A 57671-nucleotide genomic window follows, 5' to 3' on the forward strand; every position below is an offset into this window, starting at 1 on the left:
GCCAACTCGACCAACTGTGGCGAGGCCAAGCTCAACGCCGCCGTCGTCGGAAAGTCGCCGGTCTGGATCGCCCAGCAGGCCGGATTCACCATCCCGGCCGACACATCGATCATCCTGGTCGAGGTCGCCGGAGTGGGACCGCACGAGCCGATGACCCGCGAAAAGCTGGCACCCGTTCTCGCCGTGCTGCACGCCAAGGACGCTGAAGAGGGTATTTCGCTCTCCGAGCAGATGGTTGAATTCGACGGCCTCGGCCACTCGGGCTCCATCCACAGCGAAAACCCGGCCATCATCGAAGAGTTCGGAACCCGCGTCAAGGCGGTCCGGATCATCACCAACGCCCCCAGCTCGCTCGGTGGTATCGGTGACATCTACAACGCGTTCATCCCGTCGTTGACGCTTGGCTGTGGCTCGTACGGACACAACTCCGTCTCGAACAACGTCTCCGCGATCAACCTCATCAACGTCAAGCGCATCGGCAGAAGGAACAACAACTTGCAGTGGTTCAAGGTCCCCGCCAAGACGTACTTCGAGCCGAACGCCATCCGTTACCTGGCGGATATGCGCAACGTCGAACGCGTCACGATCGTGACCGACTCGACCATGACCCGCCTCGGTTTCGTCGACAAGATCCTTGACATCCTGAACCGGCGCGAAGGCCGCGTCGCACTGCAGATCATCGACAACGTGCTGCCCGAACCGACCGTCTCAGCGGTCGAGAAGGGTGCCGCCGAAATGCGGGCCTTCAAGCCTGACACCATCATCGCCCTCGGCGGCGGCTCGCCGATGGACGCCGCGAAGGTGATGTGGCTGCTGTACGAACACCCCGAAATCGAATTCTCCGACATGAAGGAAAAGTTCTTCGACGTGCGCAAGCGCGCGTTCAAGTTCCCCGACCTCGGCGAACTGGCCAAGCTCGTCTGTATCCCGACCACTTCGGGTACCGGTTCGGAAATGACCCCGTTCGCCGTGATCACCGACGAAGTCACCGGAGTCAAGTACCCGCTCGCGGACTACGCGCTCCTGCCGACCGTCGCGATCATCGACCCCGTGCTCACGGCCATGATGCCGTCGTTCCTGGTTGCTGACTCGGGTTTCGACGCTCTCACGCACGCCACCGAGGCCTACGTGTCCGTGTACGCGAACGACTTCACCGACGGCCTCTGCCTGCACGCGATCAAGCTGATCTTCGAGAACATCGTGACCAGCGTCAACGGCACCACCGCCAGCACCGACGGTGAGGTCATCAAGGCCCGCGAGAAGATGCACAACGCCTCGTCGATCGCCGGCATGGCGTTCGGCAACGCGTTCCTGGGTATCTGTCACGCGATGGCTCACGTCACCGGCGCGCAGCTCCACCTGATCCACGGCCGGGTCAACGCGACCTACCTGCCGCACGTGATCCGTTACAACGGCCTCATCCCCACCAAGCTCACCAGTTGGCCCAAGTACGAGAGCTACATCGCCCCGGAGCGCTTCCAGCAGATCGCGAAGCACCTCGGCCTCCCGGCGTCGACCCCGGCGGAGGGCGTCGAGTCCTACGCCCTGGCCGTGGAGAAGCTGCGCGACCTGGCCGGCATCAAGCCGTCCTTCCAGGCGCAGGGCGTGCCGGAGGAGGACTTCATCAGCCGCCTCGACAGCCTGGCCATGGGTGCTTACGGCGACCAGTGCGCACCGGCCAACCCGCGCATGCCGATGCTCGACGACATGCGCACCATCATGGAGGCCGCGTACTACGGCACCTCTTTCAACGAGGTCCGCGCCGGTCGCGCGGCCGTCGAAGCAGTGGCACCGGCCGAAGAGAAGAAGTCGGCCCGCAAGGCAGGCAAGTAGCCGTCACCGCCTGATTGACTGAGGAACGGCCCCGCACGTGTTGGTGCGGGGCCGTTCTCGTGGACGGCCCACCCTGTGGCAGGAGCGAGCCTGGTCGCAGCCAGGTCAGAGCCAGCGCGCTGCCACGGGGGTCGCCCCCGCATCGGACGTAACGCCCGAGCGGGCACGGCCGGCGGCCCAGGCGGCCAAGTCGGCGAGCGACCCCGTGACCTGGTCGAGGGCATCCGGATCGCCGTAGCCTGTGTGCGTCGAATCCGTCGCGGTGAGCCGGCGGCCCATGTCACCCCGTGAGGCCCAGGCACCGACAATCTCGCCGAGAAGCCGGTCGAGAACCTCCTCCGGCAGGTCCCGGAAGCCGGCACCGTGGTTGAGGTCGACGGCGTGGATCCAGAGTTCGCGGGTGCGCATCCAGACCGTGTCTCGCAGCGGCACCATGGCACCCTGCCCGTTCCTGACCGGAACGACCCAGCGGTCGTCCGCCAGCGCCAGCCAGCGGCGGTCCAGGTCGGTGGCCGAGTCCGCCCAGGATTCACGGAGCGCGTCGGAACTGAGGATGCTGCCCGCGGTGATCTCCGCATTCCGCGCCTCCATCGAGGCATACATCACCGTCTCGGCTCCGGTGTCGGCCCACTGCGCCAGCCGTCCGATCGCGCGGGCGTTGGACGCGACGTGTGCGACGACCTGGCGCCGGGTCCAGCCCGGCAGCAGAGAGTCCCCGTCGAGTTCATCGTCCGTGAGCCCCTGCAGTCCGCGGCCAAAGAATTCCGTGCCCCGCCGGGCGAGATCTAGCGTCAGCCGGAGTGCAGAAAGCTCAAACGGGTCGTGGGGTGCGTTCATGATGCCCCTTTCTCGGGTCAACGCGTATAGTCCCTACGCTACCCGGCGGCCCACCCTCCCCAACGTTCCCGCGACGCTGGTCGAGCCTGTCGGGACCGGGACCGGACCGGGACCGAGTCCGGGACCAGGGAGCGGAGACGAGAGACTCCCTATCCGTTCTTCCGTTCGGCCGCGTCGGTCATCCGGGTGCGCGATGTGGTGGCGTTTCGCCAGGTGCGGGGCCCGGTCTCGAGCCAGGGTGGTGCCATGATCTGCACGGCGCCGCGGAGCATCCGGATGTTCCAGCCGGAGGCGGCGAGGTAGCGGTGGTGCCACCAGCAGAGCAGCACCCCGTTGTCGGTGTGCGTCGGTCCGCTCTCGGAGTGCGGGATCGCGTGGTGGATCTCGGTCATCCCGGCCGGGATTTTGCAGCCCGGGATGATGCAGGTGCCGTCGCGGAGTTGGATCGTCCGGCGTTGCGCGGCGGTGAAGCACCGTTCGGGTGAGCCGAGGGCGATGATGCGGCCCTCGTCGGTGATGACGACTTTCTGTTGTCCGCCGTTGCTGATCAGGTCTGTGACGGCGCTGATCGAGATCGGGGTTTCGACGCCGTCGATCCAGCCGACGCCGCGGCCCTGACTGAAGTCTGCGTTCAGGTCCTGTTCCCGCACACTGACCAGGACCGTGGCCGGGGCGCCGCCGATGGTCGGGGCCTCCCGGCCTGGGAGGCGACGTCGAGGATCACGGCGAGCACGGCGAGCACGTCGTGGCGCCGCTGGTCGGGCGTGCGGTCGTCCCGCTCGTGCGGCGACAGGTACGCGTCGAAGAGGCGGCGTAGCCTGCCCGCGATCTCGGGCATCAACGCCCCCGAGACCGGCACGATGCCGTCGCGTTCGCGGCCGAGCCGGATCCCGCGCACCATCAGGGCGTGGTCGTCGGGCCGGGACCCGTCGGGTGCGAGCACGGCCCTCCAGACCGCACCCTGCANTGCGAGCACGGCCCTCCAGACCGCACCCTGCAACCGGATCTCATCCGCCGACGCCGGCACCGGGGTTTCGGAGCTGGTGCCGGTGGCCGAGGCGACCAGCTCGCTCTCCGCGGCCTGCACCGAGTCCAGGTCGGTGCACCGCAGCGTCGGCGTCAACGCGGTGAGGATCGCGTCGGCCGTGTCGACGCCGATCGCCCCGGTGGCCAGGCCGATGGCCGTAGTGGGGAAGGTGGGCGGCAGCGGTTCGCCACCCAGGGAACGGCCGGTGCGCAGCTGCCTGCCCAACCGCATCCGTCGCCCCGCGGCCGGCCCGGAGACGAGCGTCAGGCGCTCGAGTAGTTCTCCGGCGGTGCGGCAGCCCCGCTTCGCCGAGAACTGCCCGGTGCCGAGCTCGGGCCGGCACCGGTCGGCGACCTCCGCCGCGGCCGCCACCCGCAGCGCGTCGACCCGCCGGCCGAGGACCTCGACCGCCGCGGTCACCTGCAGCAGGCCGTCGTCGTCGAGACCGCCCACCGCCGAGCACCGCAGGGATTCCCCGAGCCCCGCCGCGAGAGCATGCAGCTCCGCGACCGCCCGAGCCGCCGCGGACAGGCCGTGCGCGGCATCCGCTTCGGGGTATTCCAGGAGGTTGGTCACGGGATAATTCTACCCTGACTAGGACTTAAAGTTGAGAGTTGCTCACATATATTGAGAACCTGTTTCGTATATATAGACGAATAAGTCCGTGCTCTTCCGCCGCCCGCGTGGCGACCGGGCGGCCATCTCAGGCCCTACGCACGCTCCAGTTCGTGGGCCAGCGCCTCGAGTTCGGCACCACCGGCCATCAGCGCGGTCATCTCTTCGATCGTGATCTCACTCTTGGCGAAGTCGCCCATGCTCGTGCCACGCTGAAGCAGCAGGAACCGGTCGCCGACGGGGTAGGCGTGGTGCGGATTGTGCGTGATGAAGACCACCCCGAGCCCCCGGTCCCTGGCCCGGGCGATATAGGAGAGCACAACCCCTGCCTGCTTGACGCCGAGCGCCGACGTGGGCTCGTCGAGAATGACGACCTTCGCCCCGAAATGTACGGCGCGTGCGATGGCGACGGCTTGCCGTTCCCCGCCGGAAAGCGTTCCAATCGGCCGGTCCACGTCGCGCAGGTCGATGCCCATCCGGGCCAGCTCGTGCTTCGTGGTGGCCCGCATGCCGGTGACATCGAGGCGCCGGAGCGGGCCTCTGCCGCGGGTGAGCTCGGAACCGAGGAAGAAGTTGCGCCACACCGGCATCAGCGGCACCACGGCCAGGTCCTGGTAGACGGCGGCGATGCCGAGGTCGAGCGCCTCCCGCGGATGCGCGAATCGGCGCTCCACCCCGAAGACGCGCAGGGTTCCCTCCGAATGCTGGTGGGTTCCGGAGAGGATTTTGATGAACGTCGACTTGCCTGCACCGTTGTCGCCCAGCACGCAGAGCACTTCCCCGGCGCCGACGGATGCCGACACGCCCGCCAACGCCCGCACGGAACCGTAGGACTTCCCGATGTTGCGCACCTCGAGGATTGGCTCCGGACGGATCGGCTCTGGCCGGATCGGCTCTGGCCGGATCGGGGCCGGCGTCATTCGCGCACCCCGGACTGGCGGCGAACGAGCAGGTTGACCAGCACGGCGAGCAGCAACATCCCGCCGAGAAAGGCCTTGAGCCAGTTGTTGTCCCACTGGGCGAACACGATGCCCTGCAGGGTCATCCCGTAGATCAGGGCTCCGAGGGCCGCGCCGATCGCCGATCCGTAGCCGCCGGTGAGCAGGCATCCGCCCACGACGGCACAGATGATGTAGATGAATTCCTGGCCGACCCCGGTCGTGGCCTGCACGGTCGACACGTCGAAGAGCTGAAGCATGCCGACGAGCCAGCCGGCACCGGCCGTGGTCATGAACAGCCCGAGCTTGACCTTGAACACGGGAACGCCGACCTGCCGAGAGCTCGTGACCTGGCCACCGACGGCGAAGATCCAGTTGCCGGGCCGGGTGCGGAGCAACACCCAGGTGGCCATTACGGTGAGCGCGATCCACCAGACGATCGAGATCTTGACGTCCATGCCCAGAAACGGGAACGAGGAGCCGAAGAAGACCTTGACTTGGTCGAACCCGGGCACCGCCCCCATCCCCTGAATGGCGACGCTGCCCGTGATGAGTTTCGTCAACGCCAGGTTGCAGCCCTGCAGGATGAAGAAGGCTGCGAGGGTCACGATGAAGCTCGGCAGGCCGGTCTTCATGACGACCCAGGCGTTGCCGGCACCGATCACGAGGGCCACCACGAGGGCCAGCACGAGGGCGAGCCAGATGTTCAGGTTCCACTGAGTGGTGACCACGCCGACGATGAGCCCCGTGGTGCCCGTCATCGCGCCCGCCGAGAGGTCGAACTCCCCGCCGATCATGAGCAGGGCGACGGCCACGGCCATGATGCCGAACAGGGAGGCCGAGTAGAGCCAGGTGGAGATGCCCGCGGGGGTCAGGAACGCTTGCGTGGAGAGCGAGAAGAAGAGGAAGATCGCGAGGGCCGCCACGAGTGCGCCGACTTCGGGCCTGCGCAGCAGGGTGAGCAGCGGATGCACCCTCCCCGGCCGTTCATCGATCCCCGCGCCCACAGCGACGGTCATCTCGTGCCGTTCTCCGCGAACTTCGCGACCTGGGCCGCGTTGTCCTTCGTCACGAAGCCCGGGCCCGAATAGACCGGCAGCCCGCCGCCGACGACGTCGCCGTTGCGCTTCTGCAGGGTGAGGAAGGTCACGGGCAGGTAGCCCTGGGAGTAGGGCTGCTGGTCGACCGCGAACAGTATCTTGCCGCCCTGGATGAGCCGGGTCACGTCGGCCGACACGTCGAATGTGGCCAGCGTGGCTGGGCTTTTCACCTCGTCGATGGCCTGACTCGCGGCAACGGCGACCCCGGTCTGCAGGGTGAGGACGGCGTCGATGGACGGGTCGGCCAGGAGTTTGCTCTTGATGGTGTTCTGGGCATCCGCGAGGTTGGCGACGTCGACCTGCACGTTGCTGACGTCCGCGCCGACCGTGTCGGCGGCACCCGTGCAGCGTTCTTCGAGCCCCGAGTTGCCGGCCTCGTGGATGATGCAGATCACGTTGGTCACGTCGGCGGCGGCCAGTTGCTCGCCGGCTCCCTGGCCCGCGATGAACTCGCTCTGACCGACGTGGGTCTGGGCGCCGAATTCGACGGACTTCTCCAGGCCCGAGTTGATGGTGATCACCGGGATACCGGCGGCAACGGCTTTCTCGACGGCGCTCTTCACGCCGTCGGGGTTCGCCATCGAGATGATGAGCCCGTCGGGCTGGGCCGCGATGGCCGCTTCGATCAGCTGGCTCTGCTTGACCGGGTCGCCGTCGCCCTGATACGTGACCGTGGCTCCGAGGTCCGTGCCTGCCTGCTCGGCGCCGCTCTTGACGACGTCCCAGAAGGAATCGCCTGCGGTGCCGTGGGTGACCACGGCGATGGTGACCGGCTCCCCCGCCGCTCCACCGTCGGCATCCGTTTCCGTGGCGGTGCACCCCGTCAGCACCAGCGACGCGACACCGAAAACGGCCAGCAGGCTGATCTTGAGCTTCATGTCTGAACTGTTCCCGACTGTCGTGCGGCGGCCTGAAACAGCGAGGGTTCGCCGGTGACCTGATGCATATCGAACTTACTGGACTGGGGCCCCGCTCGATTCAGTTCGATTCGAACCAGTGGCATGAGTGACTCCTCCTTGACGATTCGTTCGGCGCACAGCCACGTGTGCCAGACACAAGAAAGCCCCCGGAACCGTGTGGTTCCGGGGGCTGATGGTTGCGGGGGCAGGATTTGAACCTACGACCTCTGGGTTATGAGCCCAGCGAGCTACCGAACTGCTCCACCCCGCGTTGCAAGAACAAACTTACCACAGCCTTGGGTTGTGAAACGCATGGTCGATCTCAGAGGTGGTGGCCACACTCTGGGTACTCCTGAATCCGCTTTCGATAGGGGGAGATTCACCTTTGACGGTTCGCACAGAAGCCCGGTCCGACACCGCCGCTTATGCCGAAGGCTTCGGCGACAAGTCCGGAAACTGATTCCGGACGTCCTGGGCGACCGCGCGCGACGCTGTGCCGGGGATGTCGAAGTTCGTCGAATTGCACTCCCTCACACCCTCCCACTGACGGTGGATCTGGGGTTCTATCGACAGTGCCTGCACCTTCCCCCAGTACCCAACGAGGTATTCCGCAGGCGCCGCAACCCGACTGCTGCCCGGCTTCTCGCCGTCGTGTTCACGGTGATCATCGCTGGTACGCCCCGGCAATCGCGGACAGTGGACCACGGCGGCGGAGCTGAACGTGATCGGTCGCTCCCTCTCAGCGCCGCCGCCCGCTCCGACCCCCACGGGGTCGAAAGGAAGCTGGGGTGCGACGATCGGTTTCCCGCTGGTTCCCGCGGCGGCAGCCCTCTTGCCCGGCAACACAGTGCTCACCTGATCCTCGTACTCCAACACGACCTTCGGCGGGGCCAACGGCAACACCCAGACCGCCATCCTCGATCTGAACACCGGCGTGGTCACCCCGCTTACTGTCGCGAATACGGGGCCCGACATGTTCTGCCCCGGGGTGTCGATCCTCCCGGACGGCAGGATCCTGATCAGCGGGGGGAGCAACGCCGCCTCGTCGACGATCTACAACCCGGCGAACAACACGTGCTCAGCCGCCACACCCATGAACATCCCGCGCGCCTATCAGTCGAACGTCACGCTTTCCAATGGGCAGGTATTCCTTCTCGGCGGCTCCTGGGCGGGCGGCCAGGGCGGCAAGAATGGTGAAATCTGGTCGACTGGCTCCGGGTGGCGCGGGCTAGCCAACGCGCCTGTCGCACCGATCCTGACGAACGACCCACAAGGGGTGTTCCGATCCGACAACCACGCATGGCTGTTCGCGGTGGCCGACGGGAAGGTGTTCCATGCCGGCCCGAGCCGTCGGATGAACATGTACACGACCAGCAGCACCAGCGCTGTTCAGGATCTTGTTCTCCGGGCCGACAGTGGCGACGCGATGAACGGAAATGCGGTCATGTACGACGTCGGCAAGATACTCACCCTCGGTGGCTCGCCCGCGTACCAGGACAGTGACGCCACCGCGCGGGCCCATGCAATCGACATCAACAATGGTGTCACGGTGACGCGAACCAGCGACATGGCGGCGCGACGGGCTTTCTTGAACTCCGTCGTGCTGCCCGACGGACAGGTTCTGGCATTGGGCGGTCAGGCGTATGCGAAGCCATTCTCGGACGCAACGGCCGCCATGGCGCCTGAGGTTTGTAACCCGGCGACCGGCAAGTTCACCGCGCTCGCGCCGATGACTGTGCCGCGCACATATCACAGCGTGGGGCTACTGCTGCCTGATGCCCGGGTCTTCGTCGGCGGTGGCGGCCTCTGCGGCACCTGCACGACCAACCATCCGGACGGGCAAATATTCACGCCGCCCTACCTGCTCAACGCCGACGGCACGGCCCGTCCTCGTCCATCGATCACCACGGCGCCTACCACTGCGGCTTGGGGTTCCACCATCCCGGTAACGACGTCTGGGCCCACACCAGTCTTCTCCCTCATCCGCATGAGCACGGTCACCCACTCGATCAACACTGACCAGCGTCGCATCCCGCTCACACCCACCGGCGTGACCGGCAATACCGCATCCCTGACCATTCCGTCCGATCCGGGAGTCGTGGTCCCCGGGCATTATCTCCTGTTCGCCCTGGACGCGAATGGGGTGCCGAGCGTCGCCCAGACGATCCGGATCGGGTAGTCGAACTACGGCCGTGAGGAATGTGGAGTCGGGGTGATGACCTTTCCGACACTTTCGCTCAAAAGTCCGGACATGTATTGGACCCCCGAGTTAAAGCAGAAGGACCGGTGCAGCATTTCTGCTGAACCGGTCCTTCTGCACATGTGATGAGAATCACGGTGGCATTTCCTAAGCGCACTTGGTTGCGGGGGCAGGATTTGAACCTACGACCTCTGGGTTATGAGCCCAGCGAGCTACCGAACTGCTCCACCCCGCGCTACGAAATCAAATTTACCACAGCCTGCGGACCGGTCCGACCACACGGGCTGCGGAACCGGCCATCCCTGCACACGGAACGCGGGTGCTGCTCCGTTCCGCGGGAGGCGTGCCCCCGGCGAAACGGCGCAGCACCCGCGCAGCGGATGAAGCGGCGAACGACTCGCTACTGGTCGAGCAGCACCAGCATTTCGGCGATCGCGTCGTTCAGCTTCTTGTCGGCTACCCCATAGGCGGTGAAGTCACCGGTCGTCAGGGCCGCCTGCTTCTCGGTGACGGCCAGCTTGGCCACGGCGAGGAGCGACTTCAGCTGAGCATCCGTCGCCGGGTCACCGGTCGACGTCGACGGGGTGGTTCCACCCTCGGCAGGGGCCTCCCCCTCCACGGGCGTCTCGGACGGCGGCACATCGGTGTCGCCGGCGCTGGCGCCGGAGTCGCCGCCGAAGAGCACGTCAAGCGCCTTGTCCAGCGTGTCCTCGAACGCGATCTGGTCTCCGAAGGCGACGAGCACCTTCTGCAGCAATGGGTAGCTGGTCTCACCCGTGGACTGCACGTAAACCGGCTGCACGTAGAGCAGGCCGCCACCCACAGGCACGGTGAGCAGGTTTCCGTTGAGCACCTTCGATTGGCCCTGCTTGAGCAGGTTCAACTGGGTGGACACGGTCGGGTCGGCGTTGAACTTCGCCTGCACCTGGCCGGGGCCGGGCACGGTCACATCCTTCGGCAGGTTGAGCAGGCGCAGCTTGCCGTAGCCTTCAGCCCGCTTCCCGTCGGTCGATCCGGCATCCGCGTCTACCGCCAGGTAGCCGGTCAGCACGTTACGGCTGGTCGCGCCGCTCGCATCCGGGATGAAGGTCGAGTAGAGCGAAAAGGCCGGCTTCTCCTGGCCCGGTACCTGCATGGTCAGGTAGTAGGGCGGCTGCAGGGTCGTGTTCGTCGACGGTGACACCGGGTCGTTCGGCGTGGTCCAGGCGTCGTCGACCGAGTAGAAGGAACCCGGGTCGGTGACGTGGTACTTGCCCAGAACCCGGCGCTGCACCTTGAACAGGTCCGCCGGGTAGCGCACGTGGCTCATCAAATCGCCACTCATCTCGGACATCGGCTTGACGGTCGTCGGGAAGATCTTCTGCCACGTCTTGAGCAGCGGATCCTCGTCGTCCCAGGCGTATAGGGTGACCTTGCCGTCATAGGCATCGACCGTGGCCTTGACCGAGTTTCGCATGTAGTTGATGTTGTCGAGCGCGAATGGCTGCGGGGGCGTTTCCGTGTCGGCGATCGCGTCGCTCAGCCCCACGGAGGTGGAGTACGGGTAGTCGGCCGAGGTGGTGTAACCGTCAACGATCCACTTGACCTTGCCGTCGACGATCGACGGGTAGGCGTCGGAGTCGAGGGTGAGGTACGGAGCCACCTTCTGCACCCGGGTGACCGGGTCGCGGTCATAGAGGATCTGAGACTTCTCGTTCACGGCGTTAGCCAGGAAGATCTGCTCCGACTGGAACTTGAGCGCGTAGATCAGCTTGCTGAATGCGCTGTCGAGCTTCGGCCCGCCGTCGCCGTCGAAGGTCGTATAGGTCTGCTGCGCGCCATCCGTTCCCGACGGGTAGTCGAGCTCGACCGGCTTGCTGTCCTTCGGCGCGCCCACGATGGAATACGGCGCCGACGTCTCGCCGAAGTAAATCCGCGGCTCATAGTCGGGCAGTGACCCGGTGGTCGGGATGCCGGACTCGAGGAACACAGGCTGGCCGTCGGCCGAGCGCTGGTTGCCGTAGGCCGCCACGACGCCGTAGCCGTGCGTGTAGACCACGGTCGAGTTGACCCAGGTGTTCCCGGCGTTCAAGCCGGTCAGGTTGAGGTCGCGCACGGTGACCACTGTGTCCTGGGACTTGCCGTCAATCGTGTACCGGTCGACGTCGAGGTTCTGCGGGAACTGATAATACTGCTTGAACTGCTCGAGCTGGGAGAACGCGTCGCTGACCAGAGCAGGGTCGAGAATACGGATGTTAGCGGTCGTCTCAGCGTCGGCGCGCAGGGCGCCGGGCTCGGCCGTCGTGCTCGCGTTGTACGGAATCTCCTCCACATCCGCCAGGTCGTAGGCGTCGCGGGTGAGGTCGATGTTGCGCTGAATATAGGGTTCTTCGAGCGTCTTGGCGCTCGGCACCACCTGGAAGCGCTGCACGACCCACGGGTACAGCGAACCGAGCAGGAGGCTGCTGACGATCAACAGCGCGGTGCCGACAATGGGCAGGCGCCAGCGGCCGATGAAGGCCGTGAGGAGGAACAGGATAGCGACGACGGCGGCGATTCCGGCCAGGATGGCGCGGCCCGGGATCGTTGCGTTCACGTCGGTGTAGCCGGCGCCGGTGATGATGTCGTTGGTGTTGGTCAGCGTGGAGTACTGGTCGAGCCAGATGCTGACGGCCTGCAGCATCAGGTAGAGGGCTGCCGTGATGGCAATCTGGATGCGGGCGGCCTTGGAAACGATGACCTCGCGCCCACTCACCCTGATCGAGCCATACAGGTAGCTCGTAGCCGCGGCGACGAGGGCCGAGATGAGCACCACGGCCGACGCGAACCCGAGCACGGAGTGGAGGAAGGGGAGATCGAACAGATAGAACGAGATGTCCAGTTTGAATTGGGGGTCGACTCGGCCGGTGTCCGTGCGGTTCAGCCACATCAGTACGACCTGCCAGCGGGTGGCCGCGGCGACGCCGGCGAACAGACCGAGCAGAGCCGGGATGCCGTACATGGCGAGGCGGCGCAGCGGCTCGATGACCTGCTGGTAGCGGTCCAGTTGCGAATTCAGCTTCGCATAGACCGGCCGCGAGCGGTACGCGATCTGGATGCTCGCCCAGACGGGGACCGCCATCGCTACGAACCCGATCAGAAACAGCACGGCACCGGCGAACCACTGCGTGGTCAGCACGGTGAGGAAGCCCAACTGGTCGAACCAGAGAACGTCGGCATAGAGCCCGGCGAAAACAAAGAAGATGATCACCAGCCCCGCGATAATCGCTGCCGTAATGGCAAGGGGAGCACGGCTGCGCTGTGGCGCGGGAGCGCTACGGGCTTGTTGTGACGTCACGAATTGGCCTCTTGATCTCGAAATCGGCGGTCAACGTACATTCTAGACAGCCGCCCCGAACGAAAGCCGCACGTTCGCTGGGCAGCGACCCGGGGTTAGCCGAGTGTGCACTGCTCCAGCGCGTCGGTGTCCGCACCGGTGCGAATGGCGTCCAGCGCGGCCAGCGCGTCGTCGAGGGTGTCAACGGAGAAGACCGTCATCCCGTCGGGAACGTGACCGGTGACCTCGTCGCAGTTGCCGGCGGGCGCGAGGAACCAATCGGCGCCGCTTTGGTCGGCACCGATTAGCTTCTGTCGGATACCGCCGATCTGACCCACCTCGCCGGCCTGGTTTATCGTGCCGGTGCCCGCGACGTCCTCACCGCCCTGAATAAAGCCGGAGGTGAGCGTGTCGATGATGCCGAGGGCGAACATCATGCCCGCGCTGGGCCCGCCGACCGAGTCGAGTTCGATCGTGACGTCGAAGGGGAAGTCGTAGTCGCTCGTCACATTGATGCCCACCACGACGGCGTCGCCCGATTCAACCGGGGTGACCTGCACCGTCTCACTGGCGCCGTCCCGGATGATTCCGATGGAGGCGGCGTCGTCGACCCCGTTTCGCGTCAGCGCGTCTCGCAGGGCCGTGATGTCGGCGACCTCTTCACCGTTCACCGAGACCACCTCGTCGCCGGCTTCGATGGCTCCCTCGGCGGGCGAGTCTCCGGGCAGGGAGACAACCGAGAGGATCGTCGGGTACTCATAGTCGAGGCTGGTCAGAGCGGCGGCGATCGCATCCTGCTGCGAATTCACCATCTGCACCTGGCTCTGCTCCTCGCGCTGCTTCGTACTCACGTCGGGCGGGAACGCCGACTCGATCGGGATCACGGCCTGGTTCGGGTCGAGCCAGGCGGCGGCGACCGTCAGCCAGCTCGGCCGGTTGTCGGGGTTGCCCACCAGTGACACGGTCAGCAGGTCGAGGCTGCCCTCGGTCGGGTAGACGGGTTCGCCGGAGATGGAGATAAGCGGCACCTGCTGGCCGTCCTGTTCGGCGGTGCCGATGGTGTTGTAGACCGGTCCTGGTTTCTCGATCACATACGGTGACGGCGTCACGGCGAGGATGAGGCCGATGACCATCGCGATCCCGAGCACCACCCAGCCTGCCCCGACGGCGCGCGCGGATCGGTCGGGCGGCTGTACTGGGTGATCGGTGAAGAGGGCCACCGGTCTCCTTCCAGGGAATGTGCTGGCTGTTCGCGGCAGGCGGACACCGGTTTACCAGCGTAGGTCATTTCCCAGTCCGCGCCGGGGATCTCCGGCTAGCGTAGGAGGACGCGACTGAGAGGTGCCTGAAGTGGCCGACGACGACTCCCGACCCGACGAGGGTCACAATCCCGAAGATGAGTTTCGGGACATGCTGCGCGACATCCTGAGTGGGAAGTCGTCCATCGACCCGAGCCAGCTGGCCGGCGCGGCGGGGCTTCCCAGCGACCCGGCGAGCATTTCCGCGCTGATGAATCAGTTGCAGGGTGCTCTGCGCGGCGGCGGCGACGGATCCATCAATTGGGATGCCGCCCTCAACCAGGGCCAGGAGCGCGCGGCCCAGAGCCAGCTCGACGTGACCTCGGCCGAACGCGCCGCCCTCGACCAGGCATTCCACATCGCCTCCCTCTGGCTGGACGAGGTGATCTCGGTCGCCGAGCTCACCACCCCTCCGCGCCTGATGACCCGTAAGGAATGGGTCACCGCGACCATGCCGCTCTGGACCCAGCTCGCCGAGCCCGTCGCGACCAGCATCTCCGACTCTCTGACCCGGGTGCTCACCGATCAGGCCCCGGAAGAACTCAAGGGCATGATGGCCGGTGCCGGCCAGGTGATGCGCAGCATCGGCGGCACCCTGTTCGCCATGCAGCTCGGCCAGGTCGTGGGTCAGCTGTCCAGCGAGGTCGTCTCCGGTGGAGACGTCGGCATCCCTTTGCTCAGCGACCAGCAGGCCGCTTTGCTCCCCCAGAACGTGGCCGCGTTCGGGGAAGGCCTCGACGTTCCCGCCGACCAGGTGCAGATCTACCTCGCGGTGCGCGAAATCGCCCATGCGCGCCTCTTCCGCCACTCCCGCTGGCTGCGCCTGCACCTGATCAGCTCGATCACCGACTTCGCCCGCGGCATCCACATCGACTCAAGCCGCCTCGAGCAGCTGGCCGACGGCTTCGATCCGGCCAACCCGGAAGAGCTGCGCGCCGCCATGGTCGACGGCTCGCTGATCCCGCCGAAGAGCGAGGCCCAGCTGGCCGCGCTTTCCCGGCTCGAGACGATGCTCGCCCTGATCGAGGGCTGGGTCGATGTCGTCACCCTCGAGGCCACGAGCCGGCTGCCCCGCGCGGATGCGATCGCCGAGACGGTGAAGCGGCGCCGGGCATCCGGTGGCCCCGCCGAGTCGGCGTTCGCCACCCTGGTCGGGCTCGAGCTGCGGCCCCGGCGTCTGCGCGAGGCCGCCGCGCTGTGGCAGGCCGTGACGGATGCCGTGGGCAACGAGAAGCGCGACGAACTGTGGGCCCACCCGGACCTTCTGCCCTCGTCAGCGGACCTCGACGACCCACAGGCCCTCGTGGCCCGTCTGACCAGCTCGGCGGCCGGAGCCGAGCCCGTTCTCGACGAGGTGGACCAGGCTCTGGAAGACCTGTTGCGCGACGACGACACCGAGCGGCCGCACGAGGCGTAGCGTGGCGGGCGCGGGCTAGATCAGGCCCTTCGTGTGCCAGATCGTCTTCGTCTCGATAAATGCCAGGACGCGCGCCAGGGAGGGACTCGCGGCATCCGGACCGTTCTCGGGCTGCAGCACCCGGGTGAGCGTCTCGGCCGCGTCGATCTCGAGGTGGATCCAGTCGAGATCGCCGGCGCCAACCAGGTCGAGGGCGTTGACGTCGGCGTGGCTGGCCAACCACGGCGCCATCTCGGCGGGAGACCCGGTGAGGATGTTGACTACGCCGCCGGGCACGTCGCTCGTGGCGATCACCTCGCCCAGGCTGATCGCCGAGAGCGGCATGGCCTCGTTCGCGACGACGACCACGGTATTGCCTGAGACCAGCGCCGGGGCGACCGCGCTGACGAGACCGAGGAGGGAACCCCCGGTCTGCGGCGCGATGATGGCGACGACGCCCGTGGGCTCCGGCACCGTGAGGTTGAAGTAGGGTCCCGAAACCGGGTTGGCGTTGCCGGCCACCTGCAGGTACTTGTCGGCCCAGCCGGCGTACCAGACCCAGCGGTCGATGGCCTCGTCGACCTGGGCGGATGCTGCCGCGGTGCTCACTCCTTCCGACTGCACGATTTCGGCGACGAACTGGGCCCGGCGCCCCTCGAGCAACTCCGCGATGCGGTAGAGCACCTGACCGCGGTTGTAGGCCGTGGCGTCGGCCCAGCCGCCGAGGGCCGAGCGGGCGGCGACGACGGCGTCCCGGGCATCCTTGCGGCTGGCCTTCGCGGCGTTGGCGAGGAATTCCCCGTCATGGGAACGGATCTCGTAGACCCGACCCGACTCACTGCGCGGGAACTTGCCGCCGAGGTAGAGCTTGTAGGTCTTGGGAACGGCGAGGCGGGTCACTTGGCTGCCTTCTTTCGGGAAACGGGGGTCTTCTCCGCGGCCGGCGAAGCAGCGGCCGGTGCGATGGATGCCGCGGGCGCGGCCGTCACGGTGCGCGCGGCCGCGCGACCCGTGGCGGGCTTGAGGTAGGCGGCAAGCCCGTGACGGCCGCCCTCGCGCCCGTAGCCGGACTCCTTGTAGCCGCCGAATGGGCTGGCCGGGTCGAAGCGGTTGAACGTGTTCGCCCAGATCACGCCGGCACGCAACTTGTCGGCGACGGCCAGCATCCGGCTGCCCTTCTCGGTCCAGATTCCGGCGGACAGTCCGTACGGCGTGTTGTTCGCCTTGGCGATGGCCTCGGCCGGGGTGCGGAAAGTCAGCACGGAGAGCACCGGACCGAATACCTCGTCACGGGCGATGCGGTGGCTGGTGGAGACGTTGGTGAAGATGGTCGGTCTGAACCAGAAGCCGGCCTCGGGCAGCACGCAGTCCGGGCTCCAGCGCTCGGCGCCTTCCTGCTCGCCGATGTCGGTGAGCTCCCGGATGCGGGCCAGCTGCTCGGCGCTGTTGATGGCGCCGATGTCGGTGTTCTTGTCCATCGGGTCGCCGAGGCGCAGCGTGGACAGGCGCGCCTTGAGGCGGTCGATGACATCGTCGTGGATCGACTCCTGCACGAGCAGGCGGCTGCCCGCGCAGCAGACGTGGCCCTGGTTGAAGAAGATGCCGTTGACGATGCCCTCGATCGCCTGGTCGATGGGCGCGTCGTCGAAGACGATGTTCGCGGCCTTGCCGCCGAGCTCGAGGATGACCTTCTTGTCGGTTCCGGCGACCGAGCGGGCGATGGCCCGGCCGGCGCCGGTGGAGCCGGTGAACGCGACGAGGTTGACGCCGGGGTGCCCGACGAGGGCCTTGCCGGTGTCGCGGCCGCCCGTGACGATGTTGACTACGCCGGCGGGCAGGTCGGCCTGCTGCAGGATCTCGGCGAACAGCAGCGCGGTCAGGGAGGTGGTCTCGGCCGGCTTGAGCACGACCGTGTTGCCGGCGGCGAGGGCCGGGGCGATCTTCCAAGCCAGCATCAGCAGGGGGAAGTTCCACGGGATCACCTGGGCGGCGACGCCCCGCGCGGACGGCGTCGGGCCGACCCCGGCGTGGTCGAGCTTGTCGGCCCAGCCGGCGTAGTAGAAGAACCAGGCGGCAACCAGAGGCACGTCGACGTCGCGGCTCTCCTTGATCGGCTTGCCGTTGTCGAGGGTCTCGGCGACGGCAAGCTCACGGGCCCGCTCCTGCACAAGGCGGGCGATGCGGAACAGGTACTTGCCGCGATCGCTGCCGGAGAGCTTCGACCAGGTCTTGTCGTAGGCGCCACGGGCGGCGGCCACCGCCGCGTCGACATCCGCCGCGTCGGCGTGGGCGATCATTGCGATCTGCTTCTCGGTGGCCGGGTTGATGCTCTGGAACGGCTCGCCCCGACCGGCGACGAACTCCCCGTCGATGAAGAGTCCGTAGTCCCCCCGAAGGTTCAGCACGGCCTGGGACTCCGGGGCCGGAGCCCAGTCAAGAAAGCTCATGGTTATTCCAATCAAGGTTGATCGAGTTGTCGGTGATCGAGCTTGTCGAGATTCAATCGATCGTCACGTAGTCAAGGCCGGAGTAGTGTCCGGAGGTCATCTTCTGGCGCTGCATCAGCACGTCGTTCAGCAGGCTCGACGCCCCGAACCGGAACAGGCTCGGCGTGAGCCATTCCTCGCCCACGGTTTCGGCGACGGTCACGATGTATTTGGTGGCGTCTTTAGACGTGCGGATGCCGCCGGCCGGCTTCACACCGACCTTCGCCCCGGTGAGGCGATGCCAGTCGCGCACGACCTCGAGCATGGAAAGGGTCACGGGCAGGGTGGCCGCGACGGGCACCTTGCCGGTGGAGGTCTTGATGAAGTCGCCGCCGGCCAGAATGGCCAGCCACGACGCGCGGCGCACGTTGTCGTAGGTAGTGAGCTCCCCGGTCTCGAGGATCACCTTGAGGTGGGCGAAACTGCCGTCGGGGCGGCGGCAGCTCTGCTTGACCGCCACGATCTCGTCGTAGACCTGGCCGAACCTGCCGGACAGGAACGCACCACGGTCGATGACCATGTCGATCTCGTCGGCGCCGGCCGCGACGGCGTCGTGCACGTCGGCCAGCTTGATCGCGAGGGACGCGCGCCCACTCGGGAACGCGGTCGCGACGGCGGCGACGTTCACGCCGGCATCCGTGCCCGCGGAGTGCGCGGAGCCGAGAGCGGCGACGGCGTGCGGCACCATGTCGCCGTAGACGCAGACCGCGGCCACGCGAGGGCAGCTGAGGTCGCCGGCGTCGGGCGTGAGGGCTTTGCCGACCAGGGACTTCACCTTGCCGGGGGTATCGGCCCCCTCGAGGGTGGTGAGGTCGATCAGGCTGATGATCTTGTCGATCGCCCACTTTTTCGAGCTGGTCTTGATCGAGCGGGTGCCGAGGTCGGCGGCACGCTGCTCCAAGCCGACGGCGTCGATGCCGGGGATGCCGTGCAGGTAACGCCGCAGATTCGCATCCGTGGCTTCGCCGCCGATGAGCGCCAGGGCGCGTTCCCCGGTGTTCAGCTGGGCCATGGCCGTTTGGCTGGTAGTCATGAATTGTCCTTGCGGTCGGGGTGCGGTCATGCGTTTTCGCCGAGGATGGCGAGTGCGGTGTCTTCGTCGGTGACGAGCACTGTGCACAGGCCGCTGCCGACGACGGCGCGGGCGATGGAGTGTTTGGAGCCGCCGGTGATCACGGCGATGGCGGTCTTCGCGTGACGCAGCGCTTCGAGCTGGATGCCGACGGTGCGGCCGTTGAGTTCCGGGTCGACGATGTTGCCGTTGCTATCGATGTACCGGCCGACGATGTCGCCGACCGCGCCCTTGCGTACGAGCTCGGCGACCTGTTCCGCGGTGAGGTAGCCGCTGTCGACGAGAGCCGAGTTTTGGTCGGCCTGGCCGGCGCTGAACAGGTAGGCGGATGCCGCGGAGCCGAGGTTCAGCACGGCGGCGACGGAGCGGTCGGCTTCGATCGCGATCTTGGTGTCGAGGCGCTCGAGGATGGCGGGGCTCGGCAGCAGCGTCGCCGCCCCCGAGGCCTTGTGAGCGATGGTGACGGCCGTCGCGGCTGCGGTGCCGGCGCGCCGGTTGAGGCTGACTCCGCCGTTGATCTGCACGACGTTGACGCCGTTGGCCCAGCCCTGGGCCAGGTGCAGCGACACCTCGTGCAGGGTGCGGCCCCAGCTGATGCCGAACGTTCGCGGCACCGGGCGGAGGCCCGTGAGGTAGTCGGCGGCAGCTTGAGCGGTGCGGGACTGGAGTTCTTCGTCAGTGGAGACGCCGGCGGAGGAGACGACGATGGCATCCGTCAGGTGCGTGGTCTCGCGCAGCCGGCGTTCGATGGAGAGGCGACGGGCGCGCGGATGCACGATTTCGATGCGGATGAAGCCACTGGCCTTAGCCTGGGCGAGGAGCCGGCCCACCTTCCAGCGGGTGAGGCGGAGAACGGTGCCGATTTCGTCCTGCGTCTTGTTTTCCTCATAGTAGAGCTCGGCCGCGCGAATGGACAAGAGTTCGTCGGTGTCCGTCATGGTGCTCCGTTCCGTTCGGGTCCAGCCTAAGTCGCCGGTCTCCCCCGATCAACGCCTGTTGGTCATGTTGCTCATCTGCGCATTCGGGCATCGACACCGCATCTCAGCACGCCCTAGGCTGATCTCATGCCCACCAGCTACGCTCTCGCCGTCGACCTCGGCGGCACCAAGGTTGAAGCCGCACTCGTCGACGAGCAGGGGGTCGTGCTCGCCGCCAGCCGGCACCGCGCCCTCACCGGCCCGGTGAAAACCGCCGACGAACTTGCGGACAGTGTACGGACCGTCGTGACGCACGCCCGAGCGAGCCTGCCGGCCGGAGACGCCCTCCTCGGCGTCGGCATCGGCACCGCCGGACCGATCACCGTGGACACGGGCACGGTCTCTCCGTTGAACCTGCCGGCCTGGCGGGATTACCCCTTACGGGACTGTGTCGCGGCCCTCGTGCCCGATGCGCCCGTGCGCCTGCGTCTGGACGGCCTCTGCATCACGCTCGCCGAGCACTGGCTCGGCGCCGGGAGGGGCGCCGACAGCCTGATGGGCATGGTCGTGTCCACCGGCGTCGGCGGCGGCCTGATCCTGGGTGGGTCCACCGTTTCCGGGGCCACCGGCAATGCCGGGCACATCGGGCACATCGAAGTCGGCGGGTTCGACGACGCCTGCGCCTGCGGCGGCACCGGATGCCTCGAGGCCGTCGCGTCCGGACCGCGCACCGTGGCCTGGGCGCGCGCCGAGGGCTGGCCGGGCCTTACCGGCGAAGATCTCTCGGCCGCGTACGCCGCAGGAGACCCGATCGCAATCAGTGCGGTCAAGCGCTGCGGCCAGGCCATCGGCCAGGCGATCGCCTCCGCGACGAACCTCGTGGACCTCGACGTGGTGGCGATCGGCGGCGGCTTCTCACACGTCACGCCGGACCTGTTCGACTACGTGCGAGCGGCCGTCGCCGAGCGCACGGTGTTCTCCTTCGCGACCCGGGTGCGCGTCGTCGCATCCGCTCTCTCCGGCGACGGCCCACTGATCGGCGCCGCGGCGCTCATCCACCGCGCCGATCTGGTCGCCTGAGGCGCCCGCGCCCGCTGCACGGCGTCGGCGAGGGCAGCGGCCAGGGCGGTGCCGATCAGGAAGGCGAGCGGCCAGGTCCAGCCGCCGGTCAGCTGGTGCAACGGCCCGAAAGGCAGCCGCCTGACCAAGTAGCCGGCTCGCAACAGCGAGATGCCCGGTCAGGCCAGGATGCCCGGTCAGGCCAGGATGCCGCGGACCTTGTCCACGTCGTCGTGCATCTGCACGATCAACGGTTCGATTCCGGTGAACGCGACCATGCCGCGGATACGTTCGACGAAGGACACCTCCACCACATGGTCGTACAGGTCGATGTCCTGGTCGAGCACAAAGGCCTCGACCTGCTTCTGCGCCACACCGTCGAAGGTGGGGTTGTTGCCCACCGAGATGGCCGCCGGGTAGCGGACACCGGCATCCGTCAGCCAGCCCGCGTAGACCCCGTCCGCGGGGATGAGCCCCTCGGACGCCGGTGACAGGTTGGCCGTGGGAAAGCCGAGTTCGCGACCCCGCTTCGCACCGTGCACGACCTCGCCGCGCACGGTCGGGTTGTGCCCGAGCAGGGTGGTGGCCGCGCCGACCTCGCCGCGGGAGAGCAGCTCGCGGATCCAGGTCGACGAGACCCGGCGCATCCGGTCTGGTTTCACGTCGTCGATCAGGCGCACGGTGAACCCGAACCGGTCCCCCAGCTCCTGCAGTAGGTGCACATCGCCGGCGCCGCGAGCGCCGAACCGGAAGTCGCGGCCGACCAGAACGGTGCGCGTGTGAAGCCCCTGCACCAGGATGCTCTCAATGAAGTCCTCGGGCGACAGAGCGGCCAACGCCGCGGTGAACTCGAGCAGGAGGGTGGCGCGCACGCCGGTCTCGGCGAGCAGGGCAAGCTTCTGTTCGGTGCTGATCAGGGTCTGTGGGCACTCCTGGGGGGCAAGCACGGCGAGCGGATGCCGGTCGAAGGTCACCACCACGGAGGCCAGTCCGGCGCTGTCGGCGAGTGCCTGCAACTCGGCGATGACCGCGCGGTGCCCCGCGTGCACACCATCGAACTTGCCGATGCTGACCGCGGAGGCCGGCCAGTCGGCCGGGATGTCGGCTATGCCGCGCAGCACCTTCACTCGCGCACCTTCCCGCTCCGGGACAGCCACCACATGCCCAGGACCGGCAGCACGAGCGGGATGAAGAGGTAGCCGCGGCCGTACAGCGACCAGACCGAGTCGTGCGGAAACAGGGCCGGGTCGACGAGGCTGAGGGTGCCGACCACAAGCACGCCGGCGAGCTCGAAGCCGATCGTGATCCAGGCCACCCGGCGCCAGCGTCCGCCGCTCCTGATCAGGGCCACCGTGGCGACGATGTAGACGACCGCGGCCAGAGCGGACAGTGAGTAGGACAACGGTGCCTCGGCAAATTTAGAGGCGATCTGCACGAAGGAGCGGCCCGTGGCGGCGAGCGCGAGGAGGCCGTAGACGGCGATCAGCACGCGTCCGCTGCCGGTCACCGGGGTCGGCCGAGCGGTCTGGGCGGGCGTCCCTGCGGCGTTGCTCTGCTGTGCGGTCATGGCTTACTGATTATCGCAGCATCCGTGGATCCGATTTCACGGGCGCCGGACTTCTCGGCCCTGAATCTCACAGGCCCTGAATCTCACAGGCCCTGGATCTCACAGGCCCTGGATCTCACAGGCCCTGGACGGTCCAGATCTGCCACATCCGGTAGACCATCACGGCCACGCCCAGCCCGCCGACGCCCAGGATGACCGTGCTCCAGCGGCTGCGTTCGATCAGCGCCCAGGCTGCGGCGGCCACGGGCACGAGAATGGCGCTGATCAGGTAGGTGTAGAACTCGAGCAGGCTGCCGGTCGCGGTGTTGCCCGTGAGTGGGGCGACGATCGCGACGACGAGCTGCACGATCAGCAGCAGCTCTACGAGCGCGGTGGCACCCATGGTGAGGTCGCTGGGTTTGCGCCCGGCCAAGCCGAGGGCGATGCAGAGCAGGCCGGTGAGGGTGGCCACAGCCAACTGGAGCCACATGAACCACTCGATCATGCGGTGGCCTCCGGGGATGCCGCGGGTTGCGGGGCATCGGCGACCTGATCGGGCGGAAAGTTGAGCAGGGACTTGGCGTGGTCGCCACGGTACTCGACCAGGCCGACCAACCGGCCGTCCGGCGCGACCGCGGCCACCGGGCCGACCGGAACCGCGGTGCCGGCTTCGGCGTCGGCGCCGACTGCACCGTCCACCGCGATGCGCTTGCCGTGTCCGAGGTCGATGGCCTGCTGCTCTGTCAGGTCGAGGCGTCCCAGGATGCGCGTGGCGGCATCCGTCGGGCCGATCAGTCCGGCGGCGACGTCGAGCTCGGCGAGCGGCTGGGCCATGTCGATGCCGAACGGGCCGATCCGGGTTCGGCGCAGGCTGGTGAGGTGGCCGCCGACATGAAGGGCGGCGCCGAGGTCGCGGGCCAGCGCCCGGATGTACGTGCCGGAGGAGCACTCCACCCGCACCTCGAGGTCGAGGAACCCGTCGGCCGGGGTCAGGGAGAGCAGCGCGAACGCGCTCACGGTGACGGGGCGGGCCGGCAGGTCCACTTCTTCGCCGGCGCGCACCCGGGCGTAGGCGCGCTTGCCGTCGATCTTGATGGCGCTGACGGAGCTGGGCTGCTGCGCGATGGCGCCGGTGAGGGCGCCGATTCCGGCCGCGACGGCTTCCGGCGTGACGGCGGCCACGGCGTCGACGGATGCCCGCGCCAACTCTTCACCCTCGGCGTCGTCGGTCGTCGTCGACGCACCCAGTCGAATTGTCGCCAGGTATTCCTTGTCGAGGCCGACGACGTACGTCAGCAGGCGGGTGGAACTGTTGATGCCGAGGACCAGCAGGCCGGTGGCCATCGGGTCCAGCGTGCCGGCATGACCGACCTTGCGGGTGCCGGCCAGGCGGCGGGTGCGGGCGACGGCGTCGTGGCTGGTCCAGCCCTGGGGCTTGTCGACCAGGAGGAGGCCGCTGACGGTGGCGCCGACCTTCGTCGACCGCTGCCCGGGCGTCCGTTCGACTGTCGGTTCGCTGGCTGGCCCGCCGGATACTTCGTTCATTCTTGACATGGTATCCGGCCCCGGCCCGGCGCTGACCCATCGGGCGCGACCTAGGCTGGGGGGATGAATATTGCGGTGATCGGAGCCGGCGCCCTCGGCGGCACGTTCGCGACCCTGCTCGCCCGGGCCGGTCATACGGTCACCGTGACAGCGCGCGCACCGGCGCTTACGGCCATCCGGGCCGAGGGAATTTCCCTGACCGGGGCCTTCGGAACCGTACGCCAGCATCCGCTCGCGCTCGAACGTCTGGCCCGAACCCCTCAGCTGACGCTCATCTGCACCAAGGCCCAGGATGCGGCGGCGGCCATCGGCGAGAACGCCCGGGTTCTCGACGGCTCCCCCGTGATCGTCGTGCAGAACGGCCTCGACGGGGTGCGCACCGCGGGCTCTCTGCTGCCCCGCTCGGACTGCTTCGGCGCCCTGTCGATCATCGCGGCGAACTACGCGGCACCCGGACAAGTGACGATCACAACCGCCGCGCCCACCTATCTGGGCCGGGGAACCGGCGCCGCGGATGCCGCCACGCTCGCCTGGCGGGACGTGCTCGCCGGCGCCGTGCCCACCGTCGCCCTCGACAACTTCGTCGGCGCCCAGTGGACCAAACTCGTCGTCAACATGCTCAACGCACTACCCGCGATCACCGGGATGAGCGTTCAGAATGTCATCGACCACGCCGGGCTGCGCCGCGTGATGACCGAGAGCATGCGCGAGACCGTGGGGGTGGGGATGAAGCGCGGGGTGCGTTTCGGCAGCCTGCAGGGGCTCAGCGACCGGCCGTTGAGAGCCTTCTCGCGGCTGCCGCCGGCCCTTGGCCAGGTGCTGCCGCTGAGGCTGAAGGCCCGCATGGGCGACGTGCCGAACCTGGGTTCGACGCAGCAGAGCCTGAAGCGCGGGCAGCTCACCGAGGTCGACTTTCTCAACGGCGCGGTGGTGCGGGAAGCCGCCCTGGCCGGCGTGCGGGCGCCCGTGAACGAGCTACTGACCACTCTCGTGCACGAGGTCGAGGCACGCGGGGTGCCGCTGGCACCGTACGACGTGCTCGAGCGGTTCGCGGCGCTGCGCCACTGACCGTCGCGACCCGTGACCCCGATCAGCAGCTGTCGAGGAACACACGGCGCGGGTCGGCCGGGTTGCTCACGTCGACGATGGCCGTGGCCCGGCCGCGCGGACGCACCTCGCCGCGATACAGCCGGTCGGCGACCTCGTGTTCGGTGACCGTGCCGGCGTCCTCGGCACCGCCTGGTCCGAAGCGCACAACGTCCGCCTCGGTCTCCACCAGAACGCTATACGACCATAGGTCGCGCAACTCCTTGCGATTCAGGTACTCGCCGTCGAGAATCAGCGTGGCGTCGGACGGCCCGGTCAGCCAGGTCGGCTGGATCCAGGCATCCCGGTCGGCGTCGAACGCCCGCGTGACGAAACCGGTGCTGCCACCCAGCCGGAACGGGTCGAGCAGCACGCGCCGCAGCAGCGAGAAATCGTACAGGTGGCGCAGCAGCCGCTCGGGAGATTCCGGGCCGAAGCGCTCCTGCTCCGCGCGCGACCGCCGGAAATCGCGCAGGGAGGCTGAGAACACCGGATGCTCCCGCTCACCGAACACGGCGGCCAGGTCGTCGGCGAAAGCGGCGCGCTCCGCGGCCTCCGCGCCGTCGATGGCGACGACCGTGCGACCGAGCCCGTAGACGCCAAGGATTTCGGTCGTGAGTTCCCGCAGGAACTCGATCCGGGGAGTGGAGGCAAGCTGCATCTTTCGAGCCTAGGTTAGAACGGTGAATGCCACGCTCACGCTCGCTCCTGCAGCCGGCTCCCCTGCCCTCAGCCTCGCCATCAACGCCTGGTTCCGGGGCAATGCCCGCGACCTGCCCTGGCGCCGGCACGGCTTCGGCGCCTGGGGCGTGCTGGTGAGCGAGTTCATGCTGCAGCAGACCCCGGTGAACCGGGTGATTCCCCGCCTCGCGGAGTGGCTCGAGCGCTGGCCGACACCGGGTGACCTCGCGGCGGTCCCGCCCGGCGAGGCGGTGCGCGCCTGGGCAAACCTGGGTTACCCTCGCCGGGCTCTGTGGCTCCACGCGGCCGCGGTGGAGATCACCGAGCGGCACGATGGGGTGGTCCCCGCCGACGTCGACGCCTTGCTGGCCCTCAGCGGGATCGGCGACTACACGGCCAGGGCGGTCGCCGCGTTCGCCTACGGCCTGCGGCATCCGGTCGTCGACACCAACACCCGGCGCGTCATCGCGCGCGCCGTGGCCGGCCAGGCCGAACCGGCCCCACCCAGCCGCACCCGCGACCTGGACGCCATGAGCGCGCTGCTCCCTCTCCCCGTGAGCGACGCCGCCGTATTCAACGCCGGCATGATGGAGCTGGGCGCCGTGGTCTGCACCGCCAGGAGCCCCCGGTGCGATGACTGCCCCATCCGCGCCGCCTGCGCCTGGCGCCTGGCGGACTACCCGCCCTATTCCGGCCCGCGCAAAGCCGTGCAGAAGAAGTTCGAGGGCAGTGACCGAAAGGTGCGAGGCTTGATCATGGCCCAGCTTCGCGCCACGCGGCACCCGGTGACGGATGCCGAGATCACCGGCCTGTGGGCCGACTCACCGCAGCGCGACCGGGCTTTGGCGGGCTTGCTGTCCGACGGCCTCGCCGTTGCCACCTTGCCCGGGGAGTACATCCTGCCGCAGGGATAAGCCCCTTCGGGCGCGAAAAAGGCCGAACCGGCCCGCACACCGCTGACGGATGGTGCGGGACGGCACGGCCGGCCGGTCACTGACCGGCAGGTGGTGCATCCTTACTTCTGCGAATCCGAACCGGCGGGAACGTCGGCGGGAACGTTGGCGGGAACTTCGGCATGTTGGCCGCCCGCGGGCTGCGCCACGTCGTCGTCCTCGTCGTCGTCGTCACCTTCGTCCTCATCGTCGTCGTCGTCTTCGTCTTCGGCGAATTCGCGCGGCTTGACGTAGGGGTCCTCGTCGCCGGCATACTTCGCCGTCCGAGCCTGCTCCTCGACCTGAGTGTCGCGCTCGCGCGCCTCACGCAGCAGGTCGTCGATCAGGGCCGCGTTCTCCGGGATGGCGTCCGCGATGAATTCGAGCGACGGCGTCAGCCGGGCGGTGATGTTCTTACCGACCTCGCTCCTCAGCATGCCGGTGGCCGCCTTGAGCGCTGCCGCGCTGTCGGCTCGTTCCTCCGCCGAACCGTAGACCGTGTAGAACACCGAGGCGTGCTGCAGGTCACCGGTCACCTTCACGTCGGTGATGGTCACAAAACCGAGCCTCGGATCGCGGAGTCCGCGTTCGATGCGCTTGGCCACGATGACCTTGATGCGGTCGGCCATTTTCCTGGCGCGTGCCGGATCTGCCATTGTCTAACTCCTATTGTCGAAAAACTGCCGAAGGAGCGGGCCCCGCCTCGTCCCTGTTCAGGAACCCGGCGAAACCCGCACCCATCTTCCGTAGGTCGTTAGACCCGCGGCTTTTCCTTCATTTCGATCGTCTCGATCTCGTCACCGATCTGGATGTCGTTGAATTTGCCTAGGCCGATACCACACTCGAAGTCCGTACGGACCTCGGTGACATCGTCCTTGAACCGGCGCAGCGACTCGATGCCCAGGTTGTCTCCCACGACGACACCGTTGCGGATGACCCGCGCCTTGGCGTTCCTCGTGATGACGCCCGATCGTACGATGACGCCGGCGACGTTTCCGAACTTGGAGGAGCTGAATACCTCGCGGATCTCGGCGACACCACTCTGCACCTCTTCGAACTCGGGCTTGAGCATTCCCTTAAGGGAGTTCTCGATGTCCTCGAGTGCGTTGTAGATGACCGAGTAAAAGCGCACATCCACGCCTTCACGGGCTGCGCGTTCGCGTGCCTTCGTGTCGGGGCGCACGTTGAAGCCGATGATGATGGCGTTGTCGACGGTGGCGAGGTTGACGTCGCTCTCCGTGACCGCACCGACACCACGGTGGATGATGCGCAGCTGAACCGAATCGTCGACCTCGATCTTGAGAAGCGACTCTTCCAGGGCTTCAACAGCACCGGAAACGTCACCCTTGATGATGAGGTTGAGTGATTCGACCTTGCCCTCTTCGAGTGCACGGGTGAAGTCTTCGAGGCTGATCCGCTTACGGGCCTTGGCCAGCAGGGCGTTGCGCTCGGCGGCTTCGCGCTTCTCGGCGATCTGACGAGCCGTGCGATCTTCCTGGATCACCAGGAAGGTGTCGCCGGCACGCGGAACGCTGGAGAGGCCCTGAACCTGGACGGCACGGGACGGGGTTGCGGCGAGCACGGGCACTCCGTTCTCGTCTGCCATCGCACGAACGCGGCCGTAGGCCGTGCCCGCCACGATGGAGTCCCCGACGTTCAGTGTTCCCGACTGGATGAGCACGGTCGCCACGGCGCCACGACCCTTGTCGAGGCGAGCCTCGATGGCCACGCCGCGAGCGTCCTTGTCCGGGTTGGCCCGCATGTCGAGACCGGCGTCAGCGGTGAGGAGCACGGCGTTCAGGACTTCCTGGATGCCGGTGCCCTGCTTCGCCGACACGTCGACGAACATGACGTCTCCACCGTATTCTTCGGCGACGAGACCGAACTCCGTGAGCTGCTGGCGCACCTTCTGCGGGTTGGCGCCGGGCTTGTCGATCTTGTTGACTGCAACCACGATCGGCACGTTGGCGGCCTGGGCGTGGTTGAGCGCCTCAATCGTCTGCGGCATGATGCCGTCGTCCGCCGCGACCACGAGGATCGCAATGTCCGTCACCTGGGCACCACGGGCACGCATGGCGGTGAACGCCTCATGGCCCGGTGTGTCGATGAAGGTGATGGCGCGTTCAATGCCCTCGTGTTCGGTGATGACCTGGTAGGCACCGATGTGCTGCGTGATTCCGCCGGCTTCGCCCGCGGCCACCTTCGCATTGCGAATGGCGTCCAGGAGCGCGGTTTTACCGTGGTCGACGTGACCCATGACGGTGACGACGGGGGGACGGGCGACAAGCTCGTCATCCGTCTCGTCTTCCAGCTCCTGGTCGATGTCGATGTCGAAGGCGAGCAGCAGCTCGCGGTCTTCGTCGTCGGGAGAGACCATCTGGATCTTGTAACCGAGCTCGGAGCCGAGCACGTCGAACGTGGCCTCGTCGAGCGATTCGGTTGCCGTGGCCATCTCACCGAGGTGGAACAGGACCGTGACCAGGTTTCCGGGGCTCGCGTCGATCTTGTCGGCGAAGTCCGTGATGGACGCACCGCGGCGCAGACGCACCACGGTTCCGCCATCGCCGCGGGGTACGCTCACGCCACCCAGCGACGGAGCCTCGCGCAGCTCGAACTCTGCTCTCTTCGTCCGCTTGGACTTGCGGGCCTTGTTCTTGCCGCCACCGCGACCGAACGCACCAGCGGTTCCGCCGCCGGGGCCGCGACCGCGACCACCGGCGCCGCCACCACCGGCAGGACGGGGCGGGCCGAAGCCGGGGGCTCCGGCCGGGGCGCCACCAGGACGTTGGAAGCCGGGGCGTGCGCCGCCGGCACCACCCGGAGCGCCACCGGGACGCTGGAACGCACCCGGACGCTGACCGAAACCGGTCGGGCGCGGAGCCTGCCCGGGGCCACCCGGACGAGGTGCACCGGGGCGCGGGGCCGCGGGGCGCGGAATGTTACTGGGCGAAGACGTGGACGGCGGGCGCTGGCCCATGCCCTGCGCGCTCGCAAACGGGTTGTTGCCGGGACGCGGACTCGGGGTCTTGCCCATGCCCTGGTTGCTGGCGAACGGATTGTTGCCCGGACGAGCCGTCGGCGGCTTCGGCACGGACGCACCGGGCTTGGCTGCGCCCGAAGCGCCACCCGCGGTCTTGGCGACCGGGGCATCCGTCGCGGTCACGGTCTCGGTGACGATCGCGGCGGCCGCAGCCTTCTCGGCGGCGGCGGCCTTCTCGGCAGCCTGAGCCTGACGCTCGGCGACGGTGAGCGGGGCAGTCGGCATCGGCGGGGCGTCCGCGGCGGGCGCAGCTGCGGGGACCTCGACGACGGGACGTGCACCCGGCTTGACGGCCAACTTTGCCGGGGACGGACGTGCGCCGCCCGGCTTCGCGGGGGTTGTCGCGGCGACGGGGGTGGTGCCCGCTGGGGCTGTAGCAGTGGCGGCGGGAGCCGCGGTGCTGGAGCCATCGGCCGCCAGGGCGGCGCGCAGACGGCGCGCTACCGGGGGTTCGACGCTACTGGACGGCCCCTTGACGAACTCGCCCATCTCTTTCAATTTAGCAAGGGCAACCTTGCTGTCGACGCCGAGCTCGCTAGCGATCTCGTGTACGCGTGGTTTCGCAGCCACAATTCTCCTGTTCCGGGTCTGCACCCGGAAAGGGGCAGACCGTTAGTAACGGACGGGTCTCATTTCGAGCCGCTCATTAGTTATCCATAAGCCTGTTCAGCCTGTTCTCTAGTTGATTCGCGTCCATTGAACTGGTCACGCGAAGGGCACGCCCGAAAGCGTGTCGCCGCAGTGCGTCCTGGAAGCACGCGGTAGTGGGATGCAACCACGCACCTCGCCCAGGCAGAGTGGCGGTTTCATCCACCACGAGTTCCGATTCTCGGGCTACAACCCTCAGAAGTGAGGATCGCGGAGCGCGCAAACGGCATCCAATGCACGTTCTAACGGGATTCATCGTACCCCCTATTCCGTGTCCTCCAGAATGCTGTCCGGCTGAATGTCGATTTTCGCACCCGTGAGCTTGGCCGCGAGGCGCGCATTCTGGCCTTCCTTGCCGATCGCCAGTGACAGCTGGTAGTCGGGAACGAGGGCTCGGACGGCCTTGATCGATTCGTCGATCACATAGGAACTGGTGACCTTGGCCGGCGACAGTGCGCTCGCGACGAAGGTGGCCAGGTCTGGCGAGTAGTCGACGATGTCGATCTTCTCGTTGTTGAGCTCCACGGTGACGGCGCGCACGCGCTGGCCGAGCTCGCCGATGCAGGCGCCCTTGGCGTTGACGCCGGGCTCCGTGGCGCGAACGGCCATCTTGGTGCGGTGACCGGCCTCACGGGCAAGCGAGACGATTTCGACGACGCCGCTGGCGATCTCCGGCACCTCGAGGGCAAACAGCCGACGCACCAGCGAGGGGTGCGTGCGGGACACGGTGATCTGCGGGCCTTTGAGGCCCTTGCCGACGGCAGTGACATAGACGCGAATGCGCTGTCCGTGCACGTAGCTCTCGCTCGGCACCTGCTCCTCGGGCGGCAGGATCGCCTCGATCGTGCCCAAGTCGACGTGGATCATGCGCGGGTTCGGACCCTGCTGGATGATCCCGGCGACGATCTCACCCTCGCGGCCCTTGAATTCGCCGAGCACAGCGTCATCGGCCAGGTCGCGCAGGCGCTGGTTGATGACCTGCTTGGCCGCGAAGGCCGCAATGCGACCGAAGTCGGTGGGGTTGTCGACGGCTTCGCCGACGACGTTGCCCTCTTCGTCGTGTTCGGGCACAAAAATGTCGACGTGGCCGGTCTTGCGGTCGAGGACGACGCGCGCTTCCGGCTCTTCCTCGACGGCCTGCTTCGTGGAGACTTCACCCTGCTGGGTGTGCTTCACGTAGGCCGTCAGAATTGCTTGCTCAATGATCCGCACGAGTTCCTCGAAGGGAATCTCTTTCTCGCGCTCCAACTGCCGCAACACGCTGAGGTCGATGTCCATGGCCGGCCTCCTCTATTCAGATCTTGCCGCCGCGAAACTGCGCAACGGGCTCGTCTTAGATTAGCCGACTCCCCGGACGCCCGTCACCCGTCCCCGGCCCGTTCCGCGCCGAAACCGCCTTCCCCTCGGCCCGCACGCGGCGCTACGCTGGGCGGATGGCCGCCGATTCCGTATCTGACAACGCTCAGCATGCTGCACGCACCGCCGAGGGCAGCCGCACCTTCCAACTTCTGGCCCGCGCCGGTTATGCGGTGAACGGCCTGCTTCACGTCATGATCGGCGCCATCGCAATCAGCGTGGCAACGGGCGCCGGTGGCGAGTCGGCAGACCAGTCTGGCGCGCTCGGGCAGTTGGCCCAAACCCCCGGCGGCGTGTTCGTGCTCTGGACGGTGGTTCTCGGCCTGTCCTCGCTCGGCCTCTGGTATCTGGTACAGGTGTTCCTTGAACCCGCCCAAGATCCGAAACGCAAGTGGGCCCACCGCGCCGTCCTGATCGGCAAGGGTGTCGTCTTCCTGTTCATCGCGGGGACGGCGTTCACGTTCGCCCGCGGAGCCTCGGCAAGCTCGTCGGAAACAGCCAGCGACTCGACCGCGAGACTGCTGTCGATTCCCGGGGGCGTCGTGCTGCTCTTCGTCGCAGGCCTGGCCGTGGTCTCGATCGGCGGCGTCTTCGTTCACCGCGGGGCCAGCCACGGCTTCACCGACAGCATCACGGTGCCCGGCGGCCCGGCCGGCACGGTGGTCGTCATCCTCGGAACCGTGGGCTACATAGCGGAGGGCATCGCGCTGTCCGCCGTGGGCATCCTCTTCACCGTGGCGGCTTTCACGCTCGACCCGGAGAAGGCCACCGGCATGGACGGTGCGCTGAAGTCACTCGTGGCGCTGCCGTTCGGGGTGGCAATCCTGGTGCTGGTCGGCGCCGGAGTGATCGCTTATGGCGTGTACTGCTTCGCCCGGGCCCGGCTCGCCCGCCTCTGAACCTTCAGCCGGGCCGGGCACTCAGGCGACGCTGGCGGCCAGCTCGGCAACGGCCACCTGGGTGCGATCACCGGTGCGACGGTCCCAGAGTTCCACGATGCCGTCGGCGGCTCCACGGCCCACGATGACGATGACGGGGATGCCGATCAGTTCCGCGTCGCCGAACTTGACGCCCGGCGACACCTTGCGGCGGTCGTCGTAGAGCACGTCGCGCTGGATGCCTTCCAGCATGGCGACAACGGTTTCGGCAGTCTCGAAGACGACATCATCCCGGCCGGTGGCGATCACGTGCACGTCGAACGGTGCGACCGTCTCGGGCCAGATCAGGCCCTTCGGGTCGTTGTTGAGTTCGGCGATGGTGGCGAGGATGCGGGTGACGCCGATGCCGTAGGAACCCATCGTGACCGTGACGAGCTTGCCGTTCTCGTCGAGAACCTTGAGCCCGAGCGCCTCAGCGTACTTTCGGCCGAGTTGGAAAACGTGGCCGATCTCCATGCCGCGGGCCAGCTCCACCGGGCCGGAGCCGTCGGGCGCGGGGTCGCCGACGCGAACCTCGGCGGCCTCGACGGTGCCGCCCAGCTCGAAATCCCGGCCGGCGACGAGACCGAAGACGTGGCGGCCGGGCTCGTTCGCGCCCGTGATCCACTCGGTGCCCTCCACGACGCGCGGGTCAACCAGAAAGCGGATGCCGGTGGTCGACTTCTCACCGAACACCGCTCCGTTCGCGCTCCAGGGTCCGATGTAGCCTTTGACCAGCCCGGGGAACTTGGCAAAATCCGTTTCGTTCGCGGCCTCGACCTCGGCGGGGGTGACGGCCACCTCGACGCGCTTGAGGTCCACCTCGCGGTCGCCGGGGAGGCCGATCACAAGGAGTTCACGGGTGCCGTCGGGTTGGATGAGCGCGAGGACGACGTTCTTGAGGGTGTCCGCGGCGGTCCAGGCGCGGCCGTCGGGACGCGGATGGTCGCTGTTGGCCCGGTCGACCAGGGTCTGGATGGTGGGGGTGTCCGGGGTGTCGAAGACCTCGGCGGTGGGGAAGCCAGCCCAGTCGATCGATGGCGGGACGATCGTGCGGAAGGCCTCGATGTTGGCCGCGTAGCCGCCGGCCGAGCGCACGAAGGTGTCTTCGCCGACCGGGGTCGGGTGCAGGAACTCTTCGCTCTTGGAGCCGCCCATTGCGCCGGCATCCGCCTGAACGATGACGTACTCGAGGCCGAGCCGGGTGAAGATGCGCTCGTAGGCGTCGCGCTGAGCCTGGTAGCTCGTGTCGAGGCCGGCATCCGTGTAGTCGAAGGAGTAGGCATCCTTCATCGTGAATTCGCGACCGCGCAGCAGTCCGCCGCGGGATCGGGCCTCGTCGCGGTACTTGTCCTGGATCTGGAAGATGGACAGGGGCAGGTCCTTGTAGGAACTGTAGAGGTCCTTCACGAGGAGTGTGAAGACCTCTTCGTGGGTGGGGGCGAGGAGCATGTCGCTGCCCTTGCGGTCCGTGAGCCGGAAGAGGCCGTCGCCGTATTCGTCCCAGCGGCCCGTGATCTCGTAGGGTTCCCGCGGCAGCAGGGCCGGGAAGTGCACCTCGAAGGCGCCGGCCGCGGCCATCTCCTCGCGCACGATCGTCTCGATCTTGGCCTTGACGCGCAGGCCGATCGGCAGCCACGCAAAGATTCCGGGGGCCTGGCGGCGGATGTAGCCGGCGCGCACCAGCAGGCGGTGGCTGGTGACCTCGGCGTCCGAGGGGTCTTCGCGGAGGGTACGGAGGAAGTAGTTGGACATACGAGTAGGCACTCACCTACTTTACGACGCGCGGACAGACGTCGCGGCGCACCCGGTGGACGGCGGCGCCCGTTCCGCGGTCCGCCGGCTTCCGCAGCCAGCGCCGCGAACCGTCTGACCGAGGTGCCGCCAGCGGTGGTCGAGCTCGCCGAGACCTGGCGACCCGACGTGCGGAGGCTCCCGCCTCGGGCATCCGTTGCGGCCGGTCGCTAACCTCGGAGGTTTTTTCGCAACACGCCGCACAATGCGGCGCCAAAACCGGTGTTTCCCAAAAATCTCCGCGTTGACGTGACGACGGATGCCCATGACGAGTATGCGCGGCTGGCCCAGCGACGCGACTTGGCGAAGGGGACTCGCCGAACTCGGTGGATCTCGACTAGTTGGATCCGACCGTCACGACGGGAGCGCCGAGGGAGTCTTCGCTCGGCGGCATCTCGGCGGCCATCCGGTTGGCCTCCTCGATCAGGGTCGCGACGATCTCCGACTCCGGCACGGTCTTGATGACCTCGCCGCGCACGAAGATCTGGCCCTTGCCGTTACCCGACGCCACGCCGAGGTCGGCGTCGCGGGCCTCGCCCGGACCGTTCACGACACAACCCATCACGGCAACCCGGAGCGGCACGGTCATGCCCTCGAGGCCGTCGGTGACGTCGTTGGCGAGCTTGTACACGTCGACCTGCGCGCGACCGCAACTCGGGCAGGACACGATCTCCAGCTTGCGCTCGCGCAGGTTCAGTGACTGCAGGATCTGCAGACCCACCTTGATTTCCTCGGCCGGGGGCGCGCTCAGCGACACCCGGATGGTGTCACCGATGCCTTCGCCGAGCAGGATACCAAACGCCGTGGCGCTCTTGATGGTGCCCTGGAACGACGGTCCGGCCTCGGTGACGCCGAGGTGCAGGGGCCAGTCGCCGCGTTCGGCGAGCAGCCGGTAGGCCTTGACCATGATCACCGGGTCGTTGTGCTTGACGGAGATCTTGAAGTCGTGGAAGTCGTGTTCCTCGAACAGGCTGGCTTCCCAGACGGCGCTCTCGACGAGCGCCTCCGGGGTGGCCTTGCCGTACTTCTGCAGCAGGCTCGGCTCGAGCGAGCCGGCGTTGACGCCGATGCGGAGGGAGACGCCGGCTGCTTTGGCCGCGGCGGCGATCTTGCCGACCTGGTCGTCGAACTTGCGAATGTTTCCCGGGTTGACGCGCACGGCGGCACAGCCGGCGTCGATCGCGGCGAACACGTAGCTCGGCTGGAAGTGGATGTCGGCGATGACCGGGATCTGGCTCTTCATCGCGATGATCGGCAGCACCTCGGCGTCGTCGCGGCTGGGCACGGCGACGCGCACGATGTCGCAGCCGGATGCCGTCAGCTCGGCAATCTGCTGCAGGGTCGCGTTGATGTTCGTGGTCGGCGTCGTCGTCATCGACTGCACGCTCACGCGCGCGTCACCGCCGACGAGTACCTTGCCGACCTTGATCTGACGCGTCTTGCGACGCGGAGCGAGTACTTCAGGTACTTTGGGCATTCCCAGGTTGATTGCAGCCACGGCGACAGCTTACGCGGCGAGACCGGGCGAAATCTGAACGGATGCCGGATGACTCCCGACGGTCGGGGCCACCGCCGGAACGCATCGCCACACCTACCCGATCGGCCCTCGGCCCGATCGGTCTTCTGAAGGAGATCCGCTATGAACCACAGTGCCGTGAACAGCAGCGACGTCGTCATCCTCGCGGGCTCGCGCACACCGCAGGGGCGGGTGAACGGGCAGCTCGCCGGCCTCACCGCCGTGCAGCTGGGGACCGCTGCCATCACTGGTGCGCTCGCCCGCGCCGGCGTGACACCCGACCAGGTGCAGTTCGTGCTGATGGGCCAGGTCCTGCAGGCCGGCTCCGGCCAGAACCCGGCCCGGCAGAGCGCGATCGGCGCCGGCATCCCGTGGAACGTTCCGGCGATGACTCTGAACAAGGTGTGCCTCTCGGGGTTGGCCGCCGTGATCGACGCGGCCCGGATCATCCGTCTCGGTGAAGCGGATGTCGTCGTGGCCGGCGGCCAGGAATCGATGTCGAACGCCCCGCACCTGCTGCCCGGCTCGCGCACGGGCTGGGCCTACGGCAGCGTCACCATGCTTGACCACGCCGCCAGCGACGGGCTGACGGATGCTTTCGACGGCCTCTCGATGGGCCTCTCCACCGAGCATGTCAACGGGCGGCTCGGCCTGCTTCGGGCGGACCAGGATGCCATCGCGGCCGCCTCGCACCAGCGCGCCGCCGCCGCCGTCGCGAACGGCGTCTTCGACGACGAGATCACCCCGATCAGCGTTCCGCAGCGGAAGGGCGAGCCGCTTCTGGTCACCACGGACGAGGGTGTGCGCGGCGACAGCACCACGCAGACGCTGGGCCGGCTGCGCCCGGCCTTCAGCGAGGACGGCACCGTCACGGCCGGCAACTCGTCGCCGCTGAGCGACGGTGCCAGCGCCCTCGTGCTGTGCAGCCGCCGCTTCGCCGACGACAATGAGCTCAGCTGGCTGGCGGTGGTGGAGTCCTCCGGCCAGGTCGCCGGACCCGACAACTCGCTGCACTCACAGCCGGCGAACGCGATCCACCGCGCGTTGGAGCGCCAGGGCTGGGCGGCCGACGAGCTCGACCTGGTCGAGATCAACGAGGCCTTCGCCGCGGTGTCGCTCGAATCGACCCGGGAGCTCGGCCTCTCCCCCGAGCAGGTCAACATCCACGGCGGCGCGATCGCCCTCGGGCATCCGATCGGGGCCTCGGGCGGCCGCCTCGCGCTGCATGCGGCGCTCGAGCTGGCCCGGCGGGGCACCGGCAAGGCCGCCGTCGCCCTCTGCGGCGGCGGCGGCCAGGGTGAGGCGCTGCTGCTCTCGCGCTAACGCCCGTACCGGACGCCGCTCGCAGACGCCGAGAGTCGCCGTTTCTGCCCAGTTGACCTGGCGGAACGGCGACTCTCGGCATTTTCGGTGAATCTCGCCGGGCAGAGCCGCTGAGAGCTGCGCCGGGACGCGCCGCGGGTCAGCCGAAGATGTTGATCGGTTTGACGATGTCGGCGTAGATCAGCAGCAGGCTCATGGCACCGAGCACCACCACGACGGCGAAGGTGAGCGGCATCAGTTTCGCCGTGTCGACGGGGCCCGGGTCGGGGCGTCTGAACAGCTTGGCGAGCTGACGCCGCAACCCTTCCCAGAGCGCGCCGGCGACGTGTCCGCCGTCGAGCGGCATCAGCGGCACCAGGTTGAACACGAACAGGGCCACGTTGAGTGAGGCCAGGAGCCCCAGCATGCTCGCGATTTTGCTGTTCACCGGGATGGCGTCGATGCTGGCGATCTCGCCGGCGACGCGGCCGACCCCGACCACACTGATCGGGCCGTTGGGGTCGCGCTCCCCCGGTCCGAAGGCCGCGTTGGCGATATCGATCATGCGCTGCGGCAGGTTCGCGATCATGTGCACGACCGCGCCGATGTTCTCGCCCACCGCGGGCAGCACTGCGGTCGCCGGCTGCGGCACGAGCTCGCCAGCCGGGCCGATTCCGACGAAGCCGATCTCCTGGGTCCTCGGCTCGCCGGCGGCATCCTCTTCGATCTCGCCGTCGGCATCGCTCACGTAGCGTTCGGTGAGTTTCGGGGTGATGGTCAGGGTCTGCTGGGTGCCGTTGCGCTCGACGACGGTGGCAAGCGGGATGCCCGGCGACTCGCGAATGATCTCGGTGGACTGGTCCCAGCTGTCGATCGGGGTGCCGTTCATGCTGACCAGGCGGTCGCCCGGCTGTAGGCCGGCCGCGGCGCCGGGCGCCTTCTCGTCGGTCGGTTCGCAGGTCTGCCGGACGCTCGTGGCCGGCAGCACGCACTCGGACACGCTGCCGACGGTCGTGCTGACCTGAGCCGTTCCGAAGCCCATCAGGAGCACGGCGAAGAGCACGACCGCGATGAGGAGATTCATCGTGGGCCCGCCGAGCATGATGATGACACGCTTGAAGACGGGCAGGCGGTAGAACGCGCGGTGCTCCTCGCCCTCACCGACGGTGTCGGCGCTGGACTGGCGGGCGTCGTCGACCATGGTGGCCATGGCGCTGGGCTTCTTTTCCGGTTCGCCCTCCTGTACCAGCTGGTTGAAGAAGCCAGTGCTGGATGCCTGCACTCGGCCGCCCTTTTGGGCCGGCGGGAACATGCCGATCATGGCGATGTAGCCACCGAGCGGGATGGCCTTCACGCCGTACTCGGTCTCGCCCTTGCGACGGGACCATAAAGTGGGGCCGAAACCGATCATGTACTGGGTGACCTTGACGCCGAAAAGCTTGGCGGGAAGCAGGTGGCCGATCTCGTGCAGGCCGATGGACAGGGCAAGGCCGACCACGACGATCAGAACGCCCAGAATATACAGCAGCACGGTTTCCACAGTCGTAGATTACCCACTCCACCCTGCGAGGGCGCTGGCCGTTCGTCCTGCAAGGTGTGGTTTGCTTGACTTCACGGATCCACGAGGAGGTCCCCTCTGTCCAAGCCACACACCGTCGGTCCCATCGGCATCAGCCTGGCCGACCGTTTTCGTATCGACGCTCTGCTCGGAACGGGCGGGATGGCATCCGTCTACCGGGCCACCGACCTCTTTCTGGGGCGTACTGTCGCCGTGAAGCTGTTCCGTCTCGACACGGCCGACGACGCCGGGCCCGAGCGCCAGAGCGGCGAGGTCACGGTGCTCGCGAGCCTCAACCACTTCGGCCTGGTCACCCTGTTCGACGCCGGCACGGCCGTAATCGACGGCGTCTCGCGCACCTACATCGTGATGGAGCTCGTGGACGGCACGGACCTGCGCAGCAAGATCGCCGATGGGCCCCTGCACCCCGACGAGGTGGCAGCCATGGGCGCCGACCTCGCGGAGGCGCTGCACTACGTGCACGCGCAGGGCATCATCCATCGCGACATCAAGCCCGCGAACGTGCTGCTCGCACCGTCGGGATTCCCCGGCCGCGCCATGCATGCCAAACTCGCCGACTTCGGCATTGCCCGTCTCTTCGACGCGACCCGCCTCACGGCGACCGGGTCTCTGCTCGGCACGGCCGGCTACCTCAGCCCCGAACAGGCACTCGGCAGCACCATCGGCCCGCCCAGCGACGTGTACTCGCTCGGACTTGTGTTGCTTGAATGCCTCACCGGCGAGCGCGCCTTCACCGGAACGGCGATCGAATCGGCAATGGCCAGGCTGCAGCGGCAGCCGCACATTCCGGCCGATCTCGGCCAGAGCTGGGCCACCGTTCTGGGCGGCATGACCATCCGCGAGCCGGCCGACCGGCTCAGCGCGGGCGACGCAGCCGTGCAGCTGCGACGCCTGGTCAGCGGGGGAAATACCGACGCTGGAACCGCAGTCACCGTGGCAATGGGGGCTCCGGGGGCCACCGAGCTATTGGAGCCCACCGCCGTCCTGGGCGCCAACGAGCTGTTGGAACCCACCGCCGTCCTGGGCGCCACCGAAACCCTCCAGCCCACCGCGGTTCTCAGGTCCGCGACCCTCGATCCGACTGCGGTTCTGGCCGCCACGAGAGTCATCGCCGCCCCGAAACCCGTCGCGGATGCCCCCACCGAGTTTCTGACGCCGGCCGGCGCTCCGGCCCGCTCACCGGGCAGCGCCCGTGCCACCACCACCGCTCCCGCATGGCGCCGTCCCCGAGTGCTCGCCGCGCTGGGAGTGCTGGCCGCACTCATCGTGCTCGCCGTGGTGGTCTTCACCCCCCGGGGGGCCGAACCGGCCACGCCCGCCGCCACCTACCCGGCCGTTGACGGTTCCCTCGGCACCAATCTGAAGCGACTCCAGGAAAGCGTGACGCCATGATGCCTCGAGACCGCCTGACCCTCGCGCTGGCCGCGGTCACGCTCGTCGCGTCCACCCTGACCGGGTGCGGGAGCACGCCTCCCGACCTGCAGCAGAGCACCGCCACCCAGTTGCAGGCCGGTGTGCAGGACGTGACAGCGGCCGCCGCGGCCGGCGACTTCGACGCCGCCCAGGTTTCGCTCGAAGCCGTTCAGGCCGACCTGCTCACCGCGGCCGCGGCGGACGAGGTAAGCGCCGCCCGTGCTGCCGACATCCAGTCAGCCCTCAACCTGGTGTTCGCGGACCTGACCGCTGCGATCGAGGCGAGCGAGCCGGAGCCGACCGTGGCCCCGGTTCCAGCCCCGAGCCCGACGTCCGTTGACAACGGCAACGACAAGGACGACGGTAGATGCAAGAAGAAAGACGACGGCTGCGACGACGAGGACTAGCGTCGGCCTCACCTCAGGAGGATTCATGCCCCAGCAGCTGGTTGTCGGCGCAGGCATGGTCGGACGACCGCTCGCCGAGCGTCTGGTGGGTCGAGGCGACCAGGTGACCGTCGGAACCCGCTCCGGCGCGGCGGCACCCGGGGCAGAATCGCTCGTGCTGAACGCGAGCGACGCCCAGACCTTCACCCGGGCGGCGACCGGCATGTCGACGATCTTTCTGTGCATAAACCCGCGGTACACCGACTGGCCCACCCAGTGGCCGCGGGTCATCGACGCGGCGCTGACGGCGGCATCCGTCACCGGCGCCCGCCTGGTGATGATGGGCAATCTTTACCCGTACGGGTCTCCGACCGGGCCGATGACCGAGCATTCGCCGGAAACGACCACCGAGACGAAGGGGCTCGTGCGCAAGGAGCTCTGGCACCGGGCGAAGGACGCGCACGACCGCGGCGAGATTCGGGCCGTCGAGGTGCGGGCGAGCGATTATTTCGGGCCGGGCGTCGTCGGCACTGCGCACCTCGACGACCGGTTCTTCAGAGCCATCCTGGAATCGAAGACCGCCCGGGTCGTGGGCCGGCCCGGGCGCGTACACAGCTGGAGCTTCCTGCCCGACATCGTGACAACCCTCGTGGCCGCCGCCGACTACCGGGGCGACTGGGGCCGGCTCTGGCATGTGCCGAGCACGGCCATCACCCGTGACGACATCGCCGCCCAGCTCAACCGCCGCTACGGCACGCACGGCACGGTGGCGGGCTACCCGCAGTGGCTGCTCAAATCGCTCGGCGCGCTGAACCCGATGATGCACGAGATCTGGGCCTCGAGCTATCAGCTCAGGGTGCCGTACATCATCGATTCCGCCGAAACCGAGCGCGAGCTCGGCGTCGGCAAGACCCCGTGGCCGGATGCCCTCGCCGCAACCGCGGACAGTTACCTCAACTCAGGCGACACGGCCTGAACCGCACGGCCGGCTTTCTCAGCGGGCGAGGAGCTTGTCCGCCGCGGCGCGCGCCCACGCCTCGGCGCCGGCGAGCGACTCGCGTGTGAGCGGGCCGTCCTGCTCGTGCCGTTCGACGACACGCTGGATGGTGTCGACGATGTCGAGGAACCCGATGGTGCCGGCGTGGAAAGCCGCAACGGCCTGCTCGTTCGCCGCGTTGAACACCGCGGGGTAGGTGCCGCCGGCACGCCCGACCTGCTTGGCCAGGTCGACGGCCGGGAAGGCAATCGTGTCGAGGGGCTCGAAGGTCCAGTTCTGCGGGATGGTCCAGTCGATCGGCGTGCCGACCGCCGCGACGCGGTTCGGCCAGTCCAGCCCGAGCGAGATCGGCAGACGCATATCCGGCGGGGACGCCTGGGCGATCGTCGATCCGTCGATGAATTCCACCATGGAGTGCACGACGGACTGCGGGTGCACGACCACATCGATGCGCTCGTAGTCCACGTCGAAGAGCAGATGCGCTTCGATCACCTCGAGGCCCTTGTTGACGAGGGTGGACGAGTTGGTCGTGACGACGAGCCCCATCTGCCAGGTCGGGTGCGCGAGCGCCTCGGCCGGCGTGACGTCGGCGAGCTGCCCGCGTCGTCGGCCACGGAACGGGCCCCCGGATGCCGTCAGCACCAGGCGTCGCACCTCGCCGGCCGTTCCCGAGCGGAGCGCCTGCGCGATGGCGGAGTGCTCGGAGTCGACGGGCACGATCTGCCCCGGCGCCGCCAGCGACTTCACCAGGTCGCCGCCGACGATGAGCGATTCCTTGTTTGCCAGGGCCAGCGTGCGACCGGCTCGCAAGGCGGCGAGGGTCGGCCCGAGGCCCACCGAGCCCGTGATGCCGTTGAGCACCACGTCGGCCTGGACGTCGCGCACGAGCTCTTCGGCCTCGTCCGCGCCGAGCGCCGTGTGCTCGACCTCGAACTCGGCGGCCTGCGCCTCGAGCATCGTCCTGTTGTTGCCGGCGGAGAGCCCGACCACCTCGAACCGGGTGGGGTTGGCCTTGATCACATCAAGGGCCTGGGTTCCGATCGAGCCGGTCGAACCGAGAATTACAACTCGTCTGCGCATCCCGCAATTTTAGGTGGCGCCGCCGCCTTTCGTGCCGGGGCGGGCCGTGGCGGTAGGGTCCAAGGATGACCGGTTCCAAAGCAGATTCCCAGGATGCAACTCCCGTCGACCTGTCGGCGGAGGAATCGGAGCCCACGAAGCGCCCCGGATTCGTCTACTTCCTCGGTTACGGCATCATGGCGCCGATCGCCCGGCTGGTCTTCCGCCCCACGATCACCGGCCGGGATAATATCCCGCGCAGCGGCCGTGTCATCCTGGCCAGCAACCACCTGTCGTTCATCGACAGCATCGTGATTCCGCTGGTCGCTCCTCGGCGCGTGCAGTTCCTGGCCAAGTCCACCTACTTCACCGGCACCGGGTTCACGGGTTTCGTCTCGCGCACCTTCTTCACCTCGATCGGAGCGGTCGGGGTCGAACGCGGCGCGGGGCAGGCCGCCCAGGACGCACTCGACGCGGGCCGCAACATCCTCGAATCCGACAGCGCGTTCGCTATCTACCCGGAGGGAACCCGTTCCCTCGACGGCCGCCTGTACAAGGGCCGCACGGGCGTGGCGTGGCTCGCCCTCACCACGGGGGCCGTCGTGGTTCCGGTCGGGCTGATCGGCACACAGGAGATCCAGCCGGTAGGAGCAAAATTCCCGCGGATCCGCAAGGTCACGGTCGCTTTCGGCGAGCCCCTCGACCTCCGCCGCCACGGTTCCGCCGAGTCCGGCAAGGCACGGCGCGGCGCGACCGACGAGATCATGGCCGCGATCCACGCCCTGTCCCGTCAGGAATTGGCCGGCCGGTACAACGAGTCGCCGCCCTCGGGCACCCTGCAAAAGATCGCCGACCGGGTCTTCCCGCGCGAACGCGTCTAGCCGCTTTCGGGCCGGCCGAGCCGAGCATCCGCCGCCCGGAAACACCGCGGAAACGGGCGCGACCTAAGCTGGGGTCATGTCTGACACGTATTCGGTACCCCAGCAGCGCAAGCTCGTCACCGCCCTTCCCGGCCCCAAGTCGGTCGAATTGCAGGAACGCCGCCTGCGCGCGGTTTCCCGCGGTGCGGGCACGCTGGCGAACATCTATATGGATCACGGAGCGGGAGCGATCCTCGTCGACGTCGACGGCAACCAGATCATCGACCTCGGCTGCGGCATCGGCGTGACCACCATCGGTCACGCGAACGACGAGGTGGCCGCGGCCGCCGCGGCGCAGGCCGCCAAGCTCACCCACACCCTGTTCACCGTCACCCCGTACGAGAACTACGTGGCCGTCGCGGAGAAGCTCGCCGAGATCACCCCTGGAGACTTCGAGAAGCGCTCCATCCTGGTGAACACCGGCGCGGAAGCCGTCGAGAACGCCGTGAAGATCGCCCGCAAGTTCACCGGCCGGCGCGCCATCGTCGCGCTCGACCACGCGTTCCACGGCCGCACCAACCTGACCATGGCGATGACCTACCGCCCCTGGCCCGAGCGCGCCGGAATGGGACCGTTCCCCGGCGAGATCTACAGCGTGCCGACCAGCTACCCCTACCGTGACGGCCTGACCGGCGAAGAAGCCGCCGAGAAGACCATCGACTACATCAACACCCACATCGGCGCCACCGAGATCGCGGCCTTCTTCATCGAGCCGATCCAGGGCGACGGCGGCATCGTCATCCCCGCCCCCGGATTCTTCAAGCGGCTGAGCGAATTCTGCACCGAGCACGGCATCGTCTTCGTCTCCGACGAGATCCAGGCCGGCATCGCCCGCACCGGTGCCTGGTACGGCATCGAGCACCACAATGTGGTGCCGGACCTCGTCACCACCGCCAAGGGCATCGCCGGCGGATTCCCGCTCGCCGCCGTCACCGGTCGCGCCGACATCATGGACTCTGTACAGCCCGGCGGCATCGGCGGAACCTTCGGCGGCAACCCGGTCTCGACCGCGGCCGCCCTCGCCGTCTTCGACCTGATCGAGCGGGACGACCTCCTCGGCGAGGCGCGGCGCGTCGAGAAGGCCCTCTGGGCGCGCATCGGCGACTGGCCGAAGCGGTTCTCCGTCGTGGGCGACGTGCGCGGCAAGGGTGCGATGTTCGGAGTGGAGCTCGTTCACCCGGGCACGACCACTCCGTACCCCGAGGCTCTCACCGCGATCATCAAGCACGCGACCACCAATGGCGTCATCGTGTTGGATGCCGGCAGCTGGGACTCGGTGCTGCGCATCATGCCGTCGGTTGTCATCTCCGAGGCGCTGATCGACGATGCCGCCTCCGTGATCGAGGAAACCCTCGCCGCCCTGTCCGGCCTGTAGTACCGATAGAACCCCGGGTAGGTGGCGGCGAGCGTGCGGCGGAAGCCGTCTGATCGCCGCCGCCGCCGAGAGCACGGCCATCGACCGCACGGTGCGGTGACCGGGTCGGCGTCACACCTCAGTGTCGGCGAGCGCCACCGTCTGCGGCTGGTGCACGACGGGGAAGTTCACGGATGCGCCGATGAAGCAGAGACCGGCGGCCTCCGCGTGCAGAGACTGCGCGAGTTCGACCTGGCCGGGGTCGGCAACCGTGACGCGCGGTCGCAGGGTGACCTCGGTGAAGTGGCCGCCACCATCCGTCGTTTGAGTCATCGACCCGGTCGCGTCGTCGGTGTAGTCGACGACCTGCACGCCGTGCTTCACGGCGACGTGCAGATAGCTCATCAGGTGGCACTCGCTGAGGGCGGCCAGCAGCAGTTCCTCCGGGTTCCAACGGTCGGCGTCCCCGTGGAAGGTCGGATCGGCCGATGCGCTGATCGGCTCCTTGCCGGGCGCGGTGATCAGGTGATCCCGGCCGTAGTCCCGGTAGCCGCTCGTTCCGGTCCCTCGGTTGCCTGTCCAGGCGATGTTCACGGCGTAGTGGTGGTGTGCACCGATCACGGCGCCTCCTTCGATTTGCGCGGCTCTGCGGGCCGATTCGCGGCCGACAACGGGCCGTATCGCGGCCAGGGAACCGATTGTTGCAGCAATTCGCCGCGCCTCCCGTCGCATCGATCGGTAAACTGGTCAGATCATGACTGACACGCTGACGCCTTCGACCTCCCCGTCCACCCCCGCCGCACCGGTTTACACCGTGCCGCAGGAACGCAAGATCGTGACCGCGATCCCGGGTCCGCGATCGAAGGAACTCCAGCAGCGCAGGCTCGCCGTCGTCTCCGGCGGCGTCGCATCCGCTTTGCCCGTCTACATCGCCAAGGCGAACGGCGCCATCCTCGTCGACGTCGACGGCAACCAGTTCATCGACCTGGGCGCCGGCATCGGCGTGACCACGATCGGCCACACCGAGACCAGCGTGGTCGCGGCCGCCGTCGAACAGACCCAGGACTTCATCCACACCCTCTTCACCATCACGCCCTACGAGGAGTATGTGCGTGTCTGCGAGCTTCTCGCCGAGCACACCCCCGGCTCCTGGCCGAAGAAATCGGTGCTGATCAACTCGGGCGCCGAGGCCGTCGAGAACGGTGTCAAGATCGCCCGCAAGCACACCGGCCGCCGCGCCGTCGCCGTGCTCGACCACGCCTACCACGGTCGCACGGTGCTGACCATGGCCATGAATTACAAGGCCATGCCCTACGCCACCGGCTACGGCCCCCTCGCCAGCGATGTCTACCACGCCCCCAGCTCCTACCCGTATCACGACGGTCTGAGCGGCGCGGATGCCGCGGCGCGCACGATCGCGTACCTCGAGAAGGTCGTCGGACCCACCGACCTGGCTTGCCTGGTCGTCGAGCCCATCCAGGGTGAGGGTGGCTTCATGGTTCCGGCCGAGGGCTACTTCAACGCCCTGCAGACCTGGTGCACCGCGAACGGCGTCGTCATGATCGCCGACGAGATCCAGAGCGGCATGGCCCGCACCGGCAAGTACTACGCCAGCGAGCACTTCGGCTGGACCCCCGACCTCGTGCTCACCGCCAAGGGCATCGCCGGCGGCATGCCGCTGGCCGCCGTCACCGGCCGCGCCGAGATCATGGATTCCTCGCAGCCCGGCGGCCTCGGCGGAACCTTCGGCGGTAACCCGGTCTCCTGCGCCGCGGCCATCGCGGTCTTCGAGTCGATTGAGCGGGGCGACCTGCTCGCCGAGGGTGCGCGTATCGAGAACACCCTGCGCGCCGGCCTCGGTTCTCTCAAGGAGAAGTACGACATCATCGGCGAGATCCGCGGTCGCGGCGCCATGATCGCCATCGAACTCGTGCAGCCGGGCACCGGTGACACGGAGAAGGCGCCGAACGCCGCCGCCGTGTCCTCCATCGCCGCCTACGCCGCCCAGCACGGCGTGTTGCTGCTCACCGCCGGAACCTACGGCAATGTGCTGCGCTTCCTCCCGAGCCTGGCCGTGAGTGATGCCCTTCTGAACGATGCCCTCTCGGTCATCGACGACGCCATCGCCGCGCTTTAGGCGCGAGACACACACCGTGACAACGACATTCGAGGTGCCAATCCACGCCGGGCAGACGTTCTTCGTCCCCGATGCGGTCGAACTGGCCGTGGTCGAGCGCAGCGGCTTCATCGAATCGAGGCACGCCGGTAGCGCGGTCGTGCTCACCAGCGAGGGCGCGGTCCTGCGCGCCCTCGGCGATGTGACCACCCCGATCTTCCCGCGGTCGTCGATGAAGCCCTTCCAGGCCATCGCCGTAATGGCCAGCGGGGTCACCCTGCGCGGGGAGGACGCCGCCATCGCGACCGCCAGCCACACCGGAACGCAGCGCCACGCCGACCTCGTGCGCGGGCTCCTCGCCCGCGCCGGCATCCCCGAGACGGCGCTCGCCTGCCCGGCGGCCTGGCCGGACGACTCCCCCACCCGCGACGCCCTGGTGCGACTGGGTGCCGCCAAGGCCCCGATCTACATGAACTGCTCGGGCAAGCACGCCGCGATGCTCGTGGCCTGCCAGCAGAACGGCTGGGCGCTTTCTGGATACTTGGAGCCGGCGCATCCGTTGCAAAAGCGCATTCTCGACGTGGTGGAGCGCTTCACCGGCGAGCGGCCGTCGGCGTCGGGCATCGACGGATGCGGCGCGCCGGTTCACGCGCTGTCTCTCACCGCTCTGGCACGCGGCATCGCCCGCATCGCCACATCCAAGTCAAATTCGCCCTTCGCGATCTACCGCGAGGCCGGCTTCCTGGGCGAGGCAGTACGGCAGAACGGCTGGGTCATCGCCGGACCCGGCATGCCCGACACGGTCGTGATCGACCGCCTCGGACTGTTCGTGAAGACCGGCGCGGAGGGCATCTGCGTCGCCTCCGCCGCCAACGGCACGACGGTCGCCCTCAAGATTCTCGACGGCAGCCTGCGGGCAACCGCCATCGTGGCTTTGCGTCTTCTCGCGGATTCCGGTGCCATCGCACACAGCGACGTCGAGGCCTTGCTGCCCGAGCTGAACCTGGCGGTGCTGGGCGGCGGGCTCCCGGTCGGGGAGATCCGCGCCAGCTACGTGTAGGGCGCGGGCCGGGAATCAGCCCTGCTTTGCCAGCCGTTTCTCCTTGGCCGCCCGGGATACCTGCGCGGTGACCACGATCACCAGGGCGAAGATGAACACCGCCGACGCGATCACGTTCGCCTCGGCCGGGATTCCCCGGGCGGCGGACACGTAGATGTACTTGGGGAACGTGGTGACGGCGCCGGAGTTGAAGTTGGTGATGATGAAGTCGTCGAAGCTCAGCGCGAAGGAGAGCAGCGCGGCCGCCAGGATGCCGGGCAGCAGGAGCGGGAAGGTGATCCGCGCGAACACCTGGGTTGCCGAGCCGTAGAGGTCCCGGCCGGCCTCCTCGAGCGCGGGGTCGAGGCTCGCGACTCGCGCCTTGACCGTCACCACCACGAAGCTGATGCAGAACATGGTGTGCGCCAGGATGATCGTGGACATGTCCTTCGGCACGCCGAGCGACAGGAACTGCGCGGCCAGGCCGGCGCCGAGCACGACTTCCGGAGTGGCCATAGGCAGGAACAGGAGCAGGCTCGTCTGCGACCGGTACCGGAACCGGTACCGCACGAGGGCGATCGCGATCATGGTGCCGAGCGTGGTCGCGGCCACCGTGGCCACCACGCCGATCAGGATGCTGTTGCCGAACGCCTCGCAGACGGCGCCGTTCTGCACTTGGCACACGTTGAGCCACTTGTCGAAGGTGAACCCGCGCCAGGTGATGTTGGACTTGAGCGAGTCGTTGAACGAGAACACGAACGTGTAGACGATCGGCACCATCAGGAAGATCAGCGCCAACACCGTGTAGAGCGGCAGCAACCACTTGCCCAGGGAGATTTTCACAGCAGCTCCTCCGTGCCCGACCGTTTGACGTAGACGCTCACGATCACCAGGATCACCGACATCAGGATGATCGACAGCGCGGCCGCCGCCGGATAATTCTGCAGCACCAGGAAGTTGGCCTCGATCACGTTACCGATCATCTGGGTGTCCGGCCCGCCGAGGAAGTCCCGGCTCGCGTTGATGTAGTCGCCGGCCGCCGGGATGAAGGTCAGCAGGGTTCCGGCCACGATGCCGGGCATCGACAACGGGATCGTGATCTTGCGGAACACGTCGAACGGATGCGCGTAGAGGTCGCTGCCGGCCTCGAGGTAGCGCAGGTCGAGCCGTTCGAGCGTCGTGTAGAGCGGCAGGGTCATGAACGGGATGAAGTTGTAGGTGAGCCCGAAGATGACGGCGAAAGCAGTGCCCGTGAAATGGGCATCCGGTGCCAGCAACGACAGAGCCTTGAGTGAGGTGATCACGAACGACTCGTCGGACAGGAGCTGCTTCCAGGCCAGGGTGCGCAGCAGGAAGCTGATGAAGAACGGGGCGATCACCAGCACCAGCATGAGGCTCTGCAGCAACGGCCAGGGCCGCGCCTTCACGCCGATGAAGTACGCCAGCGGGTAGCTGAACACCAGGGCGAGCAGCGTGGCGATCAGCGCGTAGCCGAAGGAGCGCATGATGTGCGGCCAGTAGGCCGTGATCACGTCGACGTAGTTCTCCCAGCGGAAGGCGTAGGAGTACTGGCCGACGTCGCCGAATTCCGAGGGGGCCTGGAACGACGTCAGCAGCAGCGAGACGAGGGGGGCCAGAAAGAACAGCACCAGGTAGAGGATGCCCGGCAACAGCAGGAGCAGCGCGACCGGGCTCTTCCGGCGCGGCGCCGGTTCGGGCGCGGTGGTGCTGGTGGAGAATGCCGCGAACGCCACCCTAGGCTCCCTCAAGCTCCGTGAGCAGGGAGGAGCGTTTCTGGGTCGCGATGCTCCGGGTGGTGTCGTCCGCCTCGAAACGGGGTTCCGCCGAGGCGTCGTCTTCAAGCCCGAAGCCGTGTTCGATGTTCCAGTCCAGCCAGACCTCGGACCCCTCATGGGCGACGGGGCCGAATGCCATGTTCTGCGCGAAGACGATGAGGGTGCCGACTCCGGCGACCTCGACCAGGTACTGGGTGCTGACCCCGCTGAACGAGACGTCGATCACCCGGCCGGGACCCATCAGGTTACGAGCGACGTCGGCGACGGGTTCGGTCACGTGCAGGGTCAGCTTCTCCGGGCGGACGCCGATGGTGACCTCGCCGGTGTGCCGGTGCGCGCGCGCCGCCGGAACCACGACTTTCTGGCCGGCCACGGCCACGGAGATGGCCTCGCTCGTGCTACCGACCACGGGGCCGGTGAACAGGTTCGACTGGCCGAGGAAGTTGGCGACGAACGCCGTGCGCGGCAGCTCGTAGAGTTCCTCGGGGGCGCCCATCTGTTCGATCCGGCCCTTGTTCATGACCGCGACGGTATCGGCCATGGTCATGGCCTCCTCCTGGTCGTGGGTGACGTGCAGAAACGTGAGGCCGACTTCCTCCTGGATGGTCTTCAGCTCGAGCTGCATCTGGCGCCGCAGCTTCAGGTCGAGCGCGCCGAGGGGCTCGTCGAGCAACAGCAGGGCCGGCCGGTTGACGATCGCGCGGGCGAGGGCCACGCGCTGCTGCTGTCCGCCGGAGAGCTGTTGCGGGCGGCGGGCGGCGAGGTGGTCCAGTTCCACCAGGCGGAGCGCCTCGTGGGCCTTGGCGACCGGGTCGTCGATCCGCCGGCGACGCAGCCCGAAGGCGACGTTCTCCAGCACCGTCATGTGCGGGAAGAGGGCATAACTCTGGAACACCGTGTTGACCGGACGCTGGAAAGATTTCTGGTTCGTCACATCCGTGCCCCCGATCAGGATGCGCCCGGCCGTCGGTTCCTCGAGGCCGGCCACCAAGCGCAGGGTCGTGGTCTTGCCGCAGCCGGACGGGCCGAGCAGCGCGAAGAACGACCCCGCGGGGATCTTCAGGTCGAGGTGCTCGATGGCGGTGAAGCCCGGGAACCTCTTCTGGATGCCCACCAGCTCCAGGTCGGCCCCCGCGCTGGCGAATTCTCCGTTGGCCATCCCTACGAGCCCAGCAGGATGCCCTGGAAGGCGGCGTCGTACTTTTGCTCCTCCGCGCCGGTCAGGGTGCGGAAGACGCGAGCCTTGGCCAGGGTCGTATCGTCCGGGAAGATCAGCTGGTTGTTCGCGAGCTCGGGGTCGATCGCCATCGCGGCTTCCTTGGCGCCGGCAACGGGGGTGATGTAGTTCACGTAGGCGGCGACCTCGGCGGCAACGGCCGGGTCGTAGTAGTAGTCGATGAGTTTCTCGACATTCTTCTTGTGCGTGGAGCCGATCGGCACCAGGAAGTTGTCGTTCCAGAGGGTGCCGCCCTTGTCGGGGACCACAAACTCCCACTTGTCCCCGTTCTCGGCGTTGAGCTGCACGATGTCGCCGGACCAGACGATGGCGGCGAGGGTGTCCTCGTTGATGAGGTCTTCCTTGTACGCATTGCCCTTGATGTTGCGAACCTGGCCGTCGCCGACCTGTTTCTCCAGCACGTCGATCGCGGCGAAGAACTCGTCGTCGCCCCAGTCGCCCGCGATGTCGACACCCATGTCGAGCATGATCAGTCCCATGGTGTCGCGCATCTCGGACAGGACGCCGACCCGGCCCTTGAGGTCGGAGCTCCACAGGTCCTCGACCGACGCGATGCCGTTCGGAAGTTTCTCCTTGTTCCAGCAGATGCCGGCGAACCCGCCCTGCCACGGCACGCTCATTTTGCGGCCGGGGTCGAAGCCGACGTCTTTCAGGGACGGGAGCAGGTTTTTCAGGTTGGGGATGTTGGCCTGGTCGAGTTCCTGGGTGTAGCCGAACCGGATCCAACGGCCGACCATCCAGTCGGTCAGGCAGACGGTGTCGGCGCCGATGTCCTGGCCGAGGGCGAGCTGGTCCTTGACCTTGCCGTAGTACGTGTTGTTGTCGTCGACGGCCTCGGTGTACTCGACCTTGATGCCGGTTTCGGCCGTGAACGCATCCAGTGTGGGGTAATCGCCGGCGTCATCGACGTCGATGTAGAGCGCCCAGTTGTCCCAGCGCACGAGCTTGCTGCTGTCGGACTCGTCGGGGGCGGCGGTGGGCTTCGTGGCCCCTCCGGTCGAGCATGCGGCGAGCGCCAGGGCTGCGGCCCCGCCACCGGCTCCGGCGAGCAGAGCGCGGCGCCCCATCGTGGTCGCCCGGGCCTGACGGACCAGCTGAGCGATCATGGGATCTGCGGGCAACGGCCTGGGCTTCATGGTCGGGTCTCCTTGCACTTCTCAGCGGATGAGCTCTCACAGCTTTCATTGCGAGTTGCTAGATACTTGCACAGCAGCGCCCCCAGCGCACCCAAGAGTGACCAAATCGTTAATTTTTAGTGCGATCACGCACGAAATCAGCACTCTATGGCGACACTCTCATTCGAAATGAGCTGTTCGGCGGCGGTAGGATTTCGCTCAGGACAGAGTGGTCCACCGCCCGGAGGTCCACCGCTGAGGGTTTGAACCACTTCGACGGAGATTTTCACCATAAGGGCCGTTTTTGGCTCCTCAAACGGGCTGTGCATCAACATCTCCGTCGAATTCGTTAGACAAGGGAGCGCCATGAAGGTCGCAGTTCCGGCAGAAATCAAGAACAACGAGTTCCGGGTTGCGATCACCCCGGCCGGCGTACACGACCTCGTGGCGCACGGGCACGACGTGTTGATCGAAACGGGGGCCGGGCTCGGCTCCGGGCTCAGCGACGAGAGCTATGCGGCGGCGGGCGCGACGATCATGCCGGATGCCGCGTCAACCTGGGCAGCCGCCGACCTGCTGCTCAAGGTGAAGGAGCCCGTGGCGAGCGAGTACGGTTATTTTCGCCCCGATCTGCTGCTGTTCACCTACCTGCACCTGGCCGCGGAACCCGCCCTAACCCGTGCGCTGCTGGAGGGCGGTGTCACCTCGATCGCCTACGAGACCGTGCAGCTGCCGACGCGGGCACTGCCGCTGCTCGCGCCGATGAGCGAGGTCGCGGGCCGCCTGGCACCCATCGTCGGCGCCAACGCGATGCTCAAGCCCAACGGCGGACCGGGCCTGCTCGTGCCCGGAGTGCCCGGAACGCATCCGGCTCGGGTCACCGTGCTCGGCGGCGGCGTGGCCGGCACGGCAGCCATGCAGGTCGCCCTCGGGCTCGGCGCCCAGGTGACCGTACTCGACACCAACCTGTTCCGCCTGCGCGAAATCGACGCGCTGTACTACGGGCGGGTGCAGACCATCGCCTCGAACAGCTACGAGATCGACCGGGCGTTGGTGTTGTCCGACCTGGTGATCGGATCGGTCCTGATCCCCGGGGCGCGGGCCCCCAAGCTGGTCAGCAACGAGCTCGTGTCCCGGATGAAGCCGGGTAGCGTGCTCGTGGACATCGCTGTGGATCAGGGCGGATGCTTTGCCGACTCCCACCCGACGACGCACGCCGATCCGACGTTCACCGTGCATCAGTCCCTGTTCTACTGCGTGGCGAACATGCCCGGGGCCGTGCCGAGCACCTCCACCTATGCGCTCACCAACGCCACGCTTCCCTATGTTCGGCTGATCGCGAACCGAGGCTGGAAGGACGCGCTCCGCACGGATGCCGCGCTCGCCCTCGGCCTGTCCACGGTCGGCGGCCTCATCACCAGCGGCCCGGTCGCGAGTGCGCACTCGCTGCCGCTCCGCGGTCTGGTGGACGCGCTGGCCTGATCCACGGCGGGGCCGACACCGCGGAACTGTGCTGCGGGACCGTGCTGCGGGACCGTGCTGCGGGGCTTCGCGGCCGGCGGCTACACGACCGGCGGCTACACGACGGGGGCCCGCAGCGTGGCCCGGTGCACGGCGCCGTCCGGGCGCAATACCCACACCCGACCTTGGTTGGGTGCCAACGGCGGAGGCAGGTCCCGGCGTCGGCTGATGGCCCGGTAGTCGGCCAGGCTGCAGCCGTCGAAGACCAGGTCCGCGTGCGGGCGCAGGGCACCCAGCAGGGACCACTGCGCCTGCCACGCGTCCACGTCGCCGACGAAGGCGGTGCCTGATTGTGACCCGCTCAGCCGGAGCGGCGGGCCTGCCTGCGCGGCCTCCGCCAACTCGTCGTGGGACACCGCGGCGAGGTCGACGACCCGCGCGCCGGGAACCGTTCCCAGCACTGCGGCCGAGCGGGACGGCGAGCCCGACACGACGAGAAGGGTCTGCCCGGGCCGCCCCAGGAGCGCGGCGGCATCCGCGAGTGGCTCGATGTCCCGTTGCGCCGCGACATCCGGGATTGCACCGCTCTGCTCCGGCGCGAGGAGCTGGATGCGATGGTCCTGCCAGCTCCCGCCGCCGGGCGGAAGGCGGTCGTCGAACAGGGCAGCCACTCCTCCGGCCGCGACGTGCTCGGCGACATCGGACAGGCGCAACACCAACCGTCTCTGGCACAGGGCAGGCAGGGACTGCAGCGAGCCGGTGAGCCTTTGCGCGGCGATGACGATCCGCAGGCCGCCCTCCGCGCCGTCGCGGATCAGCCCGGCGAGCAGTTCGAGGGCCGCCGAACGGTGCTCCTGGTCCCAGCGGGCGTGCACGCTATCGAAGTCGTCGAGTAGCAGCAGCCGGGCAGCCGGACTCCCGCCGGCGTCGAGGCACCGGCGCGCCTTGACGAGGCAGTCCCACACCGCCTCGACGTTCGCCCCGAGCAGCACGGCATCGCCAACGGTCGCAAACCCCGCCGCGACCGACGCCAGCGCCGTTGACTTGCCCGAGCGTGGACCGCCGAGCACGAGCAGGCTGCCCTCGGCGATCGGCTCGTAGCGGGCCACCCGGTAACGCTGCAGTTCCGGCTCGTCGAGCAAGCCCAGCAGACCACCGGGCGCGGCACGAGCGTCGGAAGCAGCACGGTCGTGCCCGGCCGCCACCGCGGCGCCGCCGAACGCGCTCTCGTCGACCGCCGTTCCGCCCGCGACGAGGGCGAGGAGGTCCTCGCGGCTCACCGTCTGAGGTAGCAGGTCGAGCCAGGGGCGCCGAGGGTTCGGCGCCTCGGCGTCCGCCGCTGCGAGGGAGCGGATCTCGCGCGGCGAGGTCGTCGCCACCTGGCAGAGCACGGGCCCCGAGGCGTCCGCGGCGATCAGGCAGCGGCCGGCTTGGTCCGCGCCGAGGGCCGCTGCGGCATCCGTGCCCAGCACCGCCACGCTGTCGGCGCGGTTGTTCACCCGCAGCGACACCCGAAGCGTGCAGTTGGCGAGCAGGGCGTCACGCACCACACCGGTGGGCCGCTGGGTGCAGAGGATCAGGTGCACGCCCAGCGACCGGCCCCGCGCGGCTATGTCGACGAACAGAGCGTGCAGGTCGGGGAATGCGGTGAGCATGGTCGCGAATTCGTCAACCACGATCACGAGCCGCGGAAGCACCCCGCCGGCATCCTGCATCCGCAGGTCCACGATGTCACGCGCGCCGGCACGCCCGAGTACGCGTTCGCGATACCGCAGCTCGGCGGCCAGGCTGGTCAGCGCCCGGGCGGCCTGGTGCACGTCCAGGTCGGTGATCAGACCCACGCAGTGGGGAAGGGCGCAGAGCGGGCCGAACGCGGCCCCACCCTTGAAATCAACCAGCAGGAACGTCACTTCGTCGGGGCCGGCCACCGCCGCCATCGCCGCCACCCAGGTCACCAGCAGTTCGCTCTTGCCGCTGCCGGTCGTGCCGCCGACGACTGCGTGCGGCCCTGCCCCGACCAGGTCGAGCGACACCTCCCCCGCTTCTCCCACCCCGATGACGCAGCGGAGGTTCCGCGATTGGGTCTGCCCATGCGGTGCCCGATATCCGGGCTGGAAGCCGGAGAGCTCGCCAAGGGCAACGGATGCGGGGACTCGCCGCGCATTCTGGACCAGTCCAGCCGCCGCGGCCCGGGCTCGTAGCACGCGGGCGACCACGATCGCCTGTTCGACGGTGATCAGCTCGGGCCGGAAGCCACTCCCCCAGGCATGCACGCTGGAGCGCAGCACCTCGGCCCGGCCGGGACCCTGCACCCGCACGATGGTGTCGCAGCCCCACGGCAATTCGGCGAGAGTGCCGGCCAGGGCGATGACCAACCCCGACACCGGGGGTGGCCCCCAGGGTGCCCCGCCCGACGGCGCCCCGCCCGACGGCGCCTGGCCCGACGGCGCCTGGCAGATCACGAGGCGGCGGGCGCAGGACGGCCCGGTGTCGTGCGGGAGGGCGACCGACCATTCCCAACCGCGATCAGGCACGGTGAGTCCGACCTGGTCTGGGGCCAGGGAGCAGGCCAGCTGCACCAACAGGCCGCGGGCCAGCGCCTGCCCGAGCGACAGCGGTCCGACGATGCCGATACCACCGCCGGCATCGGCATCGATCGGTGCCTCGGTGAGTGTGGCCGCCCAGTCGCGCACGTCGCGATGCTCGTCGGGAGCGGCACCACCGTCGAGGCGTAGCCCGCTGGGCACCGCACCGGAGCCCAGGCTCACGTCTGCTCCCGAATCGGTCCAACGGATGGCGGCGTGCGGGGCGGCGACGATGCTGTTGGCCGAGGGCGTGCGCCGCCAGTGCGCGCGAAGCAGCTCCTCGTGGCGCAGGGCCACCTCGGCCCGCAGTGTCGCCAGTGCCCGCTCCTGGTCGAGGGCGTTGGTGCGCCGGACGCGGCGGCCCGTGCGCCGCGCGTCGAGCATGCCGGCCACGGCGATGACCGGGCCGAGTACCGCGAAGATCAGCACGAAGGCCGAGCCCGTGATCAGCCAGATCGCCCCGGCCGCGGCCAGCGGCGCCACGCTCGCGATCAGCGGGAAGCCAGGCGGCGGCAGGTCGGCCGGACGGGTGGGGAGGGTCAGCGGGACATCGGCTCGGATCACCGCGTCAGCCCATCACTCCGGGGGCAGGCGCAACCGCACGCGCCGGCATCCGTACCGGGATGACGGCCGGTAGGGTTGGGGAGGAGCCGGCGCAGTGAGTCCGGATCGATCGGTTGCGTCGCTCACAGCGTCGAACCAATTCGACGGATAATTTCGTCTGAACTGCTTCTGCGGAGTATTTCCGCTGTTTGGGCGAAATCTCCGTCGAATTCGTTGGGGTCAAATTCGTTGGGGTCGAATTCTTTCGGGTCGAATTCTTTCGGGTCGACTGCGTCCGCAGCGGCGGCGGCTCGGTGCGGCACCGGCACCCGGCATAACCGCCTTGGAACACCCCAATCCGCGGACCTTCAGCGCCCACGGTCATTGGGCGCACTGATCTGGCCGGGAAGGGTCAAATGGTGAGGGACTAGTTGAGGATGAAGAACTGGTCCGCGATCTCGACCCGGGAACCACGCGGCACCAGGTAGCGCCGGCCGGGTTCGCAGCGCACCGCCACCGCATCCGGGCGACGGATGATGGTGCCATTGCCCGAGAACCGGTCACTGACCCAGAACTCGCCGTCGTGCTGGCCGAACTCGAGGTGGCTCTTCGACACCGAACGGCCGAGGTCGTTGATCTGCACCAGGATGTCGACGCGTTCGGTCGGCTGGGGCAGCGGCCGGCGTCCGATCAGGCCGGTGCCGAGGGCCGAGATCGTCTCCCCCGTGCTGAACTG

Annotated in this window: 50 protein-coding genes and 2 tRNA genes (2 of these 52 only partly in view); 16 read left to right on the forward strand and 36 right to left on the reverse strand. The window is 68.0% G+C overall.

Annotated elements, in window-relative coordinates:
• Positions 1–1833 carry the 3' portion of a bifunctional acetaldehyde-CoA/alcohol dehydrogenase gene (gene adhE, locus E3O62_RS12625; RefSeq protein ID WP_134394292.1) on the forward strand. 891 nt of this gene lie to the left of the window's left edge, so only the last 1833 of its 2724 coding nucleotides appear in the window; the start codon falls outside the window, past its left edge; the stop codon is at positions 1831–1833.
• A gap of 105 nt (positions 1834–1938) precedes the next feature.
• Here the strand turns inward: adhE and E3O62_RS12630 are convergent, their stop codons facing one another.
• From E3O62_RS12630 to E3O62_RS12665, 8 genes are all read right to left on the reverse strand, one after another.
• Positions 1939–2670 carry a maleylpyruvate isomerase family mycothiol-dependent enzyme gene (locus E3O62_RS12630; protein ID WP_134398734.1) on the reverse strand — a complete coding sequence of 244 codons (732 nt, stop codon included), beginning with the start codon at positions 2668–2670 and terminating at the stop codon, positions 1939–1941.
• 149 nt (positions 2671–2819) lie between these two features.
• A complete protein-coding gene (locus E3O62_RS12635; RefSeq protein WP_134398735.1) occupies positions 2820–3320 on the reverse strand; it encodes an HNH endonuclease signature motif containing protein in 501 nt (166 codons plus the stop codon).
• On the reverse strand, positions 3302–4273 hold the full coding sequence (locus E3O62_RS12640; RefSeq protein WP_134398736.1) for a DUF222 domain-containing protein: 972 nt from the start codon (positions 4271–4273) through the stop codon (positions 3302–3304). The genes E3O62_RS12635 and E3O62_RS12640 overlap by 19 nt, the downstream gene beginning before the upstream one ends.
• Before the next feature lie 134 nt (positions 4274–4407).
• A complete protein-coding gene (locus E3O62_RS12645; RefSeq protein ID WP_134398737.1) occupies positions 4408–5232 on the reverse strand; it encodes an ATP-binding cassette domain-containing protein in 825 nt (274 codons plus the stop codon).
• Positions 5229–6269, reverse strand: coding sequence for an ABC transporter permease (locus E3O62_RS12650; RefSeq protein ID WP_134398738.1), 1041 nt, complete (start codon positions 6267–6269; stop codon positions 5229–5231). Before E3O62_RS12650 ends, E3O62_RS12645 begins: the two co-directional genes overlap by 4 nt.
• Positions 6266–7228, reverse strand: a complete 963-nt coding sequence (locus E3O62_RS12655) for a sugar ABC transporter substrate-binding protein (RefSeq protein WP_134396346.1) — start codon at positions 7226–7228, stop codon at positions 6266–6268. Before E3O62_RS12655 ends, E3O62_RS12650 begins: the two co-directional genes overlap by 4 nt.
• Before the next feature lie 215 nt (positions 7229–7443).
• Positions 7444–7520 (reverse strand) — tRNA-Met (locus tag E3O62_RS12660).
• A gap of 152 nt (positions 7521–7672) precedes the next feature.
• Complete coding sequence (locus E3O62_RS12665; RefSeq protein WP_134398739.1) at positions 7673–8191, reverse strand: hypothetical protein; 519 nt, start codon at positions 8189–8191, stop codon at positions 7673–7675.
• 151 nt (positions 8192–8342) lie between these two features.
• Between E3O62_RS12665 and E3O62_RS12670 the strand changes: the two genes are divergently transcribed.
• Positions 8343–9428 carry a galactose oxidase-like domain-containing protein gene (locus E3O62_RS12670; RefSeq protein WP_166786480.1) on the forward strand — a complete coding sequence of 362 codons (1086 nt, stop codon included), beginning with the start codon at positions 8343–8345 and terminating at the stop codon, positions 9426–9428.
• A 179-nt stretch (positions 9429–9607) separates the two neighbouring features.
• On the opposite strand, the gene E3O62_RS12675 is transcribed toward E3O62_RS12670, so the two are convergent.
• The 3 genes from E3O62_RS12675 to E3O62_RS12685 all read right to left on the reverse strand — a co-directional run bounded on the left by E3O62_RS12675 (position 9608) and on the right by E3O62_RS12685 (position 13964).
• A tRNA-Met gene (locus tag E3O62_RS12675) sits at positions 9608–9684 on the reverse strand.
• Between the two features lie 165 nt (positions 9685–9849).
• Entirely contained in the window at positions 9850–12765 is a 2916-nt protein-coding gene (locus tag E3O62_RS12680) for a UPF0182 family protein (protein WP_174720141.1), read from the reverse strand.
• A gap of 95 nt (positions 12766–12860) precedes the next feature.
• Positions 12861–13964 carry a PDZ domain-containing protein gene (locus tag E3O62_RS12685; protein WP_134398741.1) on the reverse strand — a complete coding sequence of 368 codons (1104 nt, stop codon included), beginning with the start codon at positions 13962–13964 and terminating at the stop codon, positions 12861–12863.
• 130 nt (positions 13965–14094) lie between these two features.
• On the opposite strand from E3O62_RS12685, the gene E3O62_RS12690 reads away from it, so the two are divergent.
• A complete protein-coding gene (locus E3O62_RS12690) occupies positions 14095–15459 on the forward strand; it encodes a zinc-dependent metalloprotease (protein ID WP_370448455.1) in 1365 nt (454 codons plus the stop codon).
• A 15-nt stretch (positions 15460–15474) separates the two neighbouring features.
• On the opposite strand, the gene E3O62_RS12695 is transcribed toward E3O62_RS12690, so the two are convergent.
• The 4 genes from E3O62_RS12695 to E3O62_RS12710 are packed head-to-tail and all read right to left on the reverse strand — an operon-like array spanning position 15475 to position 19934.
• Positions 15475–16338, reverse strand: a complete 864-nt coding sequence (locus E3O62_RS12695) for an aldehyde dehydrogenase family protein (RefSeq protein ID WP_134398742.1) — start codon at positions 16336–16338, stop codon at positions 15475–15477.
• Positions 16335–17885, reverse strand: a complete 1551-nt coding sequence (locus tag E3O62_RS12700) for an aldehyde dehydrogenase family protein (protein ID WP_134398743.1) — start codon at positions 17883–17885, stop codon at positions 16335–16337. Before E3O62_RS12700 ends, E3O62_RS12695 begins: the two co-directional genes overlap by 4 nt.
• A 52-nt stretch (positions 17886–17937) precedes the next feature.
• Positions 17938–18957: a deoxyribose-phosphate aldolase gene (deoC, locus tag E3O62_RS12705; protein WP_134396359.1), complete on the reverse strand. Its 1020-nt coding sequence runs from the start codon at positions 18955–18957 to the stop codon at positions 17938–17940.
• A 26-nt stretch (positions 18958–18983) separates the two neighbouring features.
• On the reverse strand, positions 18984–19934 hold the full coding sequence (locus E3O62_RS12710) for a sugar-binding transcriptional regulator (protein ID WP_134396361.1): 951 nt from the start codon (positions 19932–19934) through the stop codon (positions 18984–18986).
• Between the two features lie 126 nt (positions 19935–20060).
• Here E3O62_RS12710 and E3O62_RS12715 point away from each other — a divergent pair, with 126 nt between their 5' ends.
• The gene (locus tag E3O62_RS12715; RefSeq protein ID WP_134398744.1) at positions 20061–20993 is read left to right on the forward strand and encodes an ROK family protein; all 933 of its coding nucleotides are present in this window, start codon (positions 20061–20063) and stop codon (positions 20991–20993) included.
• A gap of 176 nt (positions 20994–21169) precedes the next feature.
• Here E3O62_RS12715 and E3O62_RS12720 read toward each other — a convergent pair whose 3' ends face one another.
• From E3O62_RS12720 to truB, 4 genes are all read right to left on the reverse strand, one after another.
• The gene (locus E3O62_RS12720; RefSeq protein WP_134398745.1) at positions 21170–22099 is read right to left on the reverse strand and encodes a bifunctional riboflavin kinase/FAD synthetase; all 930 of its coding nucleotides are present in this window, start codon (positions 22097–22099) and stop codon (positions 21170–21172) included.
• On the reverse strand, positions 22096–22539 hold the full coding sequence (locus E3O62_RS12725; protein ID WP_134398746.1) for a hypothetical protein: 444 nt from the start codon (positions 22537–22539) through the stop codon (positions 22096–22098). The genes E3O62_RS12720 and E3O62_RS12725 overlap by 4 nt, the downstream gene beginning before the upstream one ends.
• 115 nt (positions 22540–22654) lie before the next feature.
• A complete protein-coding gene (locus tag E3O62_RS12730) occupies positions 22655–23023 on the reverse strand; it encodes a hypothetical protein (RefSeq protein ID WP_134396369.1) in 369 nt (122 codons plus the stop codon).
• Positions 23020–24063 carry a tRNA pseudouridine(55) synthase TruB gene (gene truB / locus E3O62_RS12735; RefSeq protein WP_134398747.1) on the reverse strand — a complete coding sequence of 348 codons (1044 nt, stop codon included), beginning with the start codon at positions 24061–24063 and terminating at the stop codon, positions 23020–23022. Before truB ends, E3O62_RS12730 begins: the two co-directional genes overlap by 4 nt.
• Positions 24064–24126: 63 nt before the next feature.
• On the opposite strand from truB, the gene E3O62_RS12740 reads away from it, so the two are divergent.
• On the forward strand, positions 24127–25131 hold the full coding sequence (locus E3O62_RS12740) for a ketopantoate reductase family protein (protein WP_134398748.1): 1005 nt from the start codon (positions 24127–24129) through the stop codon (positions 25129–25131).
• A gap of 22 nt (positions 25132–25153) precedes the next feature.
• Here E3O62_RS12740 and E3O62_RS12745 read toward each other — a convergent pair whose 3' ends face one another.
• Positions 25154–25810, reverse strand: a complete 657-nt coding sequence (locus tag E3O62_RS12745) for a hypothetical protein (RefSeq protein WP_134398749.1) — start codon at positions 25808–25810, stop codon at positions 25154–25156.
• Positions 25811–25889: 79 nt separating this feature from the next.
• Here E3O62_RS12745 and E3O62_RS12750 point away from each other — a divergent pair, with 79 nt between their 5' ends.
• Positions 25890–26744, forward strand: a complete 855-nt coding sequence (locus E3O62_RS12750; protein ID WP_166784675.1) for an A/G-specific adenine glycosylase — start codon at positions 25890–25892, stop codon at positions 26742–26744.
• Positions 26745–26845: 101 nt separating this feature from the next.
• Here E3O62_RS12750 and rbfA read toward each other — a convergent pair whose 3' ends face one another.
• From rbfA to nusA, 4 genes are all read right to left on the reverse strand, one after another.
• A complete protein-coding gene (rbfA, locus tag E3O62_RS12755; protein WP_134398750.1) occupies positions 26846–27418 on the reverse strand; it encodes a 30S ribosome-binding factor RbfA in 573 nt (190 codons plus the stop codon).
• A 98-nt stretch (positions 27419–27516) separates the two neighbouring features.
• On the reverse strand, positions 27517–30372 hold the full coding sequence (infB, locus tag E3O62_RS12760) for a translation initiation factor IF-2 (protein WP_134396378.1): 2856 nt from the start codon (positions 30370–30372) through the stop codon (positions 27517–27519).
• A 76-nt stretch (positions 30373–30448) separates the two neighbouring features.
• Complete coding sequence (locus E3O62_RS12765) at positions 30449–30706, reverse strand: YlxR family protein (RefSeq protein WP_104171530.1); 258 nt, start codon at positions 30704–30706, stop codon at positions 30449–30451.
• Between the two features lie 8 nt (positions 30707–30714).
• Positions 30715–31728 (reverse strand): transcription termination factor NusA, encoded by a 1014-nt coding sequence (nusA, locus tag E3O62_RS12770; RefSeq protein WP_134396382.1) that lies wholly within the window; start codon positions 31726–31728, stop codon positions 30715–30717.
• Between the two features lie 155 nt (positions 31729–31883).
• Here nusA and E3O62_RS12775 point away from each other — a divergent pair, with 155 nt between their 5' ends.
• Positions 31884–32705, forward strand: coding sequence for a DUF1206 domain-containing protein (locus E3O62_RS12775; protein WP_134398751.1), 822 nt, complete (start codon positions 31884–31886; stop codon positions 32703–32705).
• A 21-nt stretch (positions 32706–32726) separates the two neighbouring features.
• On the opposite strand, the gene E3O62_RS12780 is transcribed toward E3O62_RS12775, so the two are convergent.
• Together E3O62_RS12780 and ispG are read right to left on the reverse strand one after the other, a co-directional pair.
• Positions 32727–34490 carry a proline--tRNA ligase gene (locus E3O62_RS12780; protein ID WP_174720142.1) on the reverse strand — a complete coding sequence of 588 codons (1764 nt, stop codon included), beginning with the start codon at positions 34488–34490 and terminating at the stop codon, positions 32727–32729.
• A gap of 364 nt (positions 34491–34854) precedes the next feature.
• Positions 34855–36015: a flavodoxin-dependent (E)-4-hydroxy-3-methylbut-2-enyl-diphosphate synthase gene (ispG, locus tag E3O62_RS12785; protein WP_174720143.1), complete on the reverse strand. Its 1161-nt coding sequence runs from the start codon at positions 36013–36015 to the stop codon at positions 34855–34857.
• A gap of 141 nt (positions 36016–36156) precedes the next feature.
• Between ispG and E3O62_RS12790 the strand changes: the two genes are divergently transcribed.
• Entirely contained in the window at positions 36157–37356 is a 1200-nt protein-coding gene (locus tag E3O62_RS12790) for an acetyl-CoA C-acetyltransferase (RefSeq protein ID WP_134398752.1), read from the forward strand.
• A gap of 139 nt (positions 37357–37495) precedes the next feature.
• Here the strand turns inward: E3O62_RS12790 and E3O62_RS12795 are convergent, their stop codons facing one another.
• Positions 37496–38875: an RIP metalloprotease gene (locus E3O62_RS12795; protein WP_198413795.1), complete on the reverse strand. Its 1380-nt coding sequence runs from the start codon at positions 38873–38875 to the stop codon at positions 37496–37498.
• A gap of 162 nt (positions 38876–39037) precedes the next feature.
• Here E3O62_RS12795 and E3O62_RS12800 point away from each other — a divergent pair, with 162 nt between their 5' ends.
• From E3O62_RS12800 to E3O62_RS12810, 3 genes are read left to right on the forward strand one after another with little or no spacing between them, the layout of a single operon-like run.
• Positions 39038–40306: a serine/threonine-protein kinase gene (locus E3O62_RS12800; RefSeq protein ID WP_370448931.1), complete on the forward strand. Its 1269-nt coding sequence runs from the start codon at positions 39038–39040 to the stop codon at positions 40304–40306.
• Positions 40303–40734 (forward strand): hypothetical protein, encoded by a 432-nt coding sequence (locus tag E3O62_RS12805; protein ID WP_134396389.1) that lies wholly within the window; start codon positions 40303–40305, stop codon positions 40732–40734. The genes E3O62_RS12800 and E3O62_RS12805 overlap by 4 nt, the downstream gene beginning before the upstream one ends.
• 25 nt (positions 40735–40759) lie before the next feature.
• Positions 40760–41689: an NAD(P)H-binding protein gene (locus tag E3O62_RS12810; protein ID WP_134398754.1), complete on the forward strand. Its 930-nt coding sequence runs from the start codon at positions 40760–40762 to the stop codon at positions 41687–41689.
• Between the two features lie 18 nt (positions 41690–41707).
• Here E3O62_RS12810 and dxr read toward each other — a convergent pair whose 3' ends face one another.
• Entirely contained in the window at positions 41708–42790 is a 1083-nt protein-coding gene (gene dxr, locus E3O62_RS12815) for a 1-deoxy-D-xylulose-5-phosphate reductoisomerase (RefSeq protein WP_134398755.1), read from the reverse strand.
• Between the two features lie 65 nt (positions 42791–42855).
• Between dxr and E3O62_RS12820 the strand changes: the two genes are divergently transcribed.
• Both E3O62_RS12820 and E3O62_RS12825 read left to right on the forward strand, forming a co-directional pair.
• The gene (locus E3O62_RS12820; RefSeq protein ID WP_134396395.1) at positions 42856–43650 is read left to right on the forward strand and encodes a 1-acyl-sn-glycerol-3-phosphate acyltransferase; all 795 of its coding nucleotides are present in this window, start codon (positions 42856–42858) and stop codon (positions 43648–43650) included.
• 76 nt (positions 43651–43726) lie between these two features.
• A complete protein-coding gene (locus tag E3O62_RS12825) occupies positions 43727–45064 on the forward strand; it encodes an aminotransferase class III-fold pyridoxal phosphate-dependent enzyme (protein ID WP_134396397.1) in 1338 nt (445 codons plus the stop codon).
• A 111-nt stretch (positions 45065–45175) separates the two neighbouring features.
• Here the strand turns inward: E3O62_RS12825 and E3O62_RS12830 are convergent, their stop codons facing one another.
• Positions 45176–45661 (reverse strand): OsmC family protein, encoded by a 486-nt coding sequence (locus E3O62_RS12830; RefSeq protein ID WP_134396490.1) that lies wholly within the window; start codon positions 45659–45661, stop codon positions 45176–45178.
• A 136-nt stretch (positions 45662–45797) separates the two neighbouring features.
• Here E3O62_RS12830 and gabT point away from each other — a divergent pair, with 136 nt between their 5' ends.
• Together gabT and E3O62_RS12840 are read left to right on the forward strand one after the other, a co-directional pair.
• Positions 45798–47180 carry a 4-aminobutyrate--2-oxoglutarate transaminase gene (gene gabT / locus E3O62_RS12835; RefSeq protein WP_134398756.1) on the forward strand — a complete coding sequence of 461 codons (1383 nt, stop codon included), beginning with the start codon at positions 45798–45800 and terminating at the stop codon, positions 47178–47180.
• A gap of 16 nt (positions 47181–47196) precedes the next feature.
• Positions 47197–48219, forward strand: a complete 1023-nt coding sequence (locus tag E3O62_RS12840) for an asparaginase (RefSeq protein WP_241973481.1) — start codon at positions 47197–47199, stop codon at positions 48217–48219.
• 15 nt (positions 48220–48234) lie between these two features.
• On the opposite strand, the gene E3O62_RS12845 is transcribed toward E3O62_RS12840, so the two are convergent.
• Genes E3O62_RS12845 through E3O62_RS12860 form a run of 4 tightly spaced genes read right to left on the reverse strand, consistent with a single transcriptional unit; the run spans position 48235 to position 52367 of the window.
• Positions 48235–49041, reverse strand: a complete 807-nt coding sequence (locus tag E3O62_RS12845) for an ABC transporter permease (protein WP_174720144.1) — start codon at positions 49039–49041, stop codon at positions 48235–48237.
• Entirely contained in the window at positions 49038–49952 is a 915-nt protein-coding gene (locus E3O62_RS12850) for an ABC transporter permease (RefSeq protein ID WP_134396403.1), read from the reverse strand. Before E3O62_RS12850 ends, E3O62_RS12845 begins: the two co-directional genes overlap by 4 nt.
• A gap of 1 nt (position 49953) precedes the next feature.
• On the reverse strand, positions 49954–51153 hold the full coding sequence (locus E3O62_RS12855) for an ABC transporter ATP-binding protein (RefSeq protein ID WP_134396405.1): 1200 nt from the start codon (positions 51151–51153) through the stop codon (positions 49954–49956).
• A 2-nt stretch (positions 51154–51155) separates the two neighbouring features.
• The gene (locus E3O62_RS12860; RefSeq protein WP_134396407.1) at positions 51156–52367 is read right to left on the reverse strand and encodes a spermidine/putrescine ABC transporter substrate-binding protein; all 1212 of its coding nucleotides are present in this window, start codon (positions 52365–52367) and stop codon (positions 51156–51158) included.
• A gap of 345 nt (positions 52368–52712) precedes the next feature.
• Between E3O62_RS12860 and ald the strand changes: the two genes are divergently transcribed.
• Entirely contained in the window at positions 52713–53828 is a 1116-nt protein-coding gene (gene ald, locus E3O62_RS12865) for an alanine dehydrogenase (protein WP_134398758.1), read from the forward strand.
• Positions 53829–53923: 95 nt separating this feature from the next.
• Here ald and E3O62_RS12870 read toward each other — a convergent pair whose 3' ends face one another.
• The 3 genes from E3O62_RS12870 to E3O62_RS12880 form a co-directional block, all read right to left on the reverse strand.
• On the reverse strand, positions 53924–56956 hold the full coding sequence (locus tag E3O62_RS12870; RefSeq protein WP_134398759.1) for an FtsK/SpoIIIE domain-containing protein: 3033 nt from the start codon (positions 56954–56956) through the stop codon (positions 53924–53926).
• Positions 56957–57078: 122 nt separating this feature from the next.
• Entirely contained in the window at positions 57079–57264 is a 186-nt protein-coding gene (locus tag E3O62_RS12875; RefSeq protein ID WP_134398760.1) for a hypothetical protein, read from the reverse strand.
• 98 nt (positions 57265–57362) lie between these two features.
• Positions 57363–57671, reverse strand: partial view of an FHA domain-containing protein gene (locus tag E3O62_RS12880; protein WP_241973482.1) — the final stretch only. It continues 396 nt past the right edge of the window; the window shows 309 of its 705 coding nt (coding positions 397–705); the start codon falls outside the window, past its right edge; the stop codon is at positions 57363–57365.

Origin of the sequence: Cryobacterium sp. TMT2-15-1 (assembly GCF_004402345.1) — a bacterium.
GTDB lineage: Bacteria > Actinomycetota > Actinomycetes > Actinomycetales > Microbacteriaceae > Cryobacterium > Cryobacterium sandaracinum.

What these genes read in the sequence shown, in the direction of transcription:
- E3O62_RS12655 (WP_134396346.1), bottom strand. Translation starts at nt 7,228, where the DNA reads ATGAAGCTCAAGATCAGCCTGCTGGCCGTTTTCGGTGTCGCGTCGCTG.
- E3O62_RS12805 (WP_134396389.1), top strand. Translation starts at nt 40,303, where the DNA reads ATGATGCCTCGAGACCGCCTGACCCTCGCGCTGGCCGCGGTCACGCTC.
- E3O62_RS12855 (WP_134396405.1), bottom strand. Translation starts at nt 51,153, where the DNA reads ATGGCCAACGGAGAATTCGCCAGCGCGGGGGCCGACCTGGAGCTGGTG.
- E3O62_RS12710 (WP_134396361.1), bottom strand. Translation starts at nt 19,934, where the DNA reads ATGACGGACACCGACGAACTCTTGTCCATTCGCGCGGCCGAGCTCTAC.
- E3O62_RS12740 (WP_134398748.1), top strand. Translation starts at nt 24,127, where the DNA reads ATGAATATTGCGGTGATCGGAGCCGGCGCCCTCGGCGGCACGTTCGCG.
- rbfA (WP_134398750.1), bottom strand. Translation starts at nt 27,418, where the DNA reads ATGGCAGATCCGGCACGCGCCAGGAAAATGGCCGACCGCATCAAGGTC.
- E3O62_RS12790 (WP_134398752.1), top strand. Translation starts at nt 36,157, where the DNA reads ATGAACCACAGTGCCGTGAACAGCAGCGACGTCGTCATCCTCGCGGGC.
- truB (WP_134398747.1), bottom strand. Translation starts at nt 24,063, where the DNA reads ATGAACGAAGTATCCGGCGGGCCAGCCAGCGAACCGACAGTCGAACGG.
- nusA (WP_134396382.1), bottom strand. Translation starts at nt 31,728, where the DNA reads ATGGACATCGACCTCAGCGTGTTGCGGCAGTTGGAGCGCGAGAAAGAG.
- E3O62_RS12825 (WP_134396397.1), top strand. Translation starts at nt 43,727, where the DNA reads ATGTCTGACACGTATTCGGTACCCCAGCAGCGCAAGCTCGTCACCGCC.
- deoC (WP_134396359.1), bottom strand. Translation starts at nt 18,957, where the DNA reads ATGACTACCAGCCAAACGGCCATGGCCCAGCTGAACACCGGGGAACGC.
- E3O62_RS12650 (WP_134398738.1), bottom strand. Translation starts at nt 6,269, where the DNA reads ATGACCGTCGCTGTGGGCGCGGGGATCGATGAACGGCCGGGGAGGGTG.
- ald (WP_134398758.1), top strand. Translation starts at nt 52,713, where the DNA reads ATGAAGGTCGCAGTTCCGGCAGAAATCAAGAACAACGAGTTCCGGGTT.
- E3O62_RS12820 (WP_134396395.1), top strand. Translation starts at nt 42,856, where the DNA reads ATGACCGGTTCCAAAGCAGATTCCCAGGATGCAACTCCCGTCGACCTG.
- E3O62_RS12630 (WP_134398734.1), bottom strand. Translation starts at nt 2,670, where the DNA reads ATGAACGCACCCCACGACCCGTTTGAGCTTTCTGCACTCCGGCTGACG.
- E3O62_RS12645 (WP_134398737.1), bottom strand. Translation starts at nt 5,232, where the DNA reads ATGACGCCGGCCCCGATCCGGCCAGAGCCGATCCGGCCAGAGCCGATC.
- dxr (WP_134398755.1), bottom strand. Translation starts at nt 42,790, where the DNA reads ATGCGCAGACGAGTTGTAATTCTCGGTTCGACCGGCTCGATCGGAACC.
- E3O62_RS12730 (WP_134396369.1), bottom strand. Translation starts at nt 23,023, where the DNA reads ATGATCGAGTGGTTCATGTGGCTCCAGTTGGCTGTGGCCACCCTCACC.
- E3O62_RS12775 (WP_134398751.1), top strand. Translation starts at nt 31,884, where the DNA reads ATGGCCGCCGATTCCGTATCTGACAACGCTCAGCATGCTGCACGCACC.
- E3O62_RS12745 (WP_134398749.1), bottom strand. Translation starts at nt 25,810, where the DNA reads ATGCAGCTTGCCTCCACTCCCCGGATCGAGTTCCTGCGGGAACTCACG.
- E3O62_RS12715 (WP_134398744.1), top strand. Translation starts at nt 20,061, where the DNA reads ATGCCCACCAGCTACGCTCTCGCCGTCGACCTCGGCGGCACCAAGGTT.
- gabT (WP_134398756.1), top strand. Translation starts at nt 45,798, where the DNA reads ATGACTGACACGCTGACGCCTTCGACCTCCCCGTCCACCCCCGCCGCA.
- E3O62_RS12725 (WP_134398746.1), bottom strand. Translation starts at nt 22,539, where the DNA reads ATGACCGCACAGCAGAGCAACGCCGCAGGGACGCCCGCCCAGACCGCT.
- E3O62_RS12765 (WP_104171530.1), bottom strand. Translation starts at nt 30,706, where the DNA reads ATGAATCCCGTTAGAACGTGCATTGGATGCCGTTTGCGCGCTCCGCGA.
- E3O62_RS12670 (WP_166786480.1), top strand. Translation starts at nt 8,343, where the DNA reads ATGAACATCCCGCGCGCCTATCAGTCGAACGTCACGCTTTCCAATGGG.
- E3O62_RS12810 (WP_134398754.1), top strand. Translation starts at nt 40,760, where the DNA reads ATGCCCCAGCAGCTGGTTGTCGGCGCAGGCATGGTCGGACGACCGCTC.
- E3O62_RS12860 (WP_134396407.1), bottom strand. Translation starts at nt 52,367, where the DNA reads ATGAAGCCCAGGCCGTTGCCCGCAGATCCCATGATCGCTCAGCTGGTC.
- E3O62_RS12700 (WP_134398743.1), bottom strand. Translation starts at nt 17,885, where the DNA reads ATGAGCTTTCTTGACTGGGCTCCGGCCCCGGAGTCCCAGGCCGTGCTG.